53 protein-coding genes, 1 tRNA gene and 1 pseudogene (2 of these 55 running past the window's edge) are annotated in these 55,976 nt (G+C 63.0%); 25 read left to right on the top strand and 30 right to left on the bottom strand.

Translation table 11 applies throughout. The features are described from left to right. Together IGS55_RS19330 and IGS55_RS19335 are read left to right on the top strand one after the other, a co-directional pair. Window positions 1-95 carry the 3' portion of a TerC family protein gene (locus IGS55_RS19330; RefSeq protein WP_230517640.1) on the top strand. It extends 1,453 nt beyond the left edge of the window, so only the last 95 of its 1,548 coding nucleotides appear in the window; the start codon falls outside the window, past its left edge; the stop codon is at window positions 93-95. Between the two features lie 67 nt (window positions 96-162). Further along, window positions 163-741 (top strand): DUF3617 domain-containing protein, encoded by a 579-nt coding sequence (locus tag IGS55_RS19335; RefSeq protein WP_230517639.1) that lies wholly within the window; start codon window positions 163-165, stop codon window positions 739-741. On the opposite strand, the gene IGS55_RS19340 is transcribed toward IGS55_RS19335, so the two are convergent. Beyond that, the gene (locus IGS55_RS19340) at window positions 729-1,802 is read right to left on the bottom strand and encodes a porin (RefSeq protein ID WP_230537257.1); all 1,074 of its coding nucleotides are present in this window, start codon (window positions 1,800-1,802) and stop codon (window positions 729-731) included. The genes IGS55_RS19335 and IGS55_RS19340 overlap by 13 nt on opposite strands. A 353-nt stretch (window positions 1,803-2,155) precedes the next feature. Between IGS55_RS19340 and IGS55_RS19345 the strand changes: the two genes are divergently transcribed. Both IGS55_RS19345 and cls read left to right on the top strand, forming a co-directional pair. Then, window positions 2,156-4,267 carry a site-specific recombinase gene (locus tag IGS55_RS19345; protein WP_230517637.1) on the top strand — a complete coding sequence of 704 codons (2,112 nt, stop codon included), beginning with the start codon at window positions 2,156-2,158 and terminating at the stop codon, window positions 4,265-4,267. 11 nt (window positions 4,268-4,278) lie between these two features. Then, window positions 4,279-5,655: a cardiolipin synthase gene (gene cls, locus IGS55_RS19350; RefSeq protein WP_442908184.1), complete on the top strand. Its 1,377-nt coding sequence runs from the start codon at window positions 4,279-4,281 to the stop codon at window positions 5,653-5,655. 125 nt (window positions 5,656-5,780) lie between these two features. On the opposite strand, the gene IGS55_RS19355 is transcribed toward cls, so the two are convergent. Genes IGS55_RS19355 through IGS55_RS19365 form a run of 3 tightly spaced genes read right to left on the bottom strand, consistent with a single transcriptional unit; the run spans window position 5,781 to window position 8,283 of the window. Further along, entirely contained in the window at window positions 5,781-6,599 is an 819-nt protein-coding gene (locus tag IGS55_RS19355) for a metallophosphoesterase family protein (RefSeq protein ID WP_230517635.1), read from the bottom strand. Window positions 6,600-6,603: 4 nt separating this feature from the next. Further along, complete coding sequence (locus IGS55_RS19360; protein ID WP_230517731.1) at window positions 6,604-7,512, bottom strand: diacylglycerol/lipid kinase family protein; 909 nt, start codon at window positions 7,510-7,512, stop codon at window positions 6,604-6,606. Between the two features lie 12 nt (window positions 7,513-7,524). After that, on the bottom strand, window positions 7,525-8,283 hold the full coding sequence (locus IGS55_RS19365; RefSeq protein ID WP_230517634.1) for a phosphatase PAP2 family protein: 759 nt from the start codon (window positions 8,281-8,283) through the stop codon (window positions 7,525-7,527). 141 nt (window positions 8,284-8,424) lie between these two features. On the opposite strand from IGS55_RS19365, the gene IGS55_RS19370 reads away from it, so the two are divergent. After that, window positions 8,425-8,649: a hypothetical protein gene (locus tag IGS55_RS19370; protein WP_010396348.1), complete on the top strand. Its 225-nt coding sequence runs from the start codon at window positions 8,425-8,427 to the stop codon at window positions 8,647-8,649. A gap of 107 nt (window positions 8,650-8,756) precedes the next feature. Here IGS55_RS19370 and IGS55_RS19375 read toward each other — a convergent pair whose 3' ends face one another. From IGS55_RS19375 to IGS55_RS19390, 4 genes are all read right to left on the bottom strand, one after another. Further along, window positions 8,757-9,857 (bottom strand): AI-2E family transporter, encoded by a 1,101-nt coding sequence (locus IGS55_RS19375; protein ID WP_230517633.1) that lies wholly within the window; start codon window positions 9,855-9,857, stop codon window positions 8,757-8,759. A gap of 243 nt (window positions 9,858-10,100) precedes the next feature. Further along, window positions 10,101-11,291 (bottom strand): DUF1501 domain-containing protein, encoded by a 1,191-nt coding sequence (locus tag IGS55_RS19380; RefSeq protein WP_230517632.1) that lies wholly within the window; start codon window positions 11,289-11,291, stop codon window positions 10,101-10,103. Between the two features lie 11 nt (window positions 11,292-11,302). Then, window positions 11,303-12,847, bottom strand: a complete 1,545-nt coding sequence (locus IGS55_RS19385) for a DUF1800 domain-containing protein (protein WP_230517631.1) — start codon at window positions 12,845-12,847, stop codon at window positions 11,303-11,305. A gap of 96 nt (window positions 12,848-12,943) precedes the next feature. Then, entirely contained in the window at window positions 12,944-13,849 is a 906-nt protein-coding gene (locus IGS55_RS19390) for a LysR family transcriptional regulator (RefSeq protein ID WP_230517630.1), read from the bottom strand. 172 nt (window positions 13,850-14,021) lie between these two features. Between IGS55_RS19390 and IGS55_RS19395 the strand changes: the two genes are divergently transcribed. Next, window positions 14,022-15,038: a zinc-binding alcohol dehydrogenase family protein gene (locus IGS55_RS19395; protein WP_230517629.1), complete on the top strand. Its 1,017-nt coding sequence runs from the start codon at window positions 14,022-14,024 to the stop codon at window positions 15,036-15,038. Here IGS55_RS19395 and IGS55_RS19400 read toward each other — a convergent pair whose 3' ends face one another. Beyond that, complete coding sequence (locus IGS55_RS19400; protein WP_230517628.1) at window positions 15,039-16,307, bottom strand: glycerate kinase type-2 family protein; 1,269 nt, start codon at window positions 16,305-16,307, stop codon at window positions 15,039-15,041. It abuts the gene before it with no gap. 44 nt (window positions 16,308-16,351) lie between these two features. After that, window positions 16,352-17,683, bottom strand: a complete 1,332-nt coding sequence (locus IGS55_RS19405; protein WP_230517627.1) for an MFS transporter — start codon at window positions 17,681-17,683, stop codon at window positions 16,352-16,354. A gap of 140 nt (window positions 17,684-17,823) precedes the next feature. On the opposite strand from IGS55_RS19405, the gene IGS55_RS19410 reads away from it, so the two are divergent. Together IGS55_RS19410 and IGS55_RS19415 are read left to right on the top strand one after the other, a co-directional pair. Then, window positions 17,824-18,987: a sugar diacid recognition domain-containing protein gene (locus tag IGS55_RS19410; RefSeq protein WP_230517626.1), complete on the top strand. Its 1,164-nt coding sequence runs from the start codon at window positions 17,824-17,826 to the stop codon at window positions 18,985-18,987. 45 nt (window positions 18,988-19,032) lie between these two features. Continuing rightward, a complete protein-coding gene (locus IGS55_RS19415) occupies window positions 19,033-19,386 on the top strand; it encodes a YnfA family protein (protein ID WP_230517625.1) in 354 nt (117 codons plus the stop codon). Between the two features lie 6 nt (window positions 19,387-19,392). On the opposite strand, the gene IGS55_RS19420 is transcribed toward IGS55_RS19415, so the two are convergent. Together IGS55_RS19420 and IGS55_RS19425 are read right to left on the bottom strand one after the other, a co-directional pair. Next, entirely contained in the window at window positions 19,393-19,794 is a 402-nt protein-coding gene (locus tag IGS55_RS19420; protein WP_034759008.1) for a tellurite resistance TerB family protein, read from the bottom strand. A gap of 64 nt (window positions 19,795-19,858) precedes the next feature. Further along, window positions 19,859-20,821, bottom strand: coding sequence for a TerC family protein (locus IGS55_RS19425; protein WP_072456397.1), 963 nt, complete (start codon window positions 20,819-20,821; stop codon window positions 19,859-19,861). Window positions 20,822-20,980: 159 nt separating this feature from the next. Here IGS55_RS19425 and nhaR point away from each other — a divergent pair, with 159 nt between their 5' ends. After that, window positions 20,981-21,880, top strand: a complete 900-nt coding sequence (nhaR, locus tag IGS55_RS19430) for a transcriptional activator NhaR (RefSeq protein WP_034759014.1) — start codon at window positions 20,981-20,983, stop codon at window positions 21,878-21,880. Between the two features lie 462 nt (window positions 21,881-22,342). Continuing rightward, a pseudogene (locus IGS55_RS19435) lies at window positions 22,343-23,411 on the top strand (chloride channel protein). Here the strand turns inward: IGS55_RS19435 and IGS55_RS19440 are convergent. The 5 genes from IGS55_RS19440 to IGS55_RS19460 all read right to left on the bottom strand — a co-directional run bounded on the left by IGS55_RS19440 (window position 23,401) and on the right by IGS55_RS19460 (window position 28,596). Further along, the gene (locus tag IGS55_RS19440; protein ID WP_230537259.1) at window positions 23,401-23,895 is read right to left on the bottom strand and encodes a MarR family winged helix-turn-helix transcriptional regulator; all 495 of its coding nucleotides are present in this window, start codon (window positions 23,893-23,895) and stop codon (window positions 23,401-23,403) included. The pseudogene IGS55_RS19435 and the gene IGS55_RS19440 sit on opposite strands and share 11 nt — an antisense overlap. 79 nt (window positions 23,896-23,974) lie before the next feature. Further along, window positions 23,975-25,090, bottom strand: coding sequence for a toxin-antitoxin system YwqK family antitoxin (locus tag IGS55_RS19445; protein WP_230517623.1), 1,116 nt, complete (start codon window positions 25,088-25,090; stop codon window positions 23,975-23,977). 157 nt (window positions 25,091-25,247) lie between these two features. Beyond that, entirely contained in the window at window positions 25,248-27,083 is a 1,836-nt protein-coding gene (gene msbA / locus IGS55_RS19450; RefSeq protein ID WP_230517622.1) for a lipid A export permease/ATP-binding protein MsbA, read from the bottom strand. Between the two features lie 108 nt (window positions 27,084-27,191). Beyond that, on the bottom strand, window positions 27,192-27,575 hold the full coding sequence (locus tag IGS55_RS19455; protein WP_230517621.1) for a hypothetical protein: 384 nt from the start codon (window positions 27,573-27,575) through the stop codon (window positions 27,192-27,194). A gap of 58 nt (window positions 27,576-27,633) precedes the next feature. Next, on the bottom strand, window positions 27,634-28,596 hold the full coding sequence (locus tag IGS55_RS19460) for a Dyp-type peroxidase (RefSeq protein ID WP_230517620.1): 963 nt from the start codon (window positions 28,594-28,596) through the stop codon (window positions 27,634-27,636). A 155-nt stretch (window positions 28,597-28,751) separates the two neighbouring features. On the opposite strand from IGS55_RS19460, the gene IGS55_RS19465 reads away from it, so the two are divergent. Next, the gene (locus IGS55_RS19465; RefSeq protein WP_230517619.1) at window positions 28,752-30,176 is read left to right on the top strand and encodes an aminotransferase-like domain-containing protein; all 1,425 of its coding nucleotides are present in this window, start codon (window positions 28,752-28,754) and stop codon (window positions 30,174-30,176) included. A 130-nt stretch (window positions 30,177-30,306) separates the two neighbouring features. On the opposite strand, the gene moaA is transcribed toward IGS55_RS19465, so the two are convergent. After that, the gene (gene moaA / locus IGS55_RS19470; RefSeq protein ID WP_230517730.1) at window positions 30,307-31,383 is read right to left on the bottom strand and encodes a GTP 3',8-cyclase MoaA; all 1,077 of its coding nucleotides are present in this window, start codon (window positions 31,381-31,383) and stop codon (window positions 30,307-30,309) included. Window positions 31,384-31,499: 116 nt separating this feature from the next. Continuing rightward, entirely contained in the window at window positions 31,500-31,784 is a 285-nt protein-coding gene (locus IGS55_RS19475; protein ID WP_230517618.1) for a helix-turn-helix domain-containing protein, read from the bottom strand. A 165-nt stretch (window positions 31,785-31,949) separates the two neighbouring features. Between IGS55_RS19475 and IGS55_RS19480 the strand changes: the two genes are divergently transcribed. The 7 genes from IGS55_RS19480 (at window position 31,950) to IGS55_RS19510 (ending at window position 41,140) form a co-directional block, all read left to right on the top strand. After that, window positions 31,950-34,262, top strand: coding sequence for an FdhF/YdeP family oxidoreductase (locus IGS55_RS19480; protein ID WP_230517617.1), 2,313 nt, complete (start codon window positions 31,950-31,952; stop codon window positions 34,260-34,262). Window positions 34,263-34,275: 13 nt separating this feature from the next. Further along, window positions 34,276-35,655, top strand: coding sequence for a cytochrome ubiquinol oxidase subunit I (locus tag IGS55_RS19485; protein WP_230517616.1), 1,380 nt, complete (start codon window positions 34,276-34,278; stop codon window positions 35,653-35,655). 30 nt (window positions 35,656-35,685) lie between these two features. Further along, entirely contained in the window at window positions 35,686-36,666 is a 981-nt protein-coding gene (locus tag IGS55_RS19490; RefSeq protein ID WP_230517615.1) for a cytochrome d ubiquinol oxidase subunit II, read from the top strand. A 27-nt stretch (window positions 36,667-36,693) separates the two neighbouring features. After that, a complete protein-coding gene (locus IGS55_RS19495; RefSeq protein WP_230517614.1) occupies window positions 36,694-37,614 on the top strand; it encodes a bestrophin family protein in 921 nt (306 codons plus the stop codon). Window positions 37,615-37,630: 16 nt separating this feature from the next. Beyond that, window positions 37,631-38,476, top strand: a complete 846-nt coding sequence (fdhD, locus tag IGS55_RS19500; RefSeq protein WP_230517613.1) for a formate dehydrogenase accessory sulfurtransferase FdhD — start codon at window positions 37,631-37,633, stop codon at window positions 38,474-38,476. Window positions 38,477-38,619: 143 nt separating this feature from the next. Then, window positions 38,620-40,119, top strand: coding sequence for a metal-dependent hydrolase family protein (locus tag IGS55_RS19505; RefSeq protein ID WP_230517612.1), 1,500 nt, complete (start codon window positions 38,620-38,622; stop codon window positions 40,117-40,119). A gap of 46 nt (window positions 40,120-40,165) precedes the next feature. Continuing rightward, window positions 40,166-41,140 (top strand): ribonuclease Z, encoded by a 975-nt coding sequence (locus IGS55_RS19510; protein WP_230517611.1) that lies wholly within the window; start codon window positions 40,166-40,168, stop codon window positions 41,138-41,140. On the opposite strand, the gene IGS55_RS19515 is transcribed toward IGS55_RS19510, so the two are convergent. Next, window positions 41,127-41,783, bottom strand: a complete 657-nt coding sequence (locus IGS55_RS19515) for a tetratricopeptide repeat protein (protein ID WP_230517610.1) — start codon at window positions 41,781-41,783, stop codon at window positions 41,127-41,129. The two genes, IGS55_RS19510 and IGS55_RS19515, sit on opposite strands and share 14 nt — an antisense overlap. Window positions 41,784-41,792: 9 nt before the next feature. Here IGS55_RS19515 and IGS55_RS19520 point away from each other — a divergent pair, with 9 nt between their 5' ends. After that, window positions 41,793-42,596, top strand: a complete 804-nt coding sequence (locus tag IGS55_RS19520; protein WP_230517609.1) for an XAC2610-related protein — start codon at window positions 41,793-41,795, stop codon at window positions 42,594-42,596. 43 nt (window positions 42,597-42,639) lie between these two features. Further along, a complete protein-coding gene (locus IGS55_RS19525) occupies window positions 42,640-43,110 on the top strand; it encodes a GNAT family N-acetyltransferase (protein WP_230517608.1) in 471 nt (156 codons plus the stop codon). On the opposite strand, the gene IGS55_RS19530 is transcribed toward IGS55_RS19525, so the two are convergent. After that, entirely contained in the window at window positions 43,107-43,724 is a 618-nt protein-coding gene (locus IGS55_RS19530; protein WP_230517607.1) for a TetR/AcrR family transcriptional regulator, read from the bottom strand. The two genes, IGS55_RS19525 and IGS55_RS19530, sit on opposite strands and share 4 nt — an antisense overlap. Window positions 43,725-43,869: 145 nt before the next feature. On the opposite strand from IGS55_RS19530, the gene IGS55_RS19535 reads away from it, so the two are divergent. Further along, window positions 43,870-45,105 (top strand): MFS transporter, encoded by a 1,236-nt coding sequence (locus tag IGS55_RS19535; protein WP_442908185.1) that lies wholly within the window; start codon window positions 43,870-43,872, stop codon window positions 45,103-45,105. Window positions 45,106-45,112: 7 nt separating this feature from the next. On the opposite strand, the gene IGS55_RS19540 is transcribed toward IGS55_RS19535, so the two are convergent. The 3 genes from IGS55_RS19540 to IGS55_RS19550 form a co-directional block, all read right to left on the bottom strand. Beyond that, on the bottom strand, window positions 45,113-45,607 hold the full coding sequence (locus IGS55_RS19540) for a prolyl-tRNA synthetase associated domain-containing protein (protein WP_230517606.1): 495 nt from the start codon (window positions 45,605-45,607) through the stop codon (window positions 45,113-45,115). A 59-nt stretch (window positions 45,608-45,666) separates the two neighbouring features. Next, window positions 45,667-45,864: a DUF3079 domain-containing protein gene (locus IGS55_RS19545; protein ID WP_230517605.1), complete on the bottom strand. Its 198-nt coding sequence runs from the start codon at window positions 45,862-45,864 to the stop codon at window positions 45,667-45,669. A gap of 100 nt (window positions 45,865-45,964) precedes the next feature. Then, window positions 45,965-46,462 (bottom strand): hypothetical protein, encoded by a 498-nt coding sequence (locus IGS55_RS19550; RefSeq protein ID WP_230517604.1) that lies wholly within the window; start codon window positions 46,460-46,462, stop codon window positions 45,965-45,967. Between the two features lie 237 nt (window positions 46,463-46,699). Here IGS55_RS19550 and IGS55_RS19555 point away from each other — a divergent pair, with 237 nt between their 5' ends. From IGS55_RS19555 to IGS55_RS19565, 3 genes are all read left to right on the top strand, one after another. Further along, entirely contained in the window at window positions 46,700-47,446 is a 747-nt protein-coding gene (locus tag IGS55_RS19555; RefSeq protein ID WP_230517603.1) for a hypothetical protein, read from the top strand. Between the two features lie 78 nt (window positions 47,447-47,524). Then, a complete protein-coding gene (locus IGS55_RS19560) occupies window positions 47,525-47,878 on the top strand; it encodes a hypothetical protein (RefSeq protein ID WP_230517602.1) in 354 nt (117 codons plus the stop codon). Window positions 47,879-48,080: 202 nt separating this feature from the next. Further along, the gene (locus IGS55_RS19565) at window positions 48,081-48,341 is read left to right on the top strand and encodes a hypothetical protein (protein WP_230517601.1); all 261 of its coding nucleotides are present in this window, start codon (window positions 48,081-48,083) and stop codon (window positions 48,339-48,341) included. Window positions 48,342-48,796: 455 nt separating this feature from the next. Here IGS55_RS19565 and IGS55_RS19570 read toward each other — a convergent pair whose 3' ends face one another. The 6 genes from IGS55_RS19570 to IGS55_RS19595 form a co-directional block, all read right to left on the bottom strand. Further along, window positions 48,797-49,069 (bottom strand): DUF4242 domain-containing protein, encoded by a 273-nt coding sequence (locus tag IGS55_RS19570; protein WP_230517600.1) that lies wholly within the window; start codon window positions 49,067-49,069, stop codon window positions 48,797-48,799. Between the two features lie 434 nt (window positions 49,070-49,503). Further along, a tRNA-Ser gene (locus IGS55_RS19575) sits at window positions 49,504-49,593 on the bottom strand. Window positions 49,594-49,677: 84 nt separating this feature from the next. After that, a complete protein-coding gene (locus IGS55_RS19580; RefSeq protein ID WP_230517599.1) occupies window positions 49,678-51,723 on the bottom strand; it encodes a putative bifunctional diguanylate cyclase/phosphodiesterase in 2,046 nt (681 codons plus the stop codon). Between the two features lies 1 nt (window position 51,724). Next, entirely contained in the window at window positions 51,725-52,849 is a 1,125-nt protein-coding gene (locus IGS55_RS19585) for an EAL and HDOD domain-containing protein (RefSeq protein ID WP_329958190.1), read from the bottom strand. A 265-nt stretch (window positions 52,850-53,114) separates the two neighbouring features. Next, on the bottom strand, window positions 53,115-53,744 hold the full coding sequence (locus tag IGS55_RS19590) for a response regulator transcription factor (protein WP_230517597.1): 630 nt from the start codon (window positions 53,742-53,744) through the stop codon (window positions 53,115-53,117). 6 nt (window positions 53,745-53,750) lie between these two features. Then, window positions 53,751-55,124 carry a cache domain-containing protein gene (locus IGS55_RS19595; RefSeq protein WP_230517596.1) on the bottom strand — a complete coding sequence of 458 codons (1,374 nt, stop codon included), beginning with the start codon at window positions 55,122-55,124 and terminating at the stop codon, window positions 53,751-53,753. 245 nt (window positions 55,125-55,369) lie between these two features. Here IGS55_RS19595 and IGS55_RS19600 point away from each other — a divergent pair, with 245 nt between their 5' ends. Further along, window positions 55,370-55,976: the 5' portion of a carbon starvation CstA family protein gene (locus tag IGS55_RS19600; RefSeq protein ID WP_230517595.1), read on the top strand. The gene runs 1,454 nt beyond the window's last position; the window shows 607 of its 2,061 coding nt (coding positions 1-607); it begins with the start codon at window positions 55,370-55,372; its stop codon lies off the right edge, out of view.

Below are 55,976 nucleotides of genomic sequence, written 5' to 3' on the forward strand. Positions count from 1 at the left end.
AACTCGATGGTCTGCGTTATGAAATCGTCGAAGCGGACGAGCGCCGCATCGCCTGCGTGGACGTGCGCCGCATCGAACCCGATCACAGTTTGTAACACAATGGCAAGCGTGCCCCGCTTGCCATGCCGTATGCTGGGGTCTGCTTTTTTTGGAGATGCCAACATGAAACATTCTTTGCTACGCTTGAGTCTGCTGGCTTGCGCCGCCCTGGGCGCCCAGGCCAGCGCCCTGGCCGCCTCGCCATCCACCACCATCAAGCCGGGCCTGTGGCAAGTCGACAGCAAGATGGCGTCGCCGGACGCCGCCACCGACAACGCCATGTCCATGGTGCTGCAGCAACTGGGCAACCTTCCTCCCGATCAACGCAAGCAGCTGGAAAGCATGGCTGCCAGCCGCGGCATGGCCATGCCCACCGTGGGCGCCGACGGCGCCGTGCGCGTGACGGCGTGCGTGACGCCGGAAATGGCCGCGCGCAAGCAGATTCCCACGGGCCAGCCCGGCGATTGCACCTCGAAGAACAAGGACATCGCCGGCGGCATGCAAGTGTCGTTTACGTGCGCGAATCCGAAATCGAGCGGCGAAGGCAAGGTGCTATTCAGCGGCGAGCAGGCGTTCAACATGCAGCTGGCGGTGACGACCAGCGCGCGCGGCACGCCGGAACAGGTGAGTGTGACGAGCAACGGCAAGTGGCTGGGAGCAACGTGCCCTGCGCCATCAACCGCTGCTGGTCAGAAACCGTGACGGAAGCCCATGTTGAAGGCGGCATCGCCGCGGCCCGCATCGCTGGCATTGCCGACCGTGTAGCGGGCGCCATTTTTGTTGTGGATCTTCGCGTAGGACGCGTAGAAATCGCTGCGTTTTGACAGCGAGTACGTGAGGCCGACGGCCACCTGTTTGGCATCGCGGTTGGCCAGGTCGCGGTCATCCTTGCGCACGTACGAGGCCAGCAGCTTGAAGCCGCCCACGGGCACGGACACGCCCAGCAAGGTGTCGCGGCTGTCCGACGACGACATGGACAAGGCCAGCGAGCTGTAGGCATTGTTCGGGTCCCACGGCGAACTGCCATAGCCCTTGTTCACGCCCACGGCGGCAAAGGCGGTCGCCACTTTCAGGTCGATATTGGCCGCGATCAGGGTGTTGCGGGCCGACATGTCGATGGCGGGCAAGGTGCCGGAGGCGAGGATGAAGTTGTTCTTGCGCTGGTGCGACACGCTGACATTCACGGCGCCGGACGAATAGCCGAGGGTGGCGCCATAGGCGCGGTTGTTGGCGCTGCTGTACGGCGACTCGCCGAAACTGTAGATGGCGCTGGCGGTCACGCCGCGCAAGGCGGGAGTGACGTATTTGACGGTATTGTCGTAGCGTTTCACGCTGTAGCCGGCCAGATTGCCGGCGCTGCCGGCCATGCCGCCCTTGAACGGGTCGGCCACGTCGGTCAGGGTCAGGTATTGCAGGTTGTACTGGCGCCCCAGGGTCAGCGCGCCCAGGCGGCTGTCGAGGCCCACGTAGGCCTGGCGGCCGAACAAACGGCCCTCTTCCGACTGGCCCGTGTCGTTCTGGATGCCCGCTTCCAGGGTAAACACGGCCGTGACGTCATTGCCCAGCGCTTCGCGGCCCCGCACGCCCAGGCGCGAGCCGGACGCGACGCCGCCGGACACCTTGGCGCCGGCGCAACTGGCGGCGCAACCGCGTTCGGCAACGATGCCCGCGTCGAGCACGCCGTACACGGCAACGTTACTGGATGCGGCACTGCCTGCGCCATCGGCAGCCTGGGCCGTCGCGCCCAGCGCGAAAGGCCCCATCCCAATCACAGCAAGCGCGAAATACGAGGTCTTCATGATAAATATCTCGGTAACGTGAATTGAAACTTCCCGGTATTGATCAGGACATGCGCTGTGTGTCTGATCTCAGTGTTACCTTATCCCCGCTTTTTGTCCAGCCATCCGTGCGTTGTACAACAGAAACTTCAGCTTAGCCCCAGGAAAAGAGTCGTACACTGACAACACGCAAGATTGACCATGATTGTGGCACTAGCGGCAAAATGACGTGAATTGCAGGCCCTGCCGTAAAGCAATGTTCGGTGGCGAACGTTGCGCGATCTGACGCAGGCGGTACACTACTGGTTTTACCGACAGCGGCTCGCCCGTTTTTCTGCATGCTAGCTATCCTCGAACGCATTGACCCCAACTCCAGCAATATCGACTTGCTGGTGGAATTATTCAGCTCACTGCGTCCCAAGCGCTGCCTCGACAGCGCTACCGCGATTGCCAACGTGCGCACCCTGCGCCAGCTACTCAAAGGTAACCCCGCGCAAGCGCGCGCCCTGCACGAATACGTGCTGCGCGTGCTGGCCGCGCGCCGCCACGCCAGCCTGTACACCGATATCGGCGTGCTGTCGAACAGCGGTTTTTTCACGGAATTGAAACGCCGCATCGCCTACCGCATGCTGCCGCCCGCCCTCGGCGACGAATATCTGAACGACGCGCTCGACCAGGTGCTGTACCTGAAGACCGATTATTTGTGGATCAGCAACGTGCCCGCCACGGACTGGCTGGAACTGTTCGACGTACTGACCAGCGACGACATCGAACTGGCCGTCGGCGACGGCAACATCATGCTGCCGGGCATGCTCGACGCCATCCGCACCCTGTCCTACCGCGTCTGCGCCATGGGCCTGGAACCGGAACTGACGCGTTTCCACAATGAAATCGAAGTGTTCCAGTCGCCGTTCATGGTGCAGAACACGGAAGTGAACGCCTACCTGGACGCCTACACGAGCCTGCTGCAAGGCGACATCGAGCACATCGAGGACGCGCGCCATTTGCTGGTGATGCTGGACCAGTGCGACGCCGTCATCGCCAAGATCCGCAAGAAGGCGCTGTACCAGGGCACCAGCATTCCCCTCACGTATTTATTGGTGGCCTTGGCGCAAAGCATCGAGCGCCTGCGCAAGCTGCTGTTTCTCGTCGACACGAGCGGCGAACTGCCCGCATCGAACAACGTGGACATCGCCGCCATCACGGTCGACGCCACGCAAGACGTGCTGCACCCGCAACCCGTCAGCCGCCGCCGCGCGGGCGCCGTTGGACTGGCGCTGGAACTGATACGCGCGCATAACCACAAGTACAAGGTCAGCGACCTGTTTTCCGACAATATCAACTTGTTGGCGCGCAATGTGACGGAAAACGCCAGCCGCACGGGCGAGCACTACATCGCGGAAAACCGCCGCGAAATGGGCGCCATGTTCCTCTCGTCCGCGGGCGCCGGCATCATCATCGGCTTCATGGCCCTGTTCAAGATATTGATGTCGTATCTGCGCTCGGCGCCGCTGGTCGAAGCGTTCATGTTCAGCATGAATTACTCGATCGGCTTCATGTTCATCCACTTGCTGCACTTCACGGTGGCGACCAAGCAGCCGGCCATGACGGCCTCGCGCATCGCCGCCGGCCTGCACAGCAAGGATGGCCGGAATATCGACCTCGACAGCATGGCCGAACTGATCAACAAGGTCTTCCGCACGCAAAACATGGCCGTGCTGGGCAACCTGGCCACCGCCATTCCCACGGCCTGGCTGATCGCGCTCGGCTACAAGGCGATCACGGGGCACAACCTGGTGACGCCCGAGAAGGCCATGCACTTGCTGCACGATATCGACCCCATCGGCAGCCCGGCCATCTTCTACGCGATGATCGCCGGCGTGTGCCTGTTCGTCGCGGGCCTGATTTCCGGCTACTATGACAACCAGGCCCTGTACACGCGCTGGGCCCAGCGCATCGCGCAATTGCGCGGCCTGGGACGGGTGATCGGCCAGGAACGCTTGCAACGGCTGGGCCTGTACCTGGAAAACAACCTGGGCGGGCTGATGGGTAATTTCTATTTCGGTATCTTGCTGGGCTCCATCGGCACCCTGGGCTTTTTGATCGGCTTGCCGATCGATATCCGCCACATCACCTTCTCGGCCGCCAACTTCGCCACGGCCCTGGTGGGCCTCGACCACAACATGAGCTGGCAGCTGGCCGTCAAGTCGCTGTCGGGCATCTTCGCCATCGGCACGGCCAACCTGCTGGTCAGCTTCGGCCTGGCCCTGTGGGTGGCCCTGCGTTCGCGCCAGGTGCGCTTCAAGCACGGCATGCAATTGTTGAAGATTCTGGGCAAGCGCTTCCTGAGGTCGCCCATCGTCTTCTTCTTCGGTTCGAAAAACCCGCCACCCCTGGCACTGGCCGATGAATCGGCAAACCTGTCACTGACGAACAAGGCTCAAAAATGACCGCCAGGCGCATGCAACCCTGCCTCACCGCCCTACTGCTGTGCTGGACCCTGGCTGCATGCGCCTCGCTGCCCGATGTCAAGAATCTCAATACCACTTTGGCCCCGGTGGCCAAGCCCCAGGTGATCACGGGCAAGGGTGCCGTGCTGAACGTCAACAGCCGCGCGGCCCTGCTCAACAAGCGCTGGGCCAAGTCCGGCATGGACTTGAAGACCCAGGCCGCGCTGGAAGAAGCGGCCACGGGCGTGCCTTTGATCAAGGGCAACAAGGTGACCCTGCTGTTTGACGGCCCGCAAACCATGGCCGCCATGTTCCAGGCCATCAGCGACGCGAAGAACAGCATCAACCTGGAAACGTATATCTTCGACCAGGATCCGCTGGGCCTGAAATTTGCCGACATGCTCATCGAAAAGCAGAAGGCGGGCGTGACGGTCAACGTCATCTACGACAGCGTGGGCACCATCGGCGTGCCGCAAGCGTTTTTTGACCGCATGCGCGCGGCCGGCATCCACCTGGTGGCCTTCAACCCCGTCAATCCCGCCAAGCTCAAGGGCGACGACTGGAAGATCAACAACCGCGACCACCGCAAGGTGCTGATCGTCGACGGCAAGATGGCGTTTACGGGCGGCATCAATATCAGCGATACCTATGCGAAAAGCTCGCTGTTCCGCTCGAAATCGAAACCCACGGACAAGAAAGACGTGGGCTGGCGCGATACCCATGTGAAAGTGGAAGGCCCGGCCGTGGCCGCCTTCCAGTGGCTGTTCATCCGCACCTGGGCCCAGCAAGACCAGGCCGACCTGCCTGACGCCAATTATTTCCCGACTTTATCGGAAGTGGGCGACAAGCTGGTGCGCGTGGTGGCCAGCGAGCCCGAGGGCGGCTTTGAAATCTACAAGGCATATATCCTGGCCATCCAGGAAGCAAAGAAATCGATCCACATCACGTCCGCCTACTTCGTGCCCGACCAGCAGACGGTTGACGCCCTGATCGCGGCGGCCAAGCGGGGCGTGGACGTGACCGTGGTGCTGCCCGGCGTGTCCGACAGCGGCCTCGTGTTCCATGCGGGACACTCGCTGTACGACGAGCTGCTGGCTGGCGGCATCCGCATTTTTCATTTGAAACTGGCCGTGCTGCACGCCAAGACGGCCGTCATCGACGGCGCCTGGTCGACCGTGGGCTCGACGAATATCGACATGCGCAGCTTCCTGCACAACAGCGAACTGAACGTGATCGTGCTCGGTGACAGTTTCGGCCGGGAAATGGAAAACGCCTTCCAGGAAGACTTGCGCGACTCGGAAGAGATCACCAAGGCGAAATGGGAAACGCGGCCGCTCTCGGACCGCATGAAGGAATGGGCGGCGCGTTTCATGAACTACTGGCTGTAAGGGCGTAGGTCGGATTAGCGCAGCGTAATCCAACATCACCGCTAGCGTCAGCCGACATCACCACAGCCATCACCACCGCCAACAATATTGTCGGATTACGCCCGGCTTCGCCGCGCTGATCCGACCTACAGCGGCCGCAAACTGGCCCACACGCCGCCCTGGCGCTCGAACGCTTCCGTGCTGACTTTTTCAAAGTCGGCGCTGTCTTCATTCCAGCTGTAGCGCTCGACGCGAATACAACTGCTTTCCACGCGCAGCACGTTGAAGGAGTTCGACTCGCCCCTGCCCCGCGTGGACGTGGCCGTGCCCGCCTGCACCATCAGGGCCGCGTAGCCGGCGATCTTGTAGCGCTCGGCCGTGTTGCCCGCCACGCTGGCATGCAAATGACCCGCCAGCAATAAATCCACGCCGCATTCGGAAAACATTTGCAAGGCTTGCGGCGCGCGGTCGACCAGGTCGTCTTCATCGAAGTGCTCCGGCAAGTCGAATGGATGGTGGGTGACGATGATGCGCGTCAAGCCGGGTGGCAAACTGCCCAGGCGTTCACGCAGGAAATCGATCTGCTCGTGGCTGATGCGGCCATCCTTGAACGTCAGGGAACGGGCCGTGTTGATGCCCAGCACGGCGATTTCCTCGTCCACATATTCGGGCGACAAATCGTCCGTCACATGGCGCCGGTACTTCACCAGCGGCGTGAGGAAGCGGGAAACGACGTTGTACAGCGGCACGTCATGGTTGCCCGGCACCACGATCTGCGGCCCCGGCAAGCTGTCGAGAAATTGCCGCGCCTGCTGGAACTGGGCGCTGCGGGCGCGCTGCGTGAGGTCGCCCGAGACGACGACCACATCGGGTTCCAGGCGTTCGATCAGGGCGCGCAAGGGCGCCAGCAGGTCCGCATCGACCCTGCCAAAATGCAAGTCGGACAAATGCACGATAGTACGCATGGCCTTACTCCCCAGAAAGTGCCGGCGCAGGCACCAGCACGGCCAGCGCGGCCGTGCGGATGCGGTACCGCAGCGGCGTATTCATGATCGTCACTTCGCCATCGGTCGCCACGCGCAGGCGGCGGTGGTGCGTGGCGACCTCCAGGTCGGTGGCCGTCAGCACATCAAAATCCTTGGCCTGCGACAACTTGCCGAACAGCGCGTGCAAGGCCAGCTTCAACAAGCCCAGGCGGCCCGGACGCTGCGCCACGTACAAGCTCAGCTGGCCGCCATCGAGCCGTTCGCGCTCGCCGATATTCAAGCCTTCCATCATGTATTCATTATTACCGATGAAGACGAATGGCGTGCGCCGCGCATGCACGGCGTCGTTGAGTGTCAGTTGCACGCTGAGGAAGGGATAGCGGCGCAGGGCCGCCACCAGGGCCCAGCTGAAGGCCAGCCACTTGCCCCGCCCCAGCCGGCGCTGCTGCTTTTCGCGGTCGCGCACGATATCGGGATACAGGCCCAGGCTGGAATTGTTCAGGAAGATACGGCCATTGACTTCGCCCACGTCGACCTGGTGCGGCACGCCCTGCGCCACGTTGGCAATCGCCGCATCGAGCTCGAGCGGGATATTCAAGTCCTTGGCGAAATGGTTCAAGGTACCCAGCGGCAAGACGCCGAACGGCGTACCGCTGCCGACAACGACAGAGGCCACGGCATTGATGGTGCCGTCGCCGCCGCCGGCCACGACGATGGGCGCGCCATCGCGCAGGGCCCGTTCAGCCGTGGCGATCATCTCGGCGCCGCTTTGCGCCAGGGTGATGTCGGCGTCAAGCCCCACGGCGGCGAATTTCGCTTCGAGCTGCTGCGCCCAGTCGGGCGCATAGCCGCAGCCGGCGCCCCCGTTGATGATGACTGCAATTTTGCTCAGGACAGTTTCCCCTTATTTGGTTTGCCGGATATGCCGGCGCCGGCGCAGGGTCGACACGCCGGCGATGCAGATGGCCAGCCAGCCATAGCTTTCCGCCATGGCCGCCAGCACATCGCTCAGGTAATGCGCGCCCAGGTAGATGCGGCTGAAGCCCACCAGCGCCGCCATCAGGAAAGCGCCCAGTGCGATGGCGATGCGCTTGCCCCAGGCGCCCGGCGCCGTCTGGCAAATCAGATAGGCGGCCAGCAAGCCGTACAGGGCTGTCGAGGTGGCAGTATGGCCACTCGGAAAGCTGTAGGTGCTCAGGGCCGTCTGCAAGAGCGGCTCATCAAAGCTGGGCCGCGCGCGGACAAAAATGTACTTTAGCAGCAGGTTCAAAAACATGACGCCCGGCATGGTGATGACGAGGGTAAACAGCCAGTAATCTGCACCCTTGCGGTGCAGATACCAGCCCAGCAAGGTGGCCAGGATGATGGCGCCGATCACGCCATGCATGTGCGTGACGACCAGCAGGCAAGTGGTGATCCACGGCACGGCATGCTGGTTGAACCACTGCGCCACCTGCAAGTCGATCACGGTAATTTGCTCCATGCCCATCACGGCTTCGGCGATCTCGTGGAAGACGACGATGGCCACCAGCATCAGGACCACGCCCACCGTCATGTGCAGGCCCAGCTCGCCCTCGGGCGACAGGCGCGCCTCGACGAAGCGGCGCAGTTTCGTGGTCCAGCCCGTGGTCATGCCCATGTCATTTTTCTCTTGCAAACTCATCTCTCTTTCCTGTTCCCGGTGATGATCAAAAAAACCACACCAGTAAAAAAATACTGTTTATTCATACAGTAGCTGTGTATTCATACAGTAGTTATGCTATTCTGATGACTCGTTCAACACATCTCCCTCAAAGGAATTGTCATGGCAACATTGAATAGCGGTTTTGGCTCACGGTTCGGCCTGGAATACGCCCCAAGCTCTTTCCTCGTCCGCATGGGCAAGCGCGAAATCCTCGTCTGCCGCGACTTCCGCAAGCGCTACTACACCGTCAATCCCCTGATCGAGTGCGGTACGGGCATCGAGCCGGGCTATGTTGAAGTGCTGCTGATGCGCCGTTGGTTGCTCATTCTATCCAAGGCACATTAAGAATGACTTTAAAACAAGGTACTCGTACCCTGTTTTAAAGTCAGCTCCGTCCGGCCACGCCGGGAGTGCGCCAGTACTGGCCAGCGGCAACGCTGGCCACCCCCTCATTACTGTGTGCGTTCCGGCGCGGCCGGGCTGGCAGGTGTTTGCACTGGCAGCGCCTTGTCAAACACGTTCGCTTCGTACCAAAGCGTGACGAACAGCACCATCACGACGGGGCCGATGAACAGGCCCACGAGGCCCAGGGTTTCCACGCCGCCCAGAATGCCGAATAGCACGGCCAGGAAGGGCAAGCGGGTGGCGTTGCCGATCATGCCGGGGCGCACGAAATGGTCGGCCACAAACAGCACCACGGTGCCCCACGCGGCCACGCCGATGGCGGCGCCCACACTGCCCTGGAAGACCAGCAAGGCGGCCGCGCACAGGTAAGCGAACGGCGCGCCGAACGGAATGATGGCCAGGATGCCTGTGGCGAACGCCCACAGGGCCGGCGACGGCAAGCCGGCGATGGCGTAGGCAATGCCGATCAGCACGCCTTCGGCCAGGCCCACCAGCACCAGGCCGTTGACGGTCGCGCGTATGGCCGTGGGGATTTTTTGCGCATAGCGGCCCCACCGTTCGGGGCGCAGGAAATGGCTGCCGACGGCTGTGATCTGGCGCGTCAGCGCTTCGCCATCCTTGTAGAAGAAAAACAGGCACAAAAAGGCCAGGCCAAAATCCACCAGGCGGTGGAACACGTCCGCGCCCAGCACCTTGAGCATGTCGCGCGCGGAATGGAAGCCGCCCACGGCGCTGCCCGCAAAGAAGTGACCGAGGCCGTGGGGCTGGCTCAAGGTCGCTTGCCACCAGTCGCCGATGGCGCTGCCGGCCAGGGGAATATGCGCCACCCAGTCCGGCACGGGCAAGCCGTCCGTATTTGCATGCACGACGAAATTGGCCAGCACGGGCACTTCGCGCGCCGCCTGCGCCACGCCGAACAGCACGGGAATGATGAAGATGCAGGCGAACGCCAGGGTCAGCGCGCCCGCCGCCACGATGGGGCGCTGGCCCAGGGCCGCGCGCACGCGCAGGTACAGGGGCCAGGTCGCCACGCACAGGATGCCGGCCCACACGAGCGGCAAAAAGAAACGCTGCATGACGAACGCCGTCACGGCGATCAGGGCCAGGGAAAAGCCTGCGCTGACGATGTCGCGCTGGGTATCGTTCATGCCACTCCATTCGTGCCCCGCACACTTTAAAGGTGTACGGGCTTATAGCGCCTAACCAAACCGTAGCGAGCGGAAGGAAGGCTCGGCGCCCCCGTTGGCCTGAGAAGCGCAACTGTACGAAGGTACGGGGGCGCCGAGCCAGTGAGCATCGCAGGCCGCAAATTACGACGCGCAGTAGGTTTTGATAGGTGCTAGGCTACGCGCCAGTTGCGCAGGCGTAGCGTAACACGGAGCCATGGCGATTTATACGAGACCCAGCTCCACCGGCTTGACGCCGGCAAACACGTGGTCAAGCTGCGCCGGGGTCAAGCCGAAGGTGCGGCGCAGCAAGCCGCCCAGCACGGCCCGGTATTCATTCAGCACGGGCATGTCGCGGTTCTGGAACAGCGTCGCCTGCGAAATCGCCACCTGTTCGCCCGCCACCTGCTTGCCTTTGATGCCGCCGCCCAGCACCCAGAACACGCTGCCGTGGCCATGGTCCGTGCCGCGGTTGCCGTTTTCGCGGAAGGTGCGGCCAAATTCGCTGACCACGACGACGACGGTATTGCGCCACTCACTGCCCATTTCCTGCGAAAACGCGGCCAGGCCACGCCCCAGCTCATCGAAACGCCCCGCCAGATAGCCATTCGCGCCGCCTTGCCCCACGTGCGTATCCCAGCCGCCCACATCGACGAAACCCAAGTTGTATTTGTCCTTCATCAGGCGGGCGATGCGCTGCGCCTCCAGTTCAAAGCCCTTGGTACTGATGGCGTTGCGGTTGGCCGCCTGCATCTCGCCCGTCAATTCCTTCGTCACATCGTCGCGCACGGCAAAGCCCGCGCTGACCGGTTGCTGCAGAGGCGTGCCCCGGTACATGGCGGCGATGACCTGGCTTTGACGCGCATCGATACCGGACTTGCCCACCGAGCGCAATCCCATGTTCGGCACCTGCACGCCGCCCTGGAAGATCAGCGGCAGCTGGTCCGTGAAGGAAATGGCGTGGTTGCCTTGCTTGGCATTGAGGCTTTGCGCCAGCCGGTTCAAAAAGCCCGAGCGGAAATCGCGGCGCCCGCCCAGTTCCTGTCCCAATTCGATACTGTCCTGCGTCTCGAAATGGCTGCGTGTCAGATCCGTCGTGCCGGCAAACGGAATGAAGGCCGCCTCGCCACCAGTAAACATGGGATAAATGGTTTCGCGCAAGGCCGGATGCAGGGCCCAGTCGGCATTCAAGGCCAGCGCGCCGTTTTCCTCGCCCGGTTTCGCGATGGCGATATTCGGCCGCGAGGCATAGTAAAAATCGCTGCCGACGGGCACCAGCAGGTTGTTCGCGTCATAGCCTCCGCGCAAAAAGACGAACAGCAGCTTCGCATTCGTGGCCGGTGCGGCCAGCAAACTGCCCGCGTGCGACAACAGGGGCGCGGCGGCCAGGGCTTTCAACAAGTCACGACGGTTCATGACAATTCCTTTCAGCGGTGCATCATTTCGGGCGACGAGAGCAGGAAGGTGTTCCACTCCTGCGGCGAAGCGGCCTGCTCCAGGGCCTGGCGCGTGGCCGGGCTCAAGGTCGGCTGCAGCGACTGGTAATACAGGGCGCTGGCCAGCTGGGGAAACGCCACCTTTTCCTGCGGCTGCGGACCATCCGTCTTGAACAGGCCGGCACTGCCCGAGCCGATCGTGCGGGCGATATCGAAGCGCGTCGTCATCTGGCCGGGGCTGGCCCAGGAGGCATCCGTCAGAGGATAGCCATCCGGCGTCTGGCGGCCGTACAGAGGCTGGCCCATGCGCGAAAGCCAGCTCAGCATGGGACCCGCATTCAGGATGGGCTTGTCGTCATAGCTGAGGCGCACGGCCGACACCACGTAATGCATGGGGTCCTTGAATTTCTTGCCCAGCGACTGTTTGAACTCCGGACTATTGAACATGGTTTGCAGCACGTCGGCGATCATGCCGTCGCTCTGCTGGAAGGTGGCCGCCATGCGCGCCACCAGGGGCGCGGGCGGATTGTCGCCGACGAAATACTGGGCCAGCTTGCCGCTGATGAAATGCGCGGTGGCGGGACTGCGGCTCAGGCGATCCAGCGCTTCATCGAGCTCGGCCAGTCCCCGGCCCTTCACCGTTTGTCCGAGGAATTGCTTGTCGCCGTAATCGTGGCGGTTCGGGTTGAACTCGAACAAGCCCCGGCGCACGTATTGCGACTGCAGCGCCGGTTTCACCTTTGGCGTATCCGGTCCCAGATTCACGCCCACACCCGTCAGGATGCGCGCCAGCTCCTGCACGTCCGTCTGGCTGTAGCCGCCGTTCACGCCCAGGGTGTGCAGCTCCATCAGTTCGCGCGCATAGTTTTCATTGATGCGCTTGGCGGCATTGGCTTCATTGTCCAGGTAGCGCAGCATGGCCGGATGGTGGACGGTCGCGCCCAGCAAGTCGCGGAATTTTCCCAGCGCGTGCGGCGCGATGGCGTTCGCCTCGTAATCGCCGACCATGGCGCGCAAGTTGTGCTTGCCTTGGTGCACGCTGAAATGGTTGAGCCAGAACCAGCTCAGCTGCTGCTGCAGCTGATTCGGCGAATACACATCCAGCAACAGCGAACGCGTGGCCGCTTCGCGTGCCAGGCGGTTAAGTTCCTGCTGGTAATCTTTTTGCGCCTGCTGCTTGGCCATGTCGTCCATGACGGCAGCCGACTCCTTGCGCTTTTTCTCAACGGACATGACGAGCTGATCGAGCGGCACCTGGCTGATCGTCATCGCGTCGATCTGCGCCTGCACGGTGGGCGGCAGGCTGGCTTTGCCGGGATGCAATTGCGCCTGCAGATAGCGCTGCCAGCCTTGCGCCTGCATCTGGCGCGCGCTGCTCGCGTTCACGCCCCAGCTGACCCTTTCCAGCAGGGCAATGTCCTGCGCGGAACTGGTCTGCGCGCGATGGTCGGCCTGGACGGCAGGTCCGGTGGCGGCGCAGCCGGCCAGCAACAGCAGGGAAATCAAGGTCGTCGGCAACAGTCGGTGAGGGGGCATGGCGGTCCTTCAAGCGGTTTCAACCAGAATGCCTGAGGGTACGCCCAGGTTGACCTGCGCATGATTGCCATTTGCAACGAGTTGTAATCAATAATGCTATTTTTGCAACCCCACGCACTTGTCGCGCAGGAAATCGCGCAGCTGCAGCACCAGCGGCGTCACCTGTGCCCGGTGCATGCACAGCAGTTGCAGGGGAGCGGCCTCGCCCGCCACCTCGGGCAACAGCACGTGCAGACGGCCGGCGGCCACGTCGCCGGACACGTCGAGCCGCGATTTGTAGGCGATGCCCAGACCCGCCACGGCCCAGCGGCGCACCAGGTCGGCATCGTCGGCGCTACGGTTGCCGCTCACGGCGACCGTCACCTGCTCGCGCTGCGGCAGGCGGTAAAAGGTCCAGCGGTCATGCAAGCCGTCTTCCAGCGCGAAGCGCAGGCAATTGCGCTGCGACAAGTCTTCCAGCGCCAGCAGGGGGCCATGTTCGCGCAGGTAGGCGGGCGACGCCACCAAGACCCGGTCGTTGGCGGGCGCGACGGGCATGGCGACCATGCTCGAATCGTCTTGCTGGCCATAGCGGATGGCCACGTCGACTTGCTGGCGCACCATGTCGGCCACCCGGTCGCTGACGCTGAGCTGGTAATGCAGCTTCGGATGGCGCGACTGGAATTCATCGAGCCAGCCCAGCATCAGATTGCGGCCCAGGTCCGAGGGCATGGCAATTTTCAAGGTTCCGCCGAAACTGTCCTTGCCAGCCAGCAGCGCATCATGGCCGGCGCGCAGCAGGCGCAAGGCTTCGCGCGCATGTTCCAGGTATTGCGTGCCTTCCGCCGTCAGGCTCAGCGAACGGGTCGTACGGGCCAGCAGGCGCAAGCCCAGCTCTCCCTCCAGGCGCTTGACGGCGGCGCTGGCTAGCGCGGGCGAAATGCCGATCTCGCGCGCGGCCGCCGACAAACTGCCGCGGTCGGCCGTGCGTACAAACACCTGCAAGTCATCGAGTCGCAGCAATTTTCAGCATTCCTTTGAAAGTGTTTCGGTACGCTCCCCCTGTTTCCAGGGCGAGAAAATGGCCATGATACGTCAAGCCCGTATGGCCACGCCAACAATGGTGTCGGATTACGGTCCTTCGGACCTGATCCGACCTACGCCTACTCCATCACTGTTTACCGAAGGAACACCCATGAAAGCCATCGCCTACCGCCACAGCCTGCCCATCACCGATGCCGACGCCCTGCTCGATATCGAGCTGCCCGTGCCCGTCGCCACGGGGCGCGACCTGCTCGTCGCCGTCAAGGCCATTTCCGTCAACCCCGTCGACACCAAGGTGCGCAAAAACCGCGCGCCGAAAGACGGCCAGCCGGAAGTGCTGGGCTGGGATGCGGCCGGCGTCGTCACGGCCATCGGCCCCGACGTCACCCTGTTCCAGGTGGGAGATAAAGTCTGGTACGCAGGCGCCATCAACCGCCCCGGCAGCAACAGCGAATTCCAGCTGGCTGACGAGCGCATCGTCGGCCACATGCCGGCCAGCCTCGATTTCGCCCCGGCCGCCGCCCTGCCCTTGACCGCCATTACGGCCTGGGAGCTGCTGTTCGACCGCCTGCAGATCAGCCGCGACAAGAGTCATACGGGCAAGTCCCTGCTGGTGATCGGCGCGGCCGGCGGCGTCGGTTCCGTGCTCGTGCAACTGGCGCGGCAGTTGACGGGTGTGACCATCATCGGGACGGCCTCGCGCGCGGAAACGGCCGACTGGGTCAAGGAACTGGGCGCCCACCACGTGATCGACCACAGCCTGCCGCTGGCGCAGGAAATCACGCGCCTCGGTTTACCGCCCGTCGATTACGTGATCAGCCTGAACCAGACCGACAAGCATTTCGAGCACATCGTCGAACTGATCGCGCCGCAGGGCAAGTTCGCCCTGATCGACGACCCCGAGCACATCGACGTGCGCAAGTTCAAGGGCAAGAGCGTGTCGCTGCACTGGGAACTGATGTTTACCCGCTCGCTGTTCCAGACGCCAGATATGGTCAAACAACATGAATTGCTCGAGGAACTGGCGCAGCTGGTCGATGCGGGCGTCATCAAGACCACCCTGGCCGAGCGCTTCGGCACGATCAACGCGGCAAATTTGAAACGCGCGCATGCCCTGCTGGAAAGCAATACCGCGAAAGGGAAAATCGTCCTGGAAAGTTTTAATTAATCAGGTAATCAAAATGGCCCGGAAATCATTGACGTTGGTTAATGTCGGGCCCGTGATCACGGCATCTCCCAGCGCCTGGAAGAAGCCGTGGCCATCGTTGTTGTCCAGGCTGTCGCGGGGCTTGATGTCTTGCGCCCAGGCCCGTTGCAGGGTGTCGGGCGCCAGGACCGCGCCGGCGATGTCTTCCTGGCCGTCGACGCCATCCGTGTCGCCGGCCAGCGCGTAAATGCCCCCGTGCCCGTCCAGCGCGATGCCCAGCGCCAGCAGGAATTCCACGTTGCGCCCGCCGCGGCCATTGCCGCGCACGGTGACCGTCGTTTCGCCGCCCGACAGCAGCACGCACGGGGCGGGAAACGGCTGGCCCCGCGAGGCCGTTTGCAGCGCGATGCCGGCCATCACCTTGCCCACGTCGCGCGCCTCGCCTTCCAGGCTGTCGCCCAGGATATACGGCGTGACGCCGGCCGCGCGCGCCACGTCGGCCGCCGCTTCCAGGGCCATCTGCGGCGTGGCGATCAAGGTCGTGCGCGTGCGCGCCAGCCGTGGGTCATCGGGTTTCACGGATTCGCCGCGCCCGCTTTCCAAGGTCTTTCGTATGCTGTCCGGCAAGTCCATGCCATAGCGGCGCACGATGGCCAGCGCGTCATCGCACGTCGTGGCGTCGCCCACCGTGGGGCCGGACGCGATGTCGCCCAGCTTGTCCCCAGGCACGTCGGAAATCGCCAGGGTCACCACTTGGGCCGGATGGCAGGCAGCCGCCAGCCGGCCGCCCTTGATGGCGGACAAATGGCGGCGCACGCAATTCATTTCGCCGATGGTGGCACCCGACGCCAGCAATGCGCGGTTCAACGCCTGCTTGTCTTCCAGGCTGATGCCGTCCAGCGGCAAGGCCAGCAGCGACGAGCCGCCGCCCGAGATCAGGCACAGCACCGTGTCGTCCGCCTGCAAGTTGCCCACCAGGTCCAGCATGCGCCGCGCCGCGTCCATGCCGGCCTGGTCCGGCACGGGGTGCGACGCTTCGACGATCTCGATGCGTTCGCACGGCACGGCATAGCCGTAGCGCGTGACGACCAGCCCGGACAGCGGCCCCGGCCAGTGCCGCTCCACGGCCTGCGCCATGGCGGCCGACGCCTTGCCGGCGCCGATGACGATCAGCCGGCCCTTGGGCGCGGGCGGCAGATGGGGCGGTATGCAGTGCGATGGCTGGGCCGCGGCGATGGCGGCCTGGAACATGGCCTGCAGCAAGGCGCGCGGCGGCGGGGTCGTCGTCATGGTCTATTCCTCCGGTTCGATGGCAGGTTCGTTCAACGGTTCACTTAGCGATTAACGATGCGCGCGGGAACGCGCAGCACCAGTATGGCGCCCAGCAGCATGACTGCGGAAAGAATATACAGGGCCACGTCGGTGCCGCCCGTCGCATCCTTGATCCAGCCGACGAGGAAGGGGCTGACGAAGCCCGCCACCTGGCCCAGCGAATTGATCAGCGCCAGGCCGCCGGCCGCCGCCGCGCTGCCGAGAAATGCCGTCGGCAGGGGCCAGAACATGGGCAGGCCGGACAGCGCGCCCATGGTCGCCAGCGACAGGCCGATGAGGGCGACAACCACGTTGCCGTGCGCCTGGGTCGCCAGCAGCAGGCCGCACAGGGCCATCAGCAGGGGGCCGCTCAGGTGCCAGCGGCGTTCCTTGTGCCTGTCGGCCGAACGGCCCACCCAGATCATGAAGATGCTGGCGCACAGGTAGGGAATGGCGCTGACCCAGCCCACGGCCACGGGGCTGGCGAAACCCAGCGACTTGACGATGGTGGGCAGCCAGAAGTTGATCGCGTACACGCCCATCTGGATGCAGAAATACACGAGGCCCAGCATCCACACATGCTTGTTGCGCAGCACGCTGGCGAAGGTGTCGGCCGTATTCGCGCTGTTGCGGCGCTGGCGTTCGTCCTCGTCGAGATCGGCGCGCAGCAGCTGCTTTTCTTCCGCATTCAGCCACTTCGCCTGGGCGATGCCATCGTTCAGCAGCACGTAGACGAGAAAGCCCAGCAGCACGGTAGGGATGCCTTGCAGCAGGAACATCCATTGCCAGCCAGCCAGGCCGCCGTGGCCCGCGAACGATTGCATCATCCAGCCCGACAAGGGGCTGCCCAGCAAGCCGGAAATAGGAATGGCCGACATGAACAGGCCCATGATGCGGCCCCGGCGCGACGCGGGATACCAGTTCGTAAAGTACAGGACGATGCCGGGGAAGAAGCCCGCCTCGAACACGCCCGTGATGAAGCGCAGCGAATAGAACGCGGCCGGCGTGGTGACGAACATCAGGCAGGCCGAGGCAATGCCCCAGGCGATCATCAGGGTGCCGATGACCTTGCGCGCGCCCAGGCGGTGCAGCAGCAGATTGCTGGGCACGCCACTGGCCACGTAGCCGATGAAGAAAATACCGGCGCCCAGGCCGTACACGCTTTCGCTCCATTGCAGCGCATCGAGCATTTGCAGCTTGGCAAAGCCGACATTGACACGGTCCAGGTAATTGAACAGGTAGCAGATGAAGATGAAGGGGATCAGATGCAAGGTGACCTTGCGGTAGGCGTCTTCGCGCAAGCGGTTCTGCGCGGACGCGCCGGCGGACAGGCTGGCGCCTGGATGGGTGATCATGGGTGTCTCCTGACTATTTTTTATGGGATACGGCCAGCCCATCGTACAATCGCCGACAGAAACAGTCATCGTGCGAATGCATGAAGAAATATGGTGCTTTATACGATGATTCCATGCAGATGCACAAGACGGACCACCCCATGCCGAATATTGACCTTCCCCTGGCGCAGGACATCGTCCGGCGCACCATGCACATCATTCCCTTCAGCGTGAACGTCATCGATGCGCGCGGCGTGATCCTGGCCAGCGGCGACCCGCAGCGCGTGGGCGACCTGCATCCGGGTGCGCAACTGGCGCTGGCCCGGCGCGCCAGCGTGGAAATCGGCGCGGCCGACATGGCTCGGCTGCCCGGCACGCGGGCCGGCATCAACCTGCCCCTGACGGTGCGCGGCGAGATTTGCGGCGTGCTGGGCTTGACGGGCGAGCCCGATGCCGTGCGCCAGTTCGGCGAACTGGTGCGGGCCATGGCGGAAATGATGCTGGAGCAGGCGCGCCTGGTCAGCGAGTTGCAGCACGAAAAGCGCTACCGCGAGGAATTCGTGTTCCAACTCGTCTACCGCACGGGGATTTCGGACGCCAGCATGCAGGCGTGGGCGGCGCGCCTGGCGGTCGATTTACGCGTGCCGCGCGCCATGTTCGTGCTGGAAATACCCGATGCGGGAGAAGGCCCGGGCGAGCGGCTCGACCAGGTGCTGACGCAGTTGCAGCAAGTGCAGTCCGACCTGTCGGCCCGCTGGCCCTCGCTGCTGATGGCCGTCGTCTCGCCGGGCGAACTGGTGCTGCTCGACGCCTTTCCCGCCAGCGGCCCGCAGCAGGCGCGCGCGGCGCAAGCCAGGCAGCGCCTGCTCGAACTGCATCAGGTGGCGCAGCAGGCGCTCACGCCGCCCGCCACCCTGGCCATGGGCGTGGCCTTGCCGGGCCTCGATGGCGCCACGGCTTCGTATGAATCGGCGAAGCAGACGACGCGCGTGGGGCGCGCCCGCGATGGCGGGCAAGCTACTTTTTCCTATCTGGAACTGAGCCTGCCCGTGCTGCTGTCCGGCCTGCAAGCGGGTTGGCAGGCCGAGCAATTGCGCCAGACCCTGGCGCGTCTGCTGGCGCACGACCGCAAGTCGGGCACCCTGATGCGCACCCTGGCCGCCTGGTTCCGCCACCACAGCCACCCGATGGCCACGGCCAGGGCCCTGCACATCCACCGCAACACACTCGATTACCGGCTGCAGAAGATCGCCGAACTGACGGGGCTGGACCTGGACGACACGGATGACCGCCTGCTGCTGTATGTCGCCCTGCAACTGAATTGACAGACGCCCGTCTACAATGGCGGCTGACCGCACAACAGGAATAGCATGAACGACGCCATCGAATGGACCAGTCTTGCCCGCACTTTCGGGCTGTTTACCGTCACGGCCGTGGCCGAACTGCTGGGCTGCTACCTGCCCATGCTATGGCTGAGCAACAAGGGCAGCGCCTGGCTGCTGGTGCCGGCCGCCCTCAGCCTGCTGGTCTTCGTGTGGCTGCTGACCTTGCATCCGGCCGCCAGCGGCCGCGTGTATGCCACGTATGGCGCCATCTACATCGCCACGGCGCTGGGCTGGCTGTGGCTGGTGGACGGCGTCACGCCGGCCTGGACCGACGCCGCCGGCGTGGGCCTGGCCCTGGCCGGCGCCGCCGTCATTGCCATGGGGCACAAGACGGCTTGATGTGCATCAGGCGGCATGCCGGCGGAAGTTCGTTTCCGCCGACCACGCCGCGCTGGCGCGGGCCAGCAAGACGGCTTCGCCATCGGCCAGCCAGTCGTCCGCATCGGCGATCTTCCACATGGCTTGCAGCAGCTGGCGGCGCAAGTCCGGCTCGGTGATTTCATCGAGCAGGCTGTCGATCACGCCATTGGCCAGTTGCACGGCGCCATGCACGGTCGACGTCAGCATGTCGTCGCACAGGTCTTGCAGCAATTGCTGGAAGGCGGCCGGCTCCAGGTCGATATGTTCGAGAATCTTGCTGCGGTGCATCGCTTGCAGCTCGGCACTGGCCAGGTTGCCATCGACCACCATCATCAGGGCCAGGATACGTCCCGCTGCCTGGGGACTGTTCATTGCATACGTACGCATAGTTCACTTTCCATTGTCAGTTTAAAAAGCGCGCCCCGCCATTGCAGGGCGCGCGGTACGGCATTTACTTCTTGTCGCTGCGGGTGATGAACACGCTGGCCACGCAGCTCGACACGATCAGGACCGCCACCACCAGCAACGATGCTTCCACCGGCACGTGGTACCACGGCATGATCAGCATCTTGGCGCCGATGAACACCAGTACCATCGCCAGGCCATACTTGAGCATGTGGAAGCGGTCAGCCACGTCCACCAGCAGGAAGTACAGGGCACGCAATCCCATGATGGCGAACAGGTTCGACGTAAAGACGATGAACGGGTCCGTCGTGATGGCGAAAATCGCCGGAATCGAATCGACCGCGAATACCAGGTCAGTCACCTCGATCAGGATCAGCACGAGGAACAGCGGCGTGACATAGCGCAAGCCACCCTTTGCCACGAAGAAACGTTCGCCGTGGTCGCCATCGGCCACCCGCAAGTGGCGGCGGGCAAAGCGCAGCACGGGGTTGTTCGCCACGTCCGGTTCCGCATCGGCAGCCACCAGCATGCGCATGCCGGTCACCAGCAGGAAGGCGCCGAACAGGTACAGCACCCAGCTGAACTCGCTCACCACCCACGCACCGGCCATGATCATCACGGCACGCATGACGATCGCGCCCAGCACGCCATAGATCAACACGCGGCGCTGGTACTGGATCGGCACCTGGAAGGCGCTGAAGATCAGCAGGAAGACGAACACGTTATCGACCGACAGCGCTTTCTCGATCAGGTAGCCGGAGAAAAATTCCAGCGCCTTCTGGTTGGCGATCTCGGGACCGGCCGTGCCGTTCAGGTACCACCACAGCCCGCCGTTGAACAGCAGGGCCAGGCTGACCCACACGAGCGACCACGTCGCCGCTTCCTTGACGCTGACCTTGTGCGCCTTGTTGCCGCCGAAGACGAACAAGTCCAGCGCCAGCATCACCAGGACAAAGGCGATGAAGCCGGCCCACATGGGTGCCGTCGCAATACTTTCCAGGCCGTTCATCGGCGGCCTCCGCAACTGTCTGTTTGTATCCTGAAGTCCATGGCACTCTCCTTGCATGAATTGAGCAGCCATCATAGTCCGAATATAAACATCGAACAAATCGAATATAATTTAAGAATACATCGAAAAACTCGATGCATTAATCTGCCGGGAAAAACCATGTCGACACTCAACTTCAAGCACTTGCGCTATTTCTGGATGGTGGCCAAGACGGGCAGCATCGCGCGCGCGGCCGAGCAGCTGCACCTGACGCCGCAATCGATCTCCGGCCAGCTCAGCGAGTTTGCCGACACCCTGGGCGTGGAACTGTTCCGCCGCAGCGGGCGCCAGCTGGAATTGACGGACACGGGCCGGCGCATCCTCAGCCATGCCGAAAGCATTTTCAGCACGGGCGATGAATTGCTGGAAATCGTGCGCGACCAGTCGCGTACGACAACGACGACCTTCCGCGTAGGCTGCGCCGATTCCGTGTCGAAACTGATCGCCTGCCGCCTCGTGGAGCCGGCGCTGGGCCTGGCCGAACCGCTGCGCATCATTTGCCGCGAAGGACGGCTGGCCAGCCTGCTGGCGGACCTGGCCGTGCACCGGCTCGACCTGATCATGGCGGACCGCCCCATGCCGGCCCACTTGAGCGTGCGCGGCTTTAACCATTTGCTCGGTGAAAGCGGCATGACCCTGTTCGGCACGCCAGCTCTGGCCGCCACGCTGAACGGCGGCTTCCCGCAATGCCTGGACGGCGCGCCGCTGCTGCTGCCCGGCGAAGACTTCGCCATTTACGGGCGCTTGCTGCAATGGCTCGGCGACAACAACCTGCACCCGCGCATCGTCGGCGAGTTCGACGACAGCGCCATGATGAAGGCGTTCGGCCAGTCCGGCGCCGGTCTGTTCTTCGCCCCCACCGTCATCGCGCCCCAGGTGTGCGAACAATACGCGGTCGTGGCGCTGGGCCGGGTCGACAGCCTCGTCGAGCAAGTGTATGCGATCACCACGGAACGGCGCTTGCGCCACCCGGCCACCATCGCCATCAGCCAGAGCGCGCGGCGCGAGCTGTTCGTCTAAGCGCCAGCCCTACTCGGCGCTTACTACCACCTTGCCCGGCTGCCCGACTTTCATGTGCACTCGGCACGCGATGACGGCAGCCTGGTCTAGGTGCTGGCGGGAGCTTCTGTTGCCAGCCGCCCACAGATAAGTCAAGTGAAATACATTTGTACAAATATATCTCTATAATGGCAAGTCTCCCCGACGCCCTGCGCGCCCCTTCCTGGACTTGCCGCAATGAAGCACTTGCACGATATTCCCTCTGCCTTCAAGCATGAATTTGCCAACCCGCACCTGTGGTGGTCGCGCGCCGTCGTCGTCGGCATGGCCGCCATCGCGGGGCTCGTCGTCGTGGGCTTTACGTGGCTGGCGGAGGAAGCGCTCGACCTGTTTCTTTTTTTTAACGGCAAGGCCTGGTGGTTCGCCCTGCTGTGGACGCCCGTTTGCGCCGCCCTGCTGGTCTGGCTGACGCGCCGCTACGCGATGGGCGCGGCCGGTTCCGGCATCCCGCAAGTGATGGCGACACTGGACCCGGCCGTGGCGCCCGGGCAGCGCTCGCTGTTCGTGTCGCTGAAACTCAGTGCCGCGAAAATCGTCCTGACGGCGGGCGGCTTGCTGGGCGGCTTGTCGCTGGGGCGCGAAGGACCGTCCGTGCAGATCGCCGCCGGCGTGATGCTGGCCGCGCGCCGCTGGCTGCCCCGTCACTCGCAAGTGAGCGCCCATTCGCTGCTGGTGGCCGGCGGCGCGGCCGGCATCGCGGCCGCCTTCAACACGCCGCTGGCCGGCGTCATGTTCGCCATCGAGGAACTGTCGCGCTCGCCCGAGCAGCGCAACAGCGGCCTCATCGTCGCCGGCATCGTGCTGGCCGGCATGATGGCCGTGTCCATCCACGGCAACGCCACCCACTTCGGCATCATCCACCCGGGTCCCATCGGCCTGGCGCTGGCCTTGCCGGGCTTGCTCGTCACCCTGGTGGCGGGCGTGGCGGGCGGCCTGTTTGCGCGGCTGCTGCTGGCGTCCGCCCGCGGCAATCCACTGGGCAAATTGTCTGCGTGGAGAAAAGGCCGGCCCGTGCTGTTCGCCGCCGTCTGCGGTGTGCTGGTGGCGGCCATCGGCATCGCCAGCCACGGCGCCACGTTCGGCAGCGGCACCGTGGCCACGCGCGCCATGCTGGAAGGCTCGTCCGACGTGGCTGACCGTGTGGTCGGGCGTGCCGGCCGGCATTTTCGCGCCCTCCTTGGCCATCGGCGCCGGCATCGGCCACGATATCGCCGTGCTGCTGCACTACCCGCACGCGCCGGCCCTGATCGCGCTGGGCATGGTGGGTTTCCTGGCCGCCGCCACGCAGGCGCCGCTGACGGCGTTTATCATTGTCATGGAAATGGTCGATGGCCACGGCATGGTGCTGAGCCTGATGGCCTGCGCCGTGGTGGCCAGCACGGTCTCGCGCGTGCTGAGCGAGCCGCTGTACGGGGCGCTGGCGCAGCTGCAATTGCAACGGCTGCCGCTGCAACTGCAGCTGCAGCAAGCGGGCCGGGAAACTACATCGTAAACGGAAACGGCTGCATGCCCGCCTGCCTGTCATCGGGGGCGACGACGGCCAGCAAGGCGTTCAAGCCCTGGTTCAGGTGCGCCAGGCTGTCGGGGTCCAGCTGGGCCAGCGCGCTGGGCAGCAAGCCGCGCGCCGGCTGCGGCGCGCCGGCGATCACGGCCTGCCCTTCCGCCGTCAGGGTCAGGGTGACGACGCGCTGGTCGGGCTGGTCGCGCGCCTTGCGCACATAGGATTTTTTCACCAGCGCGTCGACCAGGTTGCTGGCCGTCGTCTGGTGCAGCGACATCTTGCCGGCCAGCTCGCCCATGCGCAGGCCCGGCCGCTCCAGCAATTCCTGCATCACCCACAATTGCGCGCCCGACACACCGCATTGCTTCTCGATCTGCGCCGAATGCCGCTGCGCCGCGCGCATGACGACGCGCATGTTTTGCAAGGCCATGCCCTGCGCCTTGGCTATCGCCGATACTTCCGCTTCCGCCACCATTGCCTCCAGTTATCCCGCCGGCTTCGCGCCTGCTGGCGGGCCGGAATGCATACATGATACCTGCAATGGCGGCGCGGAACTAACTGCCTGTCACTGGCTGGCCATCCTGCCATGCCTGTTCCAGTACCAGCTTGCCGGCCTTGTCCCAGTGGCGCTCGATGCCGTGCTTCTTGCCGTGTTCATACGGCACGATCTGCCGCAGGCCGCCGTCGCTGTACCAGGTTTGCAGCAAGCCGTGGCGCTGGCCTGCGACAAACGGCGTCACGCTGGCGCGCACGCCGTTGGCATGCCATTCCGTCGTATCGCCGTGGTCACGACCCTGTGCATCTTTCTGCCACGCAAAAATGGGATGGCCATTCGCCCCCCACTTTTCCAAGCTGAGCACGCTACCTTTCCGGTACAGCGTTTTGTTCGACAGTTTGCCATTGCCATGGCTTTCAAACGACCAGCCATCGGGCTGGCCGTGCACCCAGACGGTCTTGGCCAGCACCTTGCCGTCCTGGGCAAGCATGACAAACTCGCCCTCGCGCTGGCCCTTGACATACTGTCCCCGCCGGTGCAGCTTGCCATCGGCATAAAACGATTCCTCCACGCCATCCATCTGGCCATTGCGTTGATAAGACCGGCTGCTGACGGCCCCGTTCGCGCCATACGACACGTGCTCGCCATCGGCCATCTCGGCGCCGTGATACAAGGTGCGGCTCATCAGCTGGCCATTCTCGTGATACGTCTCCGAGATGCTGTCGCGCCCGTTCGGCAGCGCCGTCACTTTTTGCTTGACCTGGCCGTTTTCAAAGTACACGCAGCCGCCCAGCAGCTCCTCGCCCTGGTCATTGAAATAGGTTTCGCGTAGCAGCTGCCCATTCTCGTAGTAGTACTTGCGAAAACGCACGAACTTGACCTGGCTCAAGTCCAGGTCGGTGGCATAGGTTTCGAAGGCCAGCACGCCCGGCGTGTCGGGAAATTCGAGGCGCACATGCCAGGCGCCCAGCGCCTCGTCGCGCACGGGCGCCGTGCGCAGTGCATAGGCGGCGCGGCGCTGGTTGCTCGGCATGAAATTTTCATCCAGATACATGGTCCGGTCTTCCTCCTGTAGCGTTGGCGTTGGCGCCGCCGGCGGCTCCTGCGCCGCCAGCGGCAAGGCCGCGCCCAGCGCGGCGGCCAGCAGCCAGCGCATCGTTTGTTGATTTTTCATGTTGTTCCATTGTTCATGTTGCTTTTCGGCCACCATCATAAAGGCAAGCGCCCTGCGCCATGGGCACGATTGCCGCCCCATGAAAAAAGGCCGGGACGGACCTGCTTGGTCCGGCTCCGGCCCGGCGGATGCGCTGGCGCGCCAGACGCGCCACACCTCAGCCCACGCTATCCTTGACTGGCGACAACTGGCTCGCATGCAGGCGCGCATACGCGCCGCCCTGTTGCAGCAAGTCCGTGTGACTGCCCGATTCCACCAGGCGCCCGCCCTGCATGACGACGATGCGGTCGGCGCTTTCGATGGTGGACAAACGGTGGGCGATGACGATGGTGGTGCGGTTGCGCATCAGCACTTCCAGCGCCGCCTGCACGGAGCGCTCGGACTCCGTGTCCAGCGCGCTGGTCGCTTCGTCCAGCAGCAAAATCGGCGCGTCCTTGTACAGGGCGCGCGCGATGGCCAGGCGCTGGCGTTGTCCGCCCGACAGGCGCGAGCCGTTCTGGCCCGCCTGCGTGGCATAGCCTTGCGGCAACTGCATGATGAAATCGTGGGCGTAGGCGGCGCGCGCCGACGCTTCGATGCGGGCCATGTCCGGCGCCGGGTCGCCGTACGCGATATTCGCCGCCATCGTGTCGTTGAACAAGATCACGTCCTGGCTGACGAGGGCGAACTGGCGCCGCAGGGCCAGCAAGGCGTAGTCACGCACGTCGACGCCGTCGAGCAGGATCTGGCCGCCGCTGACGTCATAGAAGCGCGGCAGCAAGCCGAGCAAGGTCGTCTTGCCGCCGCCGGAGCCGCCCACCAGGGCCACCGTTTCGCCGGCGCGGATGTCGAGCGTGATATCGCTCAAGGCCGTGGGCGCATCGGGGTCGTCGCTGTTGTAGCGGAACTGCACATTTTGCAGCGACAAATTGCCCTGCACGGTGGCCGGGGCGATGGTGCCCGGGTCCGGTTCCAGCGGCGTGTCGATCAGGCCGAAGACGGACTCGGCCGCCGCCAAACCCCGTTGCAGCGGCTCGTTGATCTTGGTCAAATTCTTGATCGGCGACTGCATGGCCATCAAGGCGCCCATGAACGCAACGAAGGCGCCCGGCGTGATGGCGCCGCTTTGCGCGCGCAGCATGGCGAAATAGATCACGGACGACAAGGTGATACCGACGAGCATCATGATAAAGCCGGAATTCATGGCCGACGTGGCCGCGTGCTTGACGGCCAGCTGGCGGTTGCGCTTGACGACGTCGACAAAGCGCGCCTGCTCGTAATCCTGCCCGCCGAAGATTTTCACCACGCGCTGGCCGGCGATGCTTTCGTCGAGCACGGACGTCAGCTCGCCCACGGCTTGCTGCGAACTCTTGCTCAGGTGGCGCATGCGGCGGCCCGCCAGGGTCACGACGATGGCCACGATGGGCATGGACGCCATGCAGAACAGGGCCAGTTTCACGTCGATGCTGAACAGCAGAACCAGGTAGCCGATGGTGGCGACGGAATCGCGCACCATCACGTTGAGCACGTTCAAGCCCGCCTGCGACACCTGGCTCGCGTCGAAGGCCACGCGCGACTGCGTCAGACTGGTGGTGGTGGTATCGAAGAAGCGGCTGGGCAGGCGCATGATGGTGGCGAACATTTTTTCGCGCAAATCGGCCTGCACGCGGCTCGATAGCCAAACGGAACCGTAATCGCCGGCAAAACTCGACACCATGCGCAGCACTGCCAGGCCCAGGATGGTGGCGGGAATCACCCACAAGTCCACCTGCCCCGCCTGTGCCGGCAAGAAACGGTCGACCCAGCCCTGCAGCATGCCCATCACGCCCGATGCGGGCGCGACCTGCGTGCTGGCCGTCATGCGCATGGCGTCGACGACGTTTTGCAACTGGCGGATTAACAACACATCGGTGGCGGACGCCACGCCCACGGCCAGCAAGGTGGCGGCAACGATGGCGCCATAGCGGCGAAACTGCCCGGCCAGGCGGAAAAACAGGAGGCGACTTTGCTGCATGCAGGTGAGAAAAGTGAGGGTAAAGCGTGATTCTAACCGCTGCCAGACTTACCTAGAGGAAAGTCGCACCTTGCCGGCGCAGGACCGGCAAGGGAACAACACGGACGATCAGCTCTTCGCCACTTTCCACGCGGCCGTGCCGGCCTTGCAGACCTTCAGCTTGAGGGTCTGTTCCTGGCCCTTGGCGTTCAAGCCCACCTGCACCTTGCGGCACGTTTGCGCATCCGTCTTTTCCGTGTCGCTGGCCGTGATGTCGGCGGCGATGCGCACGGAATTGCGCAAGCCTTCATTGCTCCATTGCACGGTTTCGCCATCCTTCTTGTCGTTAAGCACGTCGGTGACGGCCTTGACGAAGACGGGCTTGTCGTTTTTGTTCAGGTAAGCCATCGGCGTATCGGCCAGGAAACCCAGGCCGACGGCGGAAGCGGAAGCGCTGAAGACGACGCTGCCGAAGATCAGGGCAGACAATAATGTGGCGGGACGAATACGCATGGAAAACTCCTTGTAAAGTAAAGAATAGGGACAGGACCGGGAACCGCCGGGGCGGCCCTTAGCCGGGATCGGCCGGCGAAATACCCACGGCCAGCAAGGCATCGATGCTGGGCACAAAATAGATCGCCGACGACAGCGCCGTGGAAAAATCCAGCAGCCTGTCCGTCTGGGTGACGCCATCATAGCCTACGCCGTACATTTGCCGCAGCATGCCCATGGTCACCGTGATGTCCTTGCAAAAACCGACAAACATGACGCCCGCTTCGCCGGCATTGGCGTAATTGGCATTGCGGCGCACGATATCGACTTCCTCGCCATCGCGGATGAACTGGTTGCGGCCCACGTGGGAATCGACGGGCAGCGGCGACAATTCATGGCTGCCGGCCTTGGTACGGCCCCACACCTGCTCCGCCGCGTGCACGGGCAAGGCGCGCAGGCGTTCCACGTCCATGCGCCATTTCTGCAGCAGCACGGTGGAGCCGCCCGCGCCCGCCTCGCCGTCCGGAATGATGGCCACGCCGTTGGCGCGAAACGGATTCGGATTGGCGACGCCGTCGGCAAAGCCGTCGAAGGTCACGTTGTTGTGATACGGAAAACACACCTGCTCGCTGGCCAGCTCGGCGAACGGGCTCAGCAAGGTGAGCGCCGTGCGCATGCTGTCGTACAGGGTGGCCGCGTTCGACTGCGTGATCCAGACCCAGAAATCGTGCTGGGTGGCTGGCACCGTCTTGCCGTTGGCGCCCACCAGGTCTTGCGCGAACGATGCCATGTTGTCCGGCACGCAGCCGGGGCAAGCGGCGCGCCACAGCTCGGGCTTGAATCCCAGCACCACGTTGGCCGTGCCGCCCGTCAGCTGATGGTGCCGGTTCAGGGTGGGATCGAGGATACCCGTGACTTCGGACTCCCACAGCTTGCCCAGCAGTTTGAACAACTGCCGCATGTCGACGCCGGCCTTCACATTGAACTGCAAATGCACTTCGTCGCGCGCGACGACAGACAGCATGCTTTGTGGAATTGCCATGAGCGATGTTCCTTTTTTCGTTTTCCAGGTGAATCTTAAACCAGAAGTGCCGGATGGCAGTTTCATTTCGACAACATGCGATATTTGTAACTATAGGTGTTCATGAATTGGACGATAATGCAATGACGTAGAGCAAGAATCAAGAATGGATACCAATGAAATTGTATGAAAAGCTCGTCGGCGACATCGAGCAACTGGTGGCCCAGGGCGTGCTCTTGCCCGGCGAGCGCATTCCCTCCGTGCGCCAGACCAGCCAGCAGCACAAGCTGAGCATCACCACGGTGCTGCGCGCCTACGTCAAGCTGGAAAGCATGGGCGTGATCGAAAGCCGCCCCCAGTCCGGCTACTTCGTGCGGCCCCGCGCCGACGGCGATGCACAGCCGGCCGACCTGTGCATGCAGGCCTCCCAGCCGAGCACCGTGCCGGCCGAAGTGCACGTCAGCCGCCTGGTGCTGTCGACCCTGCGCTCGATCGGCTTGCACGACGCGATCCCGCTGGGCTCGCCCTACCCCGACCCCTCGCTGTTTCCCTGGGAACGCATCAACCAGTATGCGGGTGCCGTGGCGCGCCGCAACCGCGTGTGGAACATGACGGACGATCTGCCGCCGGGCAACCCGCAGCTGATCCGCGAAATCGCCCGCCGCTACATGGAAAACGGCCTGGCCGTCGATCCCGACGAAATCATCGTCACCGTGGGCGCCACGGAAGCGATCAACCTGTGCCTGCAAGCCGTGGCCAAGCCGGGCGACACCATCGCCGTCGAGTCGCCCACCTTCTATGCCATGCTGATGGCCGTCGAACGGCTGGGCATGAAGGTGGTGGAAGTGTCCACCGATCCGTACGACGGCATCAGCATCGAAGCGCTGGCCGACATCATGGCCCGGCAACCGATCGCCGCCGTCATGGTGATGCCGAACTTCCAGAATCCCCTGGGCTTCCAGATGTCCGACCAGCGCAAGCGCGCGCTGTATCAGCTGCTGGAACAGCACGACGTGCCCGCCATCGAAAACGGCGTCTACAACGAACTGTATTACGGCGACGCCCACCCGTCCTCGCTCAAGTCCTGGGACCGCAAGGGCATGGTGCTGCACTGTTCCTCGTTTTCCAAGAGCCTCAGTTCCGCGCAGCGCGTGGGCTGGGCCCTGGCAGGACGCTACCGGGGCAAGGTGGAGGAACTCAAATTCCTCAACACCCTGGCCACGTCCTCGTTTCCGCAACTGGCGATTGCCGAATACCTGCAAAACGATGGCTACGAACAGCATCTGCGCCGCACCCGCAAGGCCTACGCTCAGCAGGCGCGCATCATGGCCGCCGTCGTGCTGCGCTTCTTTCCTGCTGGCACGAAAATCTCGCAGCCGCAGGGCGGCTACGTGTTGTGGGTGGAATTGCCCGGCGACATAGACTCCATGCAGCTGTACCGGCGCGCGCTGGAATGCAAGATCACGGTGGGCCCGGGACGCATGTTTTCCGTCAGCCAGGCCTACAAGCATTGCATCCGCCTCAACTACAGCTATCCGTGGAGCGTGGAGGTCGAGCAAGCGATCATTCTGCTCGGTAAGCTCATCACCGAATTCTTGTAATAACACCGATCAAAACCTACTGCGCGTCGTAATTTGCGGTCTGCGATGCTCACTGTACCTTCGTACAGTTGCGCTTCTCAACCACAACTTACTTCCGCTCGCTACGGTTTTGCTAGGCGTTGCAAACCAGTTATCCGCCCACCAGCGACATGCGCACGGTGGGGTACTGCTTGCGCTGGGCGCCGCCAGCCTGGGCCAAGGCGCCGCGCACTTCCGAATAGCGGTCGCCACGGCGCTGCCAGTGCCGGCGCAACAGGGTTTCCAGACCTTGTTCGGAATCCAGCAGGGGCCGCAGGTCGAGGCCGTCGTGGGCGAACAAACAAGTAAACAGCCTGCCGTCCGACGAGACGCGCACCCTGCTGCAGTCGCCGCAGAAAGGCTGCGATACGCTGGAAATGAAGCCCACTTCGCCGCCGCCATCGAGATAGCCATAGCGGCTGGCCGTCTCGTGCAGGATCGGCTTGCCTTCGCCCAGCGACACGAGGGGAAATTCGGCCGCGATCAGCGCGCGCGCTTCGTCCGACGGGACGACATGCGTGCGCGACCAGGCGCCGATGCCGCCCACATCCATGAATTCGATCAGGCGCAGGGTCACGCCCGTATGGCGGAAATGGCGCGCCAGCGGCACGATCTGGCTATCATTGACGCCTTTCTGCACAACCATGTTGACCTTCACGGGGTTCAACCCGACGGCTTGCGCCACCTCTATGCCGTGCAGCACTTTCTCGACGGGAAAATCGACGCCATTCATGCGCTGGAAAATACCGTTATCAAGACTGTCGAGGCTGACCGTGACCCGGTCCAGGCCCGCATCCTTCAGCGAGCGCGCCTTGGCCGCCAGCAAGCTGCCATTCGTCGTCAGCGCGATGCTCACGGCGCGCCCGTCCGGCGTGGTGAGCCGCGCCAGGCGCTCGATCAGCTGTTCCAGATTCTTGCGCAGCAGCGGTTCCCCACCCGTGATGCGGATCTTGTCGACGCCGAGGCGCACGAAGGCGCGCGCCATCGTTTCGATCTGGTCAAAGGACAGGCGCTCGCTCGATGGCAGGAACGGATAGTCGCTGGGGTACAGCTCGGCCGGCATGCAATAGGTGCAGCGGAAGTTGCACTGGTCGATGACGGAAATGCGCAAGTCCGTCAGGGAGCGGCCCAGCATGTCCACGCATGGTTCACTATGGTCTGGCGGCCGGAGCGCCGGCTGCGGATACATGATGGTGTTCATTGTGCTTCCCCCTTGATGTGCATTCGTCAGGGTCCAGCATAGGACGAAAGGGGGCAGGCAAAGAGGTACAGTCCGGCGCCAGCCGATAGAGTACAGATGCGGCTTTACTCTGCCGGCGGCGGCGCGAACATGCCGGCGCACAGCTCGGCGCCCGCCGCGCTGAGTAGCGCGCTGCCGCCGCCGCTCTCCGCCGTGGCGACTGTCACCAGTCCCGCGCTGGACAGCGCATTGAGCTGGCGCAGCAAGGTGCTCATCTGTACCCCTGCCCGCTTGGCCAGCTTGGCCAGCGACCACGGTTTCCCGGGCGCGTCCTGCCGTGCTTCCCACAGCAGCGCCAGCAGCGCTATCAGCGCCGCGTCGACTCCGTCTTCCGTCTCTTCCTTGTGCATGTTTTTCTCCTTGTCCACATCATAAATCAGGGCCGGCGCCGGCGCGACCGGCATCGTCGTCTTGCCATCTGTACTCTGTTTTTTTAGCCGGAACTGTGCGCCTACGGGACAGTCCGCCGCCCCTACCATGTGATTGTCCCATCGCATATCACCAGGAGAGTCATCATGAGCAAGCCAAAGTCCGACGCGCGCATCGCGCCCTACACCCATGCCGCGGCCGGCTGGGGAGCACTCAAGTACGTGGCCATCAATCTGTTCAAGGAAAAAGTCAGCGCGGGCAATTACCGTTCGCTGTTCGAGCAAAACCAGCCCGACGGCTTCGACTGTCCCGGCTGCGCCTGGCCCGACCGCGAACACGCGTCGACGTTTGAATTCTGCGAAAACGGCGTCAAGGCCGTGGCCGCCGAATCGACGAGCAAGCGCGTGCGTCCCGAGTTTTTCCAGGAACACACGGTCACGGAATTGATGGAACAGTCGGACTATGATCTGGAACAACATGGCCGCCTGACGGACCCCATGGTGTACGACGCCGCCAGCGACAAATACCAGGCCATTTCCTGGGACGATGCGTTCGCCCTCGTGGCACACCACCTGCACGCGCTGGACGACCCGAACCAGGCCGCCTTCTACACTTCGGGCCGCGCCAGCAACGAGGCGGCTTTCCTGTACCAGCTGTTCGTGCGCGCCTACGGCACCAACAACTTCCCCGACTGTTCCAACCTGTGCCACGAAGCCACCAGCCGCGGCTTGCCGGAAACGGTGGGCATCGGCAAGGGCACGGTGCTGCTGGACGACTTCGAGCATGCGGACACCCTGCTGCTGTTCGGCCAGAACCCGGCCACCAACCACCCGCGCATGCTGGGCGAATTGCGCGAAGCATCGCGCCGCGGCGCCGTCATCGTCTCCATCAACCCGTTGCACGAACGGGGCCTGGAGCGTTTCACAAGCCCCCAGCATCCGCTGGAAATGCTGACGGGCGGCAGCACGAACATTTGCTCGCTGTTCATCTGCCCGACATTGGGCGGCGACTTTGCGCTGATCAAGGCCATGGCCAAGCGCGTCGTCGAGCTCGATGACGACGCCATCGCCCACGGCCAGGAGCGCGTGCTCGACTGCGCCTTCATCGCCGAACACACGAGCGGCTTCGACGCCTTCGCCGCCGACCTGCGCGCGGAAAGCTGGGACTTGCTGCTGGCCGAATCGGGCGTGGCGCGCGACAAGATCGAAGAGCTCACGCAAATTTACGTGAAGGGCAAGGCCGTCATCGCCACCTGGGGCATGGGCGTGACGCAGCACAAGAATTCGCTGGCCACCGTGCAAATCCTGTCGAACTTGATGATGATGCGCGGCAATATCGGCAAGCGCGGCGCGGGCCTGTGCCCCGTGCGCGGCCACTCGAACGTGCAGGGCGACCGCACCATGGGCATCGAAGAACAGCCGACCAAGGAATTCCTCGACCGCCTGGGCCTGGTCTTCAACTTCGAGCCGCCGCGCCACCACGGCTACGACGCCGTCGGCACGATCGAAGCCATGCTGGAAAAAAAGGTGAAAGTGTTTGTCGCCCTGGGCGGCAATTTCTCGATGGCCACGCCGGACACGCCGCGCACCTGGGATGCGCTGCGCTCGTGCGACCTGACCGTGCATATCGCCACCAAGCTCAACCGCAGCCATCTGGTGCACGGCAAGGATGCGCTGATCCTGCCCACCCTGGGCCGCACGGAAATCGACGTGCAGCAAGGCGTGGCGCAAGGCGTGACGGTGGAAGACTCGATGAGCATGGTGCACATCTCGTTCGGCATGAACCAGCCCGCCTCGTCGAACCTGCGTTCGGAAATCGCCATCGTGGCCGGCATGGCGCAGGCGACCGTGGGCAGCGAGAAGATCGACTGGCTGCGCTATTCCGGCAACTATGCGCTGTTGCGCGACTCCATCGAGCAAGTATTCGATGACTTTTTCGACTACAACTTGCGCATAGCCAAGCCGGGCGGTTTCCACCTGAAAATCGCCTCGCGCGAAAGGGTGTGGAAGACGGCAAGCGGCAAGGCGCAATTCCTCGTCAACGCCGTCGAACTGGACACGCCCATCCACCGCGCGCGCCAGCAATATGGCGAACGATTGATGGTACTGATGACCACGCGTTCGCACGACCAGTACAACACGACGATCTACGCCATGGACGACCGCTACCGTGGCGTGTTCGGCCAGCGCAGGGTCGTCTTCATCAACAAGGACGACCTGGCCATGCTGGGCTTTACGGCCGGCGACTGGGTCGACCTGATCGGCGTATGGCATGACGGCATAGCACGCCGCGCCGACCGCTTCCTGCTGGTCGAGTACGACATTCCGCGCGGCTGTATCGGCGCCTACTACCCGGAAACCAATCCGCTGGTGCCGCTGGGCAGCGTGGGCGAAGGTTCGCGCACGCCGACCTTCAAATCCATCCCCGTGCTGCTGGCGCCTTCGGCCGCCGCCAGCTGAACAGGAGAACGCCATGTTCGGTTTCGATACCCTGGACCTGTCGCGCGCGCAATTTGCGATGACGGCCATCTTCCACATCCTGTGGCCCATATTGACGATCAGCCTGTCGCTGTTCCTGTTCGTCGTCGAGGCGCTGTGGCTGCGCACCAGCGACCCCGTCTACTACCGCCACGCGCGCTTCTGGAGCAAGCTGCTGGTACTGAATTTTGCCGTCGGCGTCGTCAGCGGGATTCCCCTGGAATTCCAGTTCGGCACCAACTGGGCGCCGTTCTCGCACCATTCGGGCCAGTTCATCGGCAACATCCTCGGTTTCGAGGGCGCCATGGCCTTCATGCTGGAAGCGGGCTTCATCGGCGTCATGATGTTCGGCTGGGGCCGCGTACCGAAGGGCGTGCACCTGTTTGCCACCGGCATGGTGGCGCTCGGCTCCAGCATTTCCTCGTTCTGGATCATGGTCGCCAATTCCTGGATGCAGACGCCGGCCGGCGTGCGCGTGCTTGATGGCAAGATCATCGTCACCGATTACGTGGCCGCCATCTTCAACCCCGACATGGCCTGGGCCGTGGGCCACATGTGGGTGGCCGCCGTGGAAACGGGCTTGATCGTCATTGCCGGCATTTCCGCCTGGTATATGTTCAAGCGCCGCGAACCGGCCTTCTTCGCCCGCTCGTTCAAGCTGGCCCTGATGCTGCTGCTGGTCATCGCTCCGTTGCAAGTGTGGCTCGGTGATTCGAGCGGCGTCGACGTCTTCAAGACCCAGCCCGCCAAGGGCGCGGCCATCGAAGGCCACTGGCACACGAACCGCGATGGCGAAGGGGCGGCCTGGTCCCTGCTGGCCTGGCCCAACCAGGCGGAACAAAAGAATGACTGGTCGCTCGAAGTGCCCGGCATGCTCAGCGTGATCGCCACGCATAGCGCCACGGGCAAGATCACGGGCCTGGCCGACATCGCCCGCGCAGACCAGCCGCCCATGCTGCCCCTGCTGTACTACGCGTTTCGCGCCATGGCCGGCATCGGCATGTGGTTCGTGCTGCTGGCGTTCTGGACCTTCGTGGCCTGGCGCAAGGTGGGCGGCCGGGTGGAAGAGTTCGTGCGCCAGCGCAAGCTGCTGCTGGCCTGGGTGCTGACGATACCGCTGCCCTATATCGCCGTCGAGTGCGGCTGGATCGTGCGCGAAGTGGGACGCCAGCCATGGGTCGTGTACGGCTTGCTGCGCACGCGCGACGCCGTCTCCGACGTGGCGGCCCATGCCGTGGCCGGCAGCATGCTGATGTTCTTCGTGTTTTACATCGTGCTGTTCGTCACTTTCTTTGTGTTCGCCAGGAAATGGCTGCAACAAGGCCCGGACGTGGCGCTGCCGCTGCCGGACGCCGCCCATGCCGTGGGGTATTGAGATGCGCCCCCATCAATCAAGGAGTTTGTAATGGATATCAATTCGCACGCCATGCTGGGCAACGCCTGGTTCGGGCTGATCGGCCTGATGCTGGTGTTTTACGTGGTCACGGACGGCTTCGACCTGGGCGTGGGCATCCTCAGCCTGTTCACCCGCCGCGAGCAGGAACGCAACCTGATCTTCCAGTCCATCGAACACGTGTGGGACGCCAATGAAACGTGGCTGGTGGTGGTGGGCGGCGCCCTGTTCGGCGCCTTTCCCAGCGCCTACGCCACCTTGCTGGAAGGGCTGTACATCCCCATCATGCTGCTGATCGCCAGCCTGATCATGCGCGGCGCCTCGATCGAGTTCCGCCATGCGGCCGGCAACAAGCGCCTGTGGGACCTGGTCTTCGGCGTGGGCAGCCTGCTGGCCGCCGTGGCGCAGGGCGTGGTGCTGGGCGAGGTCATCACGGGCTTGCAGCCGGGCTGGCTGAGCGGCATTTTCACGGCCTGCACGGCACTGGGCGTGGTGGCCGGCTATTGCCTGCTGGGCAGCACCTACCTGATCAAGAAGACGGGCGGCCAGCTGGAAGCGGCGGCGCGCCGCTATGCGACGGCCAGCGTGCTGGCGACGGTCGCGGCCGCCATCGTGCTGTCGGCCGGCACCATGGTCTTCAGCGCCATCGGCCACGACCGCTGGGCGCAGCCGGGCGTGTTCGGCGTGCTGCTGGCCCTGGCCGCCATCGCCGCCAGCGCTTTTATTTACATCCTGTGGGCCGTGCACGTGAACGGCGTGCGCGGACCGTTCCGCGGCGCCATCGTGCTGTTCCTGGCCTCGTTCGCTGGCCTGGCCATCAGCTTCTTCCCCGACCTCGTGCCGGGCAAGCTGAGCATCGCGGCGGCGGCATCGGATGAGCCGACATTGATCTTCATGCTCATCGGCATGGGTTCCATGCTGCCGATCATGATCGGCTACAACCTGTTCCAATACTACGTCTTCGAGGGCAAAGTCGTGCCCCGGAAACATTAACCGGCAGCACGGCATGCGCATTCCATCATGATTGTCCGCCCCACCACCAACTGGTTCCGCATGCTGTTTGTCTGGGATGGCTCGGTGCTGCAAGCCATCATCCCGCAACTGCTGCTGATGCTGGTCGTCAGTTCGCTGGCCCTGCTGACGGACGGCCGCATCTTCGGCGTCAAGATTCCGCTCGATACGGCGCCGTTTCCCATGGTCGGCATCAGCCTGGCGATCTTCCTCGGCTTTCGCAACAACGCCAGCTATGCGCGCTTTGTCGAGGCGCGGCATATCTGGGGGCAATTGCTGATCGCCGCGCGGGCCCTCGCTTCGCAGGCGCTCACGTATCTGCCGCGGGAAACGAGCGGCCTGGACCACCAGTTGCTGCTGCGCCGCCTGATCGCCTTCGTCTACGCGCTCAAGCACCAGCTGCGCCAGACGGACCCGCGGCAAGACCTGGCGCGCTACCTGCCGGCCGACGACATGCAGCGCTTGCAGGGCGTCCACTTCAAGCCCGTCGCCGTGCTGCACGCGGTGCGCGCCATGCTGCACGAGGCCGTGCAGCGCCAGCCGGGCCAGATGCAGCTGCTGTGGATGCTCGACACGCAGCTCAACGATCTGGCCGCCACGGTGGCCGGCTGCGAGCGCATCAAGAACACGCCGATTCCGTACCCGTACGGCGTGCTGGTGCACCGCACCGTCTATATGTACTGTTTCTTGCTGCCGCTGGGCCTGGTGGACGCCATCGGCGTGGCCACGCCCCTCATTTCCGTCTTTGTCGCCTACACCCTGTTCGCGCTGGAAGCCATCGCGCAGCAGATCGCCGAACCGTTCGGCCTGGCGCCCAACTGCCTGGCCTTGAACGCCATGACGCGCGAAACGGAACGCTCGCTGCTGGAATTGCATGGCGACCCGCTGCCGCCGTCGATCCGGCCTTGCCCGCGCTATCAGATCAATTAAAGGGAGAACACACATCATGGAATGCGACATCACCACCATCGAACGCGATGGATTTCTGGAAGTGCCCATGGTGCGCCACCAGGGGGGCGTGGCCACGGCGGGCCGCGACATGGTGGCCGAGGAATATCCGGTGGCCCTCGTCTACAACGGCATCGCCCACGCCGTGATGATGGCCACGCCGCACGACCTCGAGGAGTTCGCCGTCGGCTTTACCTTGACGGAGGGCATCGTCGGCAGCGTGCGCGACATCTACGACCTCGATGTGTGTTGCGGCGAGGACAGCGCGGAAGTGCGGCTGACCATCGCGCAGCCCGATTTGATCAAGCTCAAGGCCCGCCGCCGCGCGCTGACGGGGCGCACGGGCTGCGGCGTCTGCGGCATCGAAAGCCTGGCCCTGCTGGACCTGGTGCCGGAAAAGATCACGCGGCCGCTGCCGCCGCTGGTCGCCAGCAGCGCCATCCTCGGCCGGGCCGCGCGCGAACTGCTGCCGTACCAGGAGTTGATGCACAAGACGGGCGGCGTGCATGCGGCCGCCTGGTGCACGGCCGAGGGCGCGGTGGTAAAAGTGTTCGAGGACGTGGGCCGGCATAACGGCCTGGACAAACTGATCGGCTACCTGGCGCTGCACCGCATCGCCATGCACGACGGCTTCGTCTTCCTGTCCAGCCGCGCCAGCTATGAACTGGTGCGCAAGTCGGCGCGCATGCATATCGGGCTCGTCGCCACCATCTCGGCGCCCACCTCGCTGGCCATCCGCATCGCGCGCCAGGCCGGCATGCAGCTGGCCAGCTTTTGCCGCCGCGACGGCTTTGTCGATTACACGGCGGGCGAAGGGGAAAATAGCGGCCAGCATGCACGGTGAATAGCCGATGCTAGATTCTCTGCCGTAAAGCAAGTGCACGCTTGACTTGCCGCCGCTGCGGGCATTCAATGGCCATTGTTACCACTTATTAACTTTGTCCGCGTGCCAGTGCACGGCGCGGCAGCGATGAAAGGATGGCGGCAATGGCCCTGGCACAAGAGCAGCATCTGGCGGACACCTGGCAGACGGGCGGCTTGAAGCCGCGCGCCTGCGACTGCGGCGGCACCGTCTTCACCATCCTGCACCAGCGGGTGATGGCGGACATGCGACGCCGGCAATTTCTCGGCGGCACGGCCGCCATGCTGGCGCCATTCATCGGCCTCGGCCTGTCCAGCGGCAACGCCATTGGCCAGCAACCGCAAGCATCCGACCGTCCCCTGTTGCTGACCAATCTGCGCCTGTTCGACGGCACGGGCAAGGCGCCCCGCGCAGGCATCCACGTGCTGGTGACGGGGGCGACGATTACCGCCCTGCTGCCGGCCGGCGAGAAAGTCGAGGGCGCGCACGTGATCGATTGCCAGGGCAAGCTGGTGATGCCGGGCCTGATCGACGCCCACTGGCACACCATGCTGGCCGCCATCAACCAGGTGACGGCCATGACGTCCGACGTCGGCTATCTGTACCTGGTGGCGGCGCAGGAAGCGCGGCGCACCCTGCTGCGGGGATTTACGTCCGTGCGCGATCCCGGCGGCCCCGCGTTTGCATTACAACGCGCCATCGATGAAGGCATCGTCGACGGCCCGCGCATCTTCCCGTCCGGCGCCATGATTTCGCAGACCTCGGGCCATGGCGACTTCCGCCTGCGCTCGGAGATTCCCCGCGCGGCCAACGCGCCGCTGGGCATGGCGGAAACGGCCGGCATGGCCATGATCGCCGACGGCGAGGCGGAAGTGCTGCGCCGCGTGCGCGAGCAGCTGATGCTGGGCGCGACGCAAATCAAGATGATGGCCGGCGGCGGCGTCGCATCGATGTACGATCCGCTCGACAGCACGCAGTATTCGGAACGCGAACTGCGCGCCGGCGTGGAAGCGGCCGCCGACTGGGGCACGTATGTGATGACCCACGTCTACACGCCAAAAGGCATACAGCGCGCCATCCGCGCGGGCGTGCGCAGCATCGAGCACGGCCAGCTGGCGGACGACGAATCAGCGCGCATGATGCGCGACACGGGCACGTGGTGGAGCCTGCAGCCTTTCCTGCAAGACGCGGATGCGAATGTGTATCCTGACGCGGCGCGCAAGGCCAGCCAGGCCATCGTCTCGGAAGGCACGGTGAAGGCGTATGCGCTGGCGCAAAAGTACGGCATCAAGACGGGCTGGGGCACGGATATCCTGTTCAACGCGAAAAACACGCCCACGCAGGGCCGCCAGCTGGCCAAGCTCACGCGCTTTTACGATCCCCTGACCTTGCTGGCGCAGGCGACGGGCCAGAACGGCGACTTGCTGGCCCTGTCCGGCCAGCGCGCGCCCTACCCTGGCGCCCTGGGCAAGCTGGCGGCAGGCGCCCTGGCCGACTTGCTGGTGGCCGACGGCGACCCCACGAAGAACCTCGATTTCCTCGCCCAGCCTGAAGAAAAATTGCTGCTGATCATGAAGAACGGGCGCATCTACAAAGACAAATTGAGCGCGCCGCTGGCAAGCTGAAGGCGGGCGCGTTGGCAACGACGGTGGCATGCCGCATAATGCGGGCATGTTCAAACTGACTTTTCTCGGCACGTCTTCCGGCGTGCCCACGCGCTACCGCAACGTCACGTCGCTGGCCCTGCAAACCACGCACAACCGCGACTGGTGGATGATCGATTGCGGCGAAGCGACGCAGCACCGGCTGCAGCGCCTGCCCCTGTCCGTGCACGACCTGGTGGGCATCTGCATCACCCACGTGCATGGCGACCACAGCTATGGTCTGCCGGGCTTGCTGGCCAGCGCCTCGATGACGGGGCGCAAGAAGCCCCTGCTGCTGATCGCCCCGGCCGCCATCAAGGCGTGGGTCGACGCGACCTTGCTGCACACGGAGCTGTTTTTGACGTATCCGCTGATCCACATCGACGTGGACAGCGCGCCAGTCGTGCATGAAGAAGCGGGCTTGACCATCTCGCGCCACGCGCTGTCGCACCGCGCACCGAGCGTGGGCTATCGTTTTGCGCTGGAAACGAGCAGATGGAAGCTGGACAAGACGGCCCTGCTGGCGGCCGGCGTGCCCCCTGGCCCCGCCTGGGGACTCTTGCAGGCGGGCCAGGACGCGACGTTAGACGACGGCACGGTATTGACCTCCGCCGCTTTCCGCCAGACGGAAACGCAGCGCGCCACGGTGGTGATCGGCGGCGACAACGACACGCCGTCGTTGCTGGCGGACGCCTGTGCCGGTGCGCAACTGCTCGTGCATGAAGCCACTTACACGGAAGCGATGCTGCAGAAAGTGGGCCCCGGCCCCACGCACAGCTCCGTGCAGCGCGTGGCGCAGTTCGCCGAAGCGGTGCGTCTGCCGAACCTGATCCTCACCCACTTCAGCGCCCGCTATCACCATGCGGACGGCATGGCCGAGCTGGAAGCGGAAGCGCGGCTGCATTATTCAGGCCAGCTGTTCCTGGCGCGCGATTTCGACAGCTATGAACTCGATGCGGCGGGCGTGCTCAGCAAGCTGCCGGGGAAGTCTAGTGGGGATTGACGCCATACTGCGCCGCATACTCGGCCGCCAGCGCGCGCGCCGCTTGCTGCTGTGAGGGCGTGAGGATTTCCAGCAACTGGTCGCGGTTCTTGATCGATTGCGTACTGCCCGCCTCGGCCGGCATGGCGATCCACGCATACGCCTGCACGTAATCGAGCTCCACGCCCTGCCCTTGCGCGTACAGCAAGCCGTATTCATTCTGCGCCGACAGGGAGCCGGCCTCGGCCGCCTGCTTGTACCAGAACGCCGCCTCGGCATAGTCTTGCGGTACGCCATCGCCCTTGCGGTAAGCCTGCGCCAGGTTGAATTGCGACTGGCCATCGCCCGCCTCGGCCGCCTGGCGTCCGTAAGCCAGCGATTGCGCCATGTCTTGCGCGACGCCATCACCGCTCGCATACATCAGGGCCAGGTTGGCCAGCGACGGCGGAAAGCCCGCCTGCGCGGCGGCCGTGAACAGCTCCACCGCTTTCGGCAAGTCTTGCGTCACGCCATGGCCCTGGTAATACAGGCTGGCCAATAAATGCTGGCCGGCCGGATCGCCGGTGCGCGCCGCGGCGTCGAATTGTTTAAAGGCCTCGGCGTAATTGCCGTCGTTATAAGCGAGGATGCCGGCTTCATTCAAAGTTTCAGGCGAAGATGTCATCAGAATTCCTTGTTCGGGGATTTTTTGGCATTGTACACAGCACTGTTACGCATAGAATGCACGATAGAAACCGTGTGGCGCATTGTCCAAATCCTGCGTTATGATCATTCTCCGCCTGATGCAATCGGGGTATTGTGCCCCAAGAATAACGCCATGAAACTGATTGCTCTGCTTTTATCCCTGTTTTCCACCACGGCTTATGGCGGCACCTTGCACCTGGACAAAGCCGCGACAGGCAAAGTGCGGCAAGCGGCCGATATCCGCTATGTCAATCACGATGAAAAACAGACGTATCAGATAAAAACCGGCAAGCGGTGGATGGCTGGCAGTTGCAGCAGCAGCGGCACGGGCAATTTGCACGCGCTACTGCTGGACATGAATTTCGACGGCCATGCCGACCTGTGGGTGACCGGCTACACGGATAGCCAGGGGCGCATCCGCTGTTCCGATGTGTGGCTGTGGGATGCGCCAGCACAGCAATACCGTTTCAATAAACCCTTGTCCGCCATTCCGAATCTGGATATCAGCATAAGCGATCAAAAAATCGAAGGCGGCATCGCCAATTGCGGCTGCGCGGCGCAATGCTTTTATGAAGACAGTTATGCGTGGCGGGCAAATACATTAATCGCCACCGCCCGGCGCGCACAGGATTGCGAGCGCTACCGGGAATACCGCCTCAATGATAAAAACGACCTGGTCATCGTCAAGGATGAAATCATCGATAGCGCCAATCCCGGCCAGCAAGCCATCGAACATACCAAAGTCGTTGACTGGCAGCGCCACGCGCACATCATGCGCAAACCGTGGGAGTAAATCCTTCACTACCATCCAACAATTCACAACAATTCACGCACACATGACGACACATCCCGCATCGATTACTTTCCATGCCGCCAGGGCGGAAGATACCCCGGCCTTCATCGCATTGCGCGGCAAGACGCGGCAAAACGCCATTTCCAAGGAACGCCTGGCGGAAGTGGGCATCACGGCCGACACCTGGGCCGACATGATGCGCTCGGGCAGCCTGCCCGGCCAGGTCTGCCATCACGACGGCCAGCTGGCCGGCTACTGCTTTGGCGAACGCGACACGGGCGAAATCATCGTCCTGGCGCTGCTGCCGCAATTCGAAGGTTTAGGGTTAGGCAAGACCTTGCTGGAACTGGTGATGACGGAACTGCGCGCGCAAGGCCATCAACGGCTGTTCCTCGGCTGCTCCAGCGATCCCGCGTCGCGCTCCTACGGCTTTTACCGTTACCTGGGCTGGACGGCGACGGGCGACACGGACAAGTATGGCGACGATGTGCTGGAGTTTCGCTTTACGGCCTAAGCGGTCAAGCGGTTGGCATCCCACACACGCAGTATCTGCGTAATGGCGGAGTCAAACACGGCGTAGCCAACGCCATCGCGGGCCTGGATCGCCACGCCCGATAAAAAGCTGTCGAAGACGGATGCCAGCGCCGCTGCATGCGTATCTGCGGGCAATTCGCCGCTGGCCATGCCCCGCTCCACGCAGCGCACGAAGCCCGCGCGGGTGCGGGCACGCGATTGCGTGAGGGGCGCGGCCACGGCCGCGTGTTCGGCCGTCGGCGCGCTCATGCAGCCGAGCGCCACCATGCAGCCGGGCGGGTGGCCCGGCTCGGACTGCATGCGGGCCGACTGGCGCAAGGCCTGCTCAATGGCCGCGCGCGGCGCCAGTCCATCGTCCCACAGGCATTCCGTCACGCGCGCAAACGTGCCCAGATAGCATTGCGCCGCTTCGCGAAACAGCGCGTCCTTCGAACCGAATGCCGCATAAAAGCTGGGCGCGGAAATGCCGCCGCCCAGGCTCGCCTTGAGCTGGCTCAAGGACGTCGATTCATACCCCTGCTGCCAGAATAAATACATGGCCTGTTCCACCGCTGCCTGCCGGTCGAACGTGCGCGGCCGTCCCATTTGCGCCATCGATCGCTCCCTTTCATCTACTTACATACTACTCGATACAGAAGTCGTTGACAACGCGGCGCGCCATCGCCTATATTTATACCGATCGATACATATATACCGCTATAACGGTCGGAGGATTCCTGCGCCCGATTACTTTACAAGGATGTTTGCCGTGAATCACGCCACACTCACCACCGGAACCAGCCCAGCGCTGGCCGACCGCCTCCCCGTCGCCGGCCTGCTGGCCCTGGCCATGACGGGTTTTATCTGCATCGTCACGGAAACCTTGCCCGCCGGCCTGCTGCCGCAGATCAGCGCGGGGCTCGGCGTCAGCGCCGCGCTGGCCGGGCAAATGGTCACGGCCTACGCGCTCGGCTCGTTGCTGGCGGCTATTCCGCTGACCATCGCCACGCGCGGCTGGCGCCGCCGCAACGTGCTGCTGCTGACCATCATCGGCTTTCTCGTGTTCAATACCGTCACGGCGCTGTCATCCCACTACTGGCTGACCCTGGCGGCCCGTTTCTTTGCCGGCATGGCGGCCGGGCTGGCGTGGAGCTTGCTCGCCGGCTACGCGCGCCGGATGGTGGCGCCGCACCAGCAAGGCCGCGCCCTGGCGCTGGCCATGGTGGGCGCGCCTGTCGCCCTATCCTTGGGCGTACCGCTGGGCACCTTGCTCGGCTCGCTCGTCGGCTGGCGCGCCGCGTTCTGGATCATTTCCGCGCTGACATTGATCCTGATCGGGTGGGTGCTGGCAAAGGTGCCCGACTACCCGGGCCAGTCCGTCCATGAGCGCCTGCCCCTGCGCCGCGTCTTCACGACGCCGGGCGTGCGCCCCGTGCTGGCCATCGTCATCGCCTGGATGCTGGCGCACAACATTCTCTACACCTACATCGCCCCTTTCGTGGCCCCGGCAGGATTGACAGAGCGCATCGACCTGGTGCTGCTCGTCTTCGGCGCCGCCGCCATGGCCGGCATCTGGATCACGGGCAAACTGGTCGAGCGCCACCTGCGCGCCACCGTGCTGGCCAGCCTGGCCGTGTTCGCCGTGACGGCCCTCGTGCTGGGCCTCGCGTCGCACATCCCCGCCGTGATCTACCTGGGCATGGCCATCTGGGGACTGAGCTTTGGCGGCGCGGCAACGCTTTTACAAACAGCGCTGGCGGACACGGCCGGCAGCGGCGCCGACGTGGCCTTGTCGATGAATGTGGTGGCGTGGAATGGGGCGATTGCGGCAGCGGGCGTGGTGGGCGGCGCCCTGCTGGAAACCTGGGGCGCGGACGCTTTCCCGTGGGCGATGGTCAGCTTGCTGCTGTTGGCATTCGGGATCGCCTGGTCGGCCCGCGAACATGGCTTTCGGCCCGGACGGCGCAGCGGCGGCGCGCCCGTGACCGGGCATTGAGCTTGTCTTATTGTGTTGCCGGCACCGTCACGATGCGGGGCACGTGTCCCGTATGCGCGAGGAAACGGACCAGGATGGCATGCGACAGCGCCACCGTGGCCGTGTTGCGCAGCGGATGGGCTTGTATATGCTCAGCATCCCACACGGCCTGGTCCAGCACCAGCTCCACCGATTGTGCTTCGTCATGGATCAGCGCAAACAGGCTGACGGACCCCGGCATGATGCCCAGGTGCTGCAGCAGGCGCTCGGGCGACGCCATGCTCAGTTTGCTGGCGGGCAGCAAGCGCCCCAGCGCCGCCAGGTCGATGCGCTTGTCGAACGGAACGATGACGAGAAAATGCCGCCGCCCTTTTTCATCGCGCACGAACAGGTTTTTCACCATCAGGCCGGGCATGGCCGGCACGTGAATCAGCGCTTCATCGATGGTGTGCACGGCAGGATGTTCAAGCTGTTGATAATCGCCGGCGCTGCTAGCCAGCCAGCGGGACAGGATCTCTTGCATGGGTATTTCCTCAGCGCGAGTGCGATAGGAAATTGTAGCGGATCGGGGCGCTGTCACCGCTAAGGTTTTTTCTCCGCCTCTTCTTTATCCGCCGCCGCCAGCCCCCAGTCATTCCAGCCTTCGCCAAACAGCTCGACCGGATGCTGCGTGCGCTCGGAACCATTACCGCAGCGCATGGCGTCCGGCGGACAATACTTGTCGCAGCCCCAGCAGATGCGTTCGGGGTTCTTGGGGTTCAAGGGAAAGGGCTTGGCCATGGCGTGGGGATGCAGTCGGTTGAGGTCTCTTTGACGACTCTAGACCTGGTGCGGGGGATGGTCAAACGAATTTCGGCGAGGAATTTGTCCGGAATCAATTCTATGCAGATGGCTGGTGTGGCGGCAAGACGCAGTACACTTCCAGCACGGTCCGCGCCACATTGACACCGCCATCGGCGGCTGGCTGTGCCTTGAGTTCGTCCAGCGCATACACCATCGTCACCGTGGCGCCGGGCACGAACAGCTTGATGTCGTGCTTGCGATGCGTGTAGATGCTCTCGTCGACTGTCGAGCCATCGGCCAGGCGCAAAGTGAAACTATTAACCTGATCGCCGCGCCGGCTATCCTGGCCCGCGAAATACGTGCGTTCGATGCAGCCCGTCAACGTTTGCGTCTGGAGACGACCGGCTTTGATGCTTTCCCACCACTCGTCGGAGGCGAACAGGCCGTGCCTGCCTTTCAGGCCCATGTACGGCTTACTGGGGTCGAGGGTAAGGGCCTGGGTCTTGGCGGTGCGAACCGGGTCTTGTGCCAGGGCTTCGGCGAGGGTGTAGACGGGTTTCATGATGGCACAGGATTTTTTGAAAGCAGTCAGCATAGCTTATACGTTGAAAATGGCAGGATTGCAGACACTCTCCTGGCGTGCCTGGCGAAAGTGGGCTGGCGTCGGGAAGGTCGTCGATGCACACGAATCTGCTGGCGATGCGCTCCTTGCGGCGACATCGCCGGCATGCCCGTTCAGTGATTAAACCGCCTCCCATCTGTTAAAATAGTTCAAATTTTAATGCCTCATAAATAACCTGTATTTTTCAGACACAAGGAATGTGTTTAGCAAATGAAAGCCATTATATTCTGCACCAGCTTCATAAAAGATGCACCATCATGGGAAAGCCGGTATCAACGGTGGCTCGATTACTATGAAAACATTCCAATCGATGCAGTAAAGAAGATAATGATTGACGATGGGTCGCCTTTTCTTCCTCCTGCCGAAATCATCAATACAGTTTCCCATAGCGCTCCGCTGGCTGAAAATGGCGACAAAAACCTCATCATTCGCTTCGACAACAATCTGGGACGACAAAGCGGGGCTGACTACCCGGGCTGGTGGCGCAGTTTTCTTCACTCGGTTAATGTGGCCAATGAATTAGGCGTGGATAAAATAATCCATATCGAATCGGACGCCTATATCATGACGCCGCGCCTGGTTAATTTCATCAACGAGATCGAATCAGGCTGGAACGTCCTGTGGTCCCCGCGCTATCGCATGCCAGAAACGGCCATTCAAGTTATCTGCAGAGATCAATTTGCGATTTTTGAGAAATTCAAGGATAAGCACCCAGATTATTCTTTCCCGGATATTGCGGAAAAGTTGCTTCCTTTTACAACTGTACATAAACAGTTCAAGGGCGACCGTTACAGCGATTTCACGAAAAACAGATGGATATTTCGTTCGAAAAAATTCAACAAAATCCCCATTTTTAAACATGTGTATTTCTGGGAGACGATACCGCCGGATGCGGATTTCGTCACGCAAGGCATCAGCCGTCAACAATTCGTGTTCAGGCGCGATGAAGCGGCGTAAGTTTGTGATGAAGGAGGATATCAAACAGACTTGGCAAGAATTGTAAATATGCAGCTACCGTCACGATGGAATCAACGCATGTGCGCCGCCCTTGCCGGCTCTTTTTTTCTTGCTGCGGGTATCGCCTCGGCACTCGCTGCCACGCTTGACGAAGATAGAACCCGCGGTGACATACATGGCTTGTTTGAGATCAGGGAGGCCGCGGTAAAATTCATGGCCGCAGAAAATGCCAAAAACGGAACCCGGTGGCAGGTATTGGAGCCGAACCGGAAAATTCTGGTGGCGAAATGCGCGCTACCTTTGCGTGTGACATGGGTGCCGAAGAGCCATGGCCTGTCTGGAGCGAATGTTGCTGTGAGTTGCGCCAGGACTGTAAAGCCCGCGCCACAACATAAATGGGACGTGTTTGTGCCTGTCGACAAGAGGCCATAACGCGCCGTAGCTGTTCCAGTAAATTCCTGAGAGCGCCCCTTCATTTTGAGCAGTGGGCGCAAAGAGAATAACTAAAAAATAATTATTGACAAGAGTTTCATCACAGGATAGTATCGATTTACACTTTTGAAAAGTCATATAATTTATCACGACTTCGTTTCACGCTAGAACATTGACCGTAGTAATTTAAAAGGATTTGATAATGCCATTTAAAAAGTCGATTTTTGCAACGTTTTCCGTAGGTTTATTAGCTTTTTCAGCCTATGCTTACGCGGCAGCGGCATACTCCATTTCATACGCATACTATTCCGATGCCAGCTATAGCGAGCAAGTGGGCGAAGGGCAATTCCACTGCAATGGTGGAACCACCGTCCTCTGGGGGCAATCGACCTCTTACAAAGTGGAGCAAACGCGCGAGTCTTGCCGTTCAGGCGATCCCTATACCGATCCGTGGGGGAACTAAATTAAGTCCTTGCATAAGCAAGATATTTTATCTGTCTAATTTATTGCACAACATCTGAACAGTAGCGCGGTATAAGCCAGACATCGATTTTCCATGCAGCGGATAAAAGAAGGACCAGTTTCATATAGAAACTGGTCCTTTTCTACAGATCGGATAGTTTTCCTATTGTTTTAAATCAGCGCCTTGGCTGCATCTATCATCTTTTGTGAATGTATTGTATTGAGCTACCGTTAATTGCTGCACGCAACTCAACGACAGTTTACGGGCCCTCTTCATGTAGCCCTCTGCCGTTGCCTCGCACGATGGCCTGTCTTCCCCTTCTGCCGTAGCGACCTCTCGCCAATGTCGTTCGCTCAACCTCTTCTGAAACGGTCATTTAACGCACAAGATCAACCCCACTCCCATCAAAGGAAAGCTCTGCCAGGGATGAGACTACAGTACATTGTTGGGCGGCACTACTCTGCCGTAGTCGGGTCAATGACTGACATGACTTCTGACACGCGGTTTGCAGGGAAGCCACCTTGCTGGGCATGCTCGCGAACCAGCTCTTCATTTGCAGCGATGTAAACACAGTAGATTTTATCGCCGGTAACGTAACTTTGGAGCCATTGAATTTGTGGTCCCATCTTGCTTAGTACACCGCATGACTTCTGCGAAATGGCTTGAAGTTCTTGCTCTGACAACTTTCCAGCCCCTGGAATATCACGCTCAATAACGTACTTTGGCATAGCGCTCTCCTTTGAGTTTTTCGGGCAAGCACAAGGCTCGCCAATCCCATGCGTCACACATGACGTGACATCTATTAGTTATATACCATGCTGGTGGGTTGATGTTATTTAAATAAACACGAAATGCACTAATGTCTGGTCTGCCATTCGGACTCGGACTGAGGCGTTGTTGCTGCAGGGCGTAAGGGTCCGCTATTCGTACACGAACTGATGCGTTGGATGCTGTGAAAGCTGGCGCAGCCGAAAACCTGATTAGAACCACGAACGCGCGCCCTCGGCGCGCGAAGCTGCCGCGCAGCGGCAGCGGTTGGAGGATTCGGGGCGGGCTGGGCCGGTAGGCCCAGCCCTTCGAATCTCACACGCAGGGCGCGAAGGCGCCCTGCTCGCTTCCGACAGGCAATAAAAAACCGCCCAAAGGCGGTTTCTTTATTTCCTGGCGGAAGCGGTGAGATTCGAACTCACGAACAGTTTAACCCGTCGCTAGTTTTCAAGACTAGTGCCTTCAACCACTCGGCCACGCTTCCAGATGGCAGCATTATACATAAAGGTCCGTGGCTTACCAATGGCTAGCACCGTTTGCCTGACAGGAAAGAGCGGACACGCCAGCCTTACACGCCCCAGTTTTCCCGCAGCGCCCGCTCGAACTCCGCCGCCGGCAGCGGGCGCGAGAACAGGTAGCCTTGTACTTCGTCGCAGCCGGAACTCTTCAGGAAGGCCAGTTGCTCGGCCGTTTCCACGCCTTCCGCGATTACTTTGTGGTGCAGCTGCTGGGCGATGCTGATGATGGTGCTGGCGATGGCGCAGTCGCTGGCGTCGGTCGGGATGCCGGTGGTGAAGGACCTGTCGATTTTTAACGTGTCGATGGGGAAGCGTTTTAAATAGGACAGACTTGAGTAGCCGGTGCCGAAGTCGTCCAGCGACAGGGCCACGCCCAGCGCCGTGATGCGGTCCATGATACCGATGACCCTCTCGATGTTGTGCATCAGGGTGCTTTCCGTGATTTCCAGTTCCAGCCAGGCCGCTTCCAGGCCGTAGCGGGCCAGGGTCGCCGCCACCCTCGCGGGCAAGGCCGCCGTGAATTCGCGCGCGGAGACGTTGACGGCCAGGCGGATGGGCGGCAGGCCCGCCAGCTTCCACGCTTGCGCCTGGGCGCAGGCCGCCTCCAGCACCCATTCGCCCACCTGCACCACCAGGCCCGTCGATTCGGCCAGGGGGATGAACTCGGCGGGCGGGATCATGCCGTGCTGCGGGTGGTGCCAGCGCACCAGCGCTTCGGCGCCGATGATGCGACCGCTGCCCAGCGCGTATTTAGGCTGGTAGTGCAGCAGCAGTTGCTGTTCGGACAAAGCCTGGCGCAAGCCTGTTTCGAGGCGCATGCGCGCCTGCATGCCCAGGTTCATGTCCTGGCTGTAGAAAGCCACGCTTTCCGCTTCGCCGCCGCTGTCCTGCTTGGCGCGGTACATGGCGATGTCGGCCAGGCGCAGCAGGGTTTCCGCGTCCTGCGCGTCCTGCGGATAGACGCTGATGCCGATGCTGGCGCCCACGCGCAAGTCGTGGCCTTCGATCAGGAACGGCTCCACCAGCGAGGCCAGCAGCTTTTGCGCCACCATGCTCGCTTCGAAATGCTGGCCGATATCGAACAGGCCGACGGCGAACTCGTCGCCGCCCAGGCGCGCCACCAGGTCCTGGTCGCGCAATGCCTGGCGGAAACGCAAGGAGACCTGGCGCAGCAGTTCGTCGCCGATGCGCCGGCCCAGGGTGTCGTTGATCAGCTTAAAACGGTTCAGGTCGATGAACAGCACGCAGCCAAGCATCTTGCTGCGCTGCGCCACGCTCAGGGCCTGGTCGACCAGCTTGGCCAGCAGGGTGCGGTTCGGCAGGCTGGTCAGCGAATCGTAATAGGCCAGGTGGTGCAAGCGCTCTTCGGCCAGCTTGCGTTCCGTGATGTCCGTCAGGTAGGCGATGAGTCCGATGGGCTTGTCGTCCAGGTCTTGCAGCGGCGACAAGGACAGGCTGGCCCAGAAGATCTCGCCCGACTTCTTTCGGCGGCGCACCTCCATCAGGCGCCCTCCCTGCTCCAGGAAGGCGTCGTGGAAGCCCGTGTCTTCGTCGTCGTACAGGAACAGGATGTTGCGCCCCACGGCTTCCACCGAGGTGTAGCCGAACAGGCGTTCGGCGCCCTTGTTCCAGCTGGTAATGTAGCCCGTCAAGTCCATCGTCAGCACGGATTCGTGCAACTGGTCGAGGATTTGCGTCTGCTGCGCCAGCAAGGCTTCGACTTGCGCGTAGGCATGAGTCGAGCGTTGCGCCAGCGAATGCACTTGCAAGACGCCGGCCGTCAACGATGCCAGGCTGGCCAGGTGGCGGCGGTCGGCGTCGTTATACAGCGGACGGCCGGCCACGCTGTAATGGCCGAAACAGTGGCCGTCGAAACTGACTTCCTGCAGCAAGGCGGGCGTATCGCGGGGAAACGGTGCGGCCGGCGCAGCGGCGTCCGTACTGGCCGCGGGCAGGAACTGGCCATGCGGGCTGGCCATCACGGTGCTGGCGATACGGCCCAGCTCAGCGACCAGCGCGGGGCCGCGCAAACGCACGACGGCGTCGCACAGGGCGGCGCTGTCACCGAGGAAATCCGACACCGGAAACAGGGTCATGCTAGAGATTCCGGCTGACCTGGATGGCCCATTGGTAGGCCTGCAGCAGGCTGCGCCAATAGGTTTCTCCATCGATGCCGGCGCGGCGCAAGCCGTCCGGCGGCGGCGTGGCGCTTTCGACCAGCGCCAGCAAGGTGCCCAGCTCGCCATTGCGCTCGAGCAAGGCGGCGCTGACTTCGGGCGCCAGGTTCAGGGTGGCGATGATCTCTTCCATCGGCATGCCCAGCAGGACGTCGAGCAGCGAAAACACGCCCGCCATGAAGGCCAGATCCTGCGCCTCGCGGTCGCCGCCGCGCAGCTGGCACAGCGCTTCCATCTGCGCCGCGCGCACGGCCGCCAGCGGCAGCAGCGCGTGGATCTTGCCATCGTCCTGTTGCCGCGCATACAGCAGCAGTTGCAGCCAGCGCTGCAGCTGGCGCCGGCCCAGCAGGGTGATGGCCTGGCTGAAGCCGGTAATCGGCGCCGTGAACCCGAAGGCGGCTGAATTGACCAGTTTCAATAAATGATAGCTGAGGGCCGGGTCTTGCTTGAGCGGCACTTCCAGCTCGTGCGCGTCGGCATCGCGGGCCAGCAGGCCCAGCAGCGACATCAGCCGGCGCCGCGACGTGGCATCTTCCGGCTCGCCTTGCTGGCGCGCATGTTGCAAAGCGTAATCGCCGGCAAACCAGCTGACACCAAGTTCTTGCAATGCGGCAATCTGCCCCCCATCGGCGATGTTGTAGGCCAGGTGCGGCCCCGGCAAGGGCAGCAGCTGATGCAGGGCCGGGCGTGCGCCGGCAGCGTCAAAGCTCAGGGCGCGCGCGTCGACTTGCGCCGCCGCCACGGGGCCGGCATCGGCGCCATCGAGCAGGATGCGGTAGCCGGCGTCGCGCCATTGCCGGCATTTTTTCTGGAGTTGCTTGTCGCCGGCAAGCTGGGCCGGCAAACGGAAGATGGTGCGTTGCGGCGCCAGTTGCGCCAGCACGGCCTCGTCCACGCCATGCGGGTCGGCCAGGGGAATGATGCAATCGAGCGGCGCCAGGAAGGCATACGCATCGGCGGCGACCAGCGCCGCCAGCAGCGGCGCCGTCAAGGCCTGCGGTATATGCACGGTGACAGCGACCCACTCGTTATGAGCATTGGCCACTGCTTGTAATCCCACCAACGGAAACAGGTTTGATTCAGACGCTGACATCGGTATCTCAGTGTGGGTAGGGCGCCATAGTAAATAAACTGACCAGCATTGGCAACCCTGGCCCGACAGGGGATGCCCTCGACAGCGAGAATCATTCTATCCGAATCTCACCCACGAAACAGTTTAATTTTGGCAATAGATGTTCAAAAAGAACATTCCCCTGCGAGACCCGCCTGTCATGCGGGTGCGACAAAAACCCGGCACCGCGCACGCTTGCTCAGGCGCTACCGCCATGCGCGTGCTCGACCGCGTATTTGATCAATTCAGCCTGCCCTTCGATGCCGAGCTTGCGCTTGATGTTCAGCCGGTGCGTCTCCACCGTGCGCACACTCAGGTCCAGCGCGCGGGCGATCTGCTTGTTCGACTGGCCTCCCGCGATGTGCTGCAGCACCTGCTGCTCGCGCGTGGTGAGGAAAGAATCGTGGACTTGCGGCCGAGACAGTTGCCGCGCCAGAGCGGCGCTGTAATAAATGCCGCCTGACATCACGGTCTCGATGGCAAACACAATATCTTTACCAGGAGCATCTTTAAGCACATAGCCGCGCGCGCCGGCGGCGATGGCTTGCGACACATATTCGAGCTTGTCGTGCATGGACAGGATCAGCACGGCAATCTGCGGAAACGCCTGCTTGAACAGCGCCGTTGCCTCAATGCCGTTCGTGCCGCGCATATTGATATCCATCAGCACGAGGTCCACCTGGTGCGCGCGCGCCTGGGCCAGCGCTTCATCAGCGCCGCCCGCCTCGGCCACCACGTCGAAATGCGCCACCGCTTCCAGACGCGCGCGCAAGCCGTCGCGCACGAGGGGGTGGTCGTCCACCAGCAGGATATTGATCTTCTCGGTCATGGTTCTCTATTTTAATGTGGAGGAAAGCTCGAGCCGCGCCAGCACCACGGTGCCGGCAGGAGACGAGGTGATGTGCAGGCTGCCACCGATGGCTTCCATGCGTTCCGTCATGTTGCGCAGGCCAATGCCGCGCTGAGGATGCAGGGCGATGCCGTCGAAATCGAAGCCGCCGCCATTATCCTGGATGCGCAATTCCACGGCCTTGCCTGCCTCGCGCAGACTCACTTCCACGCCGCGGGCGTGGGCATGGCGCTCGCAATTGGTCAGCGCTTCCTGGGCGATGCGGAACAGCACGGTATTGACCATGTCGGGCAAGCCCTCTCCCGCCGCCGCCGGACTGGCCGTGAAACTCGCTTGCGCGCTGCTGCTGTCGTTAAATTCATGCACCAGGTGGTCGAGCGCGGCGGCCAGGCCCAGGTCGTCGAGGATGGCCGGGCGCAGGTTATGCGAAATGCGCCGCACCTCGCCCAGCACCTTGTTCAGCTGCTCGGCGGCCCGCTCGAACGTGGCCGGCGCCTTGTCTTTCTGTTCCGCATTGCCGGCCAGACGCGCGATGCCCGCCTCGATCTGCAGCTTGATCGACACCAGCCACTGGCTGATGCCGTCATGCAAATCGCGCGACAGCCGGGCCCGCTCTTCCTCCTGCGATTCGACCACCCGCTGCGCCAGCACTTTCAGCTTGGCGTCGGCCACGCGCAGTTCGCGCAGGTTCAGCACGAGGCCGCAGGCGGCCACCAGCAGGGAGCCGAGGATGGCGATGGCGGCGATCAACTCCATGGTCGAGCGGATATTGCGCGACTGCTGGGCGTCGACCTTGGCCAGCGCCTGGTCCACGTCATCCATATAAATGCCGGTACCCATCATCCAGCCCCATTCCGGCATCAGGATCACATAACCGAGCTTGGGCGCGGACTTGTTCGTCGACGGCTTGATCCAGTTGTAGCGCTCGAAGCCGCCGCCGCTCTTCGCCCGCTGCATCAGGCGCTGGATGGTCAGATTGCCCTCGGCGTCGCGCAACTCCCACAGATTCTGCCCCACCAGCTCGGGCTGGCGCGGATGCATCAGCGACTTGCCCTGCAAATCGTAGATAAAGAAATAGCCGTCGTCGCCATAGCTGAGGGCGGACAGGATACGCTTGGCCTCCTCTTGCGTGGCGGCATCCTTGCGCCCGGACTGGTACAGGGAAGCGATGGAATGGCTGGCCAGGGTCACGTAATGCTTGAGTTCGGCTTCCTTGCTGGCCAGATACGCCTGCTGGATGGTGGCGCGCTGCTGCTCGGCCAGGGTGATCGCCTGGTGCCGCACGGCAAACGCGATGGCGCACAGGGCGAGGATGAGCGGCGTGATGGCCAGGAAGATGACTTTCTGTCTGAGTTTCATGGCCTGGCGCTCCGGCGGCGTCGATGCTGGTGGGAAGGCGTGATTTTACGTCGCGGCGCGGCGATCGGTCTGCGTAGTAATACTGAGCGTTACTGCGTAGTCGTGCGCTTGCGGCAATTATACGATTCCTGAATACTCGCCATAAGCTGCAAATACACCAAAAGTAACATCCAAACTGGCGACGACCAGGCTCGGCAGCACACATCATCGCACGGCACAGCGCCCGTCACATCTCTGGAGGAAGCATGAACCGCATTTTCAAACAGCTCGGCTGGGCAGCGCTTGCGCTGGCCGGCGCCGGGTCCCTGGGCGTCGTCGCCCTGCAACGTGGCGAACCGATCAGCGCGATCTGGATCGTCATCGCCGCCGTCTGCGTCTACCTGATCGCCTACCGTTTCTACAGCCTGTTCATCGCCGACAAGGTGCTGGGCCTGGACTCGCGTCGCATGACGCCGGCCTTCAAGCACAACGATGGCCTCGACCACGTGCCGACCAACAAATATGTGCTGTTCGGCCACCATTTCGCGGCGATCGCCGGCGCCGGCCCCCTGGTCGGCCCCGTGCTGGCCGCGCAGATGGGCTATCTGCCCGGCATGCTGTGGATACTCGCCGGCGTCGTGTTCGCGGGCGCCGTGCAGGATTTCATCGTGCTGTTCATTTCCATGCGCCGCGACGGCCGCTCGCTGGGCGACCTGATCAAGGCTGAACTGGGCGAAATTCCCGGCATGATCGCCCTGCTCGGCTGCTTCATGATCATGGTCATCATCCTGGCCGTGCTGGCACTGATCGTCGTCAAGGCGCTGACGGGCTCGCCTTGGGGCAGCTTCACCGTGATGGCGACGATTCCCATCG

This window comes from Janthinobacterium sp. EB271-G4-3-2 (genome assembly GCF_020858035.1).
Lineage (GTDB): Bacteria > Pseudomonadota > Gammaproteobacteria > Burkholderiales > Burkholderiaceae_D > Janthinobacterium > Janthinobacterium aestuarii.

Excerpts from the sequence above, each read along its gene's own strand:
- IGS55_RS19540 (WP_230517606.1), bottom strand. The coding sequence starts at position 45,607 with ATGCAAGAGATCCTGTCCCGCTGGCTGGCTAGCAGCGCCGGCGATTAT.
- IGS55_RS19445 (WP_230517623.1), bottom strand. The coding sequence starts at position 25,090 with ATGAAAAATCAACAAACGATGCGCTGGCTGCTGGCCGCCGCGCTGGGC.
- IGS55_RS19425 (WP_072456397.1), bottom strand. The coding sequence starts at position 20,821 with ATGAACGGCCTGGAAAGTATTGCGACGGCACCCATGTGGGCCGGCTTC.
- IGS55_RS19420 (WP_034759008.1), bottom strand. The coding sequence starts at position 19,794 with ATGCGTACGTATGCAATGAACAGTCCCCAGGCAGCGGGACGTATCCTG.
- IGS55_RS19495 (WP_230517614.1), top strand. The coding sequence starts at position 36,694 with ATGATTGTCCGCCCCACCACCAACTGGTTCCGCATGCTGTTTGTCTGG.
- msbA (WP_230517622.1), bottom strand. The coding sequence starts at position 27,083 with ATGCAGCAAAGTCGCCTCCTGTTTTTCCGCCTGGCCGGGCAGTTTCGC.
- IGS55_RS19410 (WP_230517626.1), top strand. The coding sequence starts at position 17,824 with ATGCCGAATATTGACCTTCCCCTGGCGCAGGACATCGTCCGGCGCACC.
- IGS55_RS19385 (WP_230517631.1), bottom strand. The coding sequence starts at position 12,847 with ATGCCCCCTCACCGACTGTTGCCGACGACCTTGATTTCCCTGCTGTTG.
- IGS55_RS19570 (WP_230517600.1), bottom strand. The coding sequence starts at position 49,069 with ATGCCAAAGTACGTTATTGAGCGTGATATTCCAGGGGCTGGAAAGTTG.
- nhaR (WP_034759014.1), top strand. The coding sequence starts at position 20,981 with ATGTCGACACTCAACTTCAAGCACTTGCGCTATTTCTGGATGGTGGCC.
- IGS55_RS19505 (WP_230517612.1), top strand. The coding sequence starts at position 38,620 with ATGGCCCTGGCACAAGAGCAGCATCTGGCGGACACCTGGCAGACGGGC.
- IGS55_RS19535 (WP_442908185.1), top strand. The coding sequence starts at position 43,870 with ATGTTTGCCGTGAATCACGCCACACTCACCACCGGAACCAGCCCAGCG.
- IGS55_RS19380 (WP_230517632.1), bottom strand. The coding sequence starts at position 11,291 with ATGAACCGTCGTGACTTGTTGAAAGCCCTGGCCGCCGCGCCCCTGTTG.
- IGS55_RS19365 (WP_230517634.1), bottom strand. The coding sequence starts at position 8,283 with ATGAGTTTGCAAGAGAAAAATGACATGGGCATGACCACGGGCTGGACC.
- IGS55_RS19555 (WP_230517603.1), top strand. The coding sequence starts at position 46,700 with ATGAAAGCCATTATATTCTGCACCAGCTTCATAAAAGATGCACCATCA.
- IGS55_RS19335 (WP_230517639.1), top strand. The coding sequence starts at position 163 with ATGAAACATTCTTTGCTACGCTTGAGTCTGCTGGCTTGCGCCGCCCTG.
- IGS55_RS19480 (WP_230517617.1), top strand. The coding sequence starts at position 31,950 with ATGAGCAAGCCAAAGTCCGACGCGCGCATCGCGCCCTACACCCATGCC.
- IGS55_RS19370 (WP_010396348.1), top strand. The coding sequence starts at position 8,425 with ATGGCAACATTGAATAGCGGTTTTGGCTCACGGTTCGGCCTGGAATAC.
- IGS55_RS19515 (WP_230517610.1), bottom strand. The coding sequence starts at position 41,783 with ATGACATCTTCGCCTGAAACTTTGAATGAAGCCGGCATCCTCGCTTAT.
- IGS55_RS19460 (WP_230517620.1), bottom strand. The coding sequence starts at position 28,596 with ATGGCAATTCCACAAAGCATGCTGTCTGTCGTCGCGCGCGACGAAGTG.
- moaA (WP_230517730.1), bottom strand. The coding sequence starts at position 31,383 with ATGTATCCGCAGCCGGCGCTCCGGCCGCCAGACCATAGTGAACCATGC.
- IGS55_RS19395 (WP_230517629.1), top strand. The coding sequence starts at position 14,022 with ATGAAAGCCATCGCCTACCGCCACAGCCTGCCCATCACCGATGCCGAC.
- IGS55_RS19455 (WP_230517621.1), bottom strand. The coding sequence starts at position 27,575 with ATGCGTATTCGTCCCGCCACATTATTGTCTGCCCTGATCTTCGGCAGC.
- IGS55_RS19560 (WP_230517602.1), top strand. The coding sequence starts at position 47,525 with ATGTGCGCCGCCCTTGCCGGCTCTTTTTTTCTTGCTGCGGGTATCGCC.
- IGS55_RS19490 (WP_230517615.1), top strand. The coding sequence starts at position 35,686 with ATGGATATCAATTCGCACGCCATGCTGGGCAACGCCTGGTTCGGGCTG.
- IGS55_RS19475 (WP_230517618.1), bottom strand. The coding sequence starts at position 31,784 with ATGCACAAGGAAGAGACGGAAGACGGAGTCGACGCGGCGCTGATAGCG.
- IGS55_RS19530 (WP_230517607.1), bottom strand. The coding sequence starts at position 43,724 with ATGGCGCAAATGGGACGGCCGCGCACGTTCGACCGGCAGGCAGCGGTG.
- IGS55_RS19545 (WP_230517605.1), bottom strand. The coding sequence starts at position 45,864 with ATGGCCAAGCCCTTTCCCTTGAACCCCAAGAACCCCGAACGCATCTGC.
- IGS55_RS19465 (WP_230517619.1), top strand. The coding sequence starts at position 28,752 with ATGAAATTGTATGAAAAGCTCGTCGGCGACATCGAGCAACTGGTGGCC.
- IGS55_RS19525 (WP_230517608.1), top strand. The coding sequence starts at position 42,640 with ATGACGACACATCCCGCATCGATTACTTTCCATGCCGCCAGGGCGGAA.
- IGS55_RS19590 (WP_230517597.1), bottom strand. The coding sequence starts at position 53,744 with ATGACCGAGAAGATCAATATCCTGCTGGTGGACGACCACCCCCTCGTG.
- IGS55_RS19400 (WP_230517628.1), bottom strand. The coding sequence starts at position 16,307 with ATGACGACGACCCCGCCGCCGCGCGCCTTGCTGCAGGCCATGTTCCAG.
- cls (WP_442908184.1), top strand. The coding sequence starts at position 4,279 with ATGCAACCCTGCCTCACCGCCCTACTGCTGTGCTGGACCCTGGCTGCA.
- IGS55_RS19355 (WP_230517635.1), bottom strand. The coding sequence starts at position 6,599 with ATGCGTACTATCGTGCATTTGTCCGACTTGCATTTTGGCAGGGTCGAT.
- IGS55_RS19345 (WP_230517637.1), top strand. The coding sequence starts at position 2,156 with ATGCTAGCTATCCTCGAACGCATTGACCCCAACTCCAGCAATATCGAC.
- IGS55_RS19595 (WP_230517596.1), bottom strand. The coding sequence starts at position 55,124 with ATGAAACTCAGACAGAAAGTCATCTTCCTGGCCATCACGCCGCTCATC.
- IGS55_RS19565 (WP_230517601.1), top strand. The coding sequence starts at position 48,081 with ATGCCATTTAAAAAGTCGATTTTTGCAACGTTTTCCGTAGGTTTATTA.
- IGS55_RS19510 (WP_230517611.1), top strand. The coding sequence starts at position 40,166 with ATGTTCAAACTGACTTTTCTCGGCACGTCTTCCGGCGTGCCCACGCGC.
- IGS55_RS19415 (WP_230517625.1), top strand. The coding sequence starts at position 19,033 with ATGAACGACGCCATCGAATGGACCAGTCTTGCCCGCACTTTCGGGCTG.
- IGS55_RS19580 (WP_230517599.1), bottom strand. The coding sequence starts at position 51,723 with ATGACCCTGTTTCCGGTGTCGGATTTCCTCGGTGACAGCGCCGCCCTG.
- fdhD (WP_230517613.1), top strand. The coding sequence starts at position 37,631 with ATGGAATGCGACATCACCACCATCGAACGCGATGGATTTCTGGAAGTG.
- IGS55_RS19340 (WP_230537257.1), bottom strand. The coding sequence starts at position 1,802 with ATGGGGCCTTTCGCGCTGGGCGCGACGGCCCAGGCTGCCGATGGCGCA.
- IGS55_RS19375 (WP_230517633.1), bottom strand. The coding sequence starts at position 9,857 with ATGAACGATACCCAGCGCGACATCGTCAGCGCAGGCTTTTCCCTGGCC.
- IGS55_RS19550 (WP_230517604.1), bottom strand. The coding sequence starts at position 46,462 with ATGCTGACTGCTTTCAAAAAATCCTGTGCCATCATGAAACCCGTCTAC.
- IGS55_RS19405 (WP_230517627.1), bottom strand. The coding sequence starts at position 17,683 with ATGATCACCCATCCAGGCGCCAGCCTGTCCGCCGGCGCGTCCGCGCAG.
- IGS55_RS19485 (WP_230517616.1), top strand. The coding sequence starts at position 34,276 with ATGTTCGGTTTCGATACCCTGGACCTGTCGCGCGCGCAATTTGCGATG.
- IGS55_RS19440 (WP_230537259.1), bottom strand. The coding sequence starts at position 23,895 with ATGGTGGCGGAAGCGGAAGTATCGGCGATAGCCAAGGCGCAGGGCATG.